Source organism: Paenibacillus phytohabitans, from assembly GCF_013141775.1.
Taxonomy (GTDB): Bacteria; Bacillota; Bacilli; order Paenibacillales; family Paenibacillaceae; genus Paenibacillus_AQ; species Paenibacillus_AQ phytohabitans.
Genome location: NZ_WHOB01000016.1, coordinates 288,358 through 346,028, shown reverse-complemented (window position 1 = coordinate 346,028; position 57,671 = coordinate 288,358). Strand labels below are relative to the sequence as shown.

52 protein-coding genes (2 of these 52 only partly in view) are annotated in these 57,671 nt (G+C 50.9%); 42 read left to right on the top strand and 10 right to left on the bottom strand.

Going from position 1 to position 57,671, the window contains the following annotated elements:
• The 13 genes from GC101_RS03215 to GC101_RS03155 form a co-directional block, all read left to right on the top strand.
• A protein-coding gene (locus GC101_RS03215) for a M16 family metallopeptidase (protein ID WP_042138111.1) crosses the window boundary here: on the top strand, positions 1-371 show its end. 895 nt of this gene lie to the left of the window's left edge; only the last 371 of its 1,266 coding nucleotides appear in the window; the start codon falls outside the window, past its left edge; it ends in the stop codon at positions 369-371.
• A complete protein-coding gene (gene dut, locus GC101_RS03210; protein WP_171716063.1) occupies positions 349-795 on the top strand; it encodes a dUTP diphosphatase in 447 nt (148 codons plus the stop codon). Before GC101_RS03215 ends, dut begins: the two co-directional genes overlap by 23 nt.
• A 426-nt stretch (positions 796-1,221) precedes the next feature.
• Positions 1,222-2,118 carry a dipicolinate synthase subunit DpsA gene (gene dpsA, locus GC101_RS03205; protein ID WP_042138106.1) on the top strand — a complete coding sequence of 299 codons (897 nt, stop codon included), beginning with the start codon at positions 1,222-1,224 and terminating at the stop codon, positions 2,116-2,118.
• Positions 2,119-2,715 (top strand): dipicolinate synthase subunit B, encoded by a 597-nt coding sequence (locus GC101_RS03200; protein ID WP_039294817.1) that lies wholly within the window; start codon positions 2,119-2,121, stop codon positions 2,713-2,715. It abuts the gene before it with no gap.
• Positions 2,716-2,849: 134 nt separating this feature from the next.
• The gene (dpsA, locus tag GC101_RS03195; protein ID WP_171716062.1) at positions 2,850-3,749 is read left to right on the top strand and encodes a dipicolinate synthase subunit DpsA; all 900 of its coding nucleotides are present in this window, start codon (positions 2,850-2,852) and stop codon (positions 3,747-3,749) included.
• Positions 3,750-3,884: 135 nt separating this feature from the next.
• The gene (gene dapG, locus GC101_RS03190) at positions 3,885-5,105 is read left to right on the top strand and encodes an aspartate kinase (RefSeq protein ID WP_039294812.1); all 1,221 of its coding nucleotides are present in this window, start codon (positions 3,885-3,887) and stop codon (positions 5,103-5,105) included.
• Between the two features lie 16 nt (positions 5,106-5,121).
• Positions 5,122-5,997 carry a 4-hydroxy-tetrahydrodipicolinate synthase gene (gene dapA / locus GC101_RS03185; RefSeq protein WP_171716061.1) on the top strand — a complete coding sequence of 292 codons (876 nt, stop codon included), beginning with the start codon at positions 5,122-5,124 and terminating at the stop codon, positions 5,995-5,997.
• Positions 5,998-6,574: 577 nt separating this feature from the next.
• On the top strand, positions 6,575-8,254 hold the full coding sequence (locus tag GC101_RS03180; protein WP_039294807.1) for a ribonuclease J: 1,680 nt from the start codon (positions 6,575-6,577) through the stop codon (positions 8,252-8,254).
• 164 nt (positions 8,255-8,418) lie between these two features.
• The gene (locus tag GC101_RS03175) at positions 8,419-8,916 is read left to right on the top strand and encodes an RNA polymerase sigma factor (protein WP_343049569.1); all 498 of its coding nucleotides are present in this window, start codon (positions 8,419-8,421) and stop codon (positions 8,914-8,916) included.
• A complete protein-coding gene (locus GC101_RS03170) occupies positions 8,913-9,923 on the top strand; it encodes an anti-sigma factor (protein WP_171716060.1) in 1,011 nt (336 codons plus the stop codon). The genes GC101_RS03175 and GC101_RS03170 overlap by 4 nt, the downstream gene beginning before the upstream one ends.
• A 178-nt stretch (positions 9,924-10,101) precedes the next feature.
• Entirely contained in the window at positions 10,102-10,836 is a 735-nt protein-coding gene (locus tag GC101_RS03165) for a ClpP family protease (RefSeq protein WP_246354168.1), read from the top strand.
• Positions 10,833-11,048 carry a YlzJ-like family protein gene (locus GC101_RS03160; protein WP_171716058.1) on the top strand — a complete coding sequence of 72 codons (216 nt, stop codon included), beginning with the start codon at positions 10,833-10,835 and terminating at the stop codon, positions 11,046-11,048. Before GC101_RS03165 ends, GC101_RS03160 begins: the two co-directional genes overlap by 4 nt.
• A 94-nt stretch (positions 11,049-11,142) precedes the next feature.
• On the top strand, positions 11,143-13,821 hold the full coding sequence (locus GC101_RS03155; protein ID WP_171716057.1) for a DNA translocase FtsK 4TM domain-containing protein: 2,679 nt from the start codon (positions 11,143-11,145) through the stop codon (positions 13,819-13,821).
• 73 nt (positions 13,822-13,894) lie between these two features.
• On the opposite strand, the gene GC101_RS03150 is transcribed toward GC101_RS03155, so the two are convergent.
• On the bottom strand, positions 13,895-15,871 hold the full coding sequence (locus GC101_RS03150; protein WP_171716056.1) for an AraC family transcriptional regulator: 1,977 nt from the start codon (positions 15,869-15,871) through the stop codon (positions 13,895-13,897).
• A 173-nt stretch (positions 15,872-16,044) separates the two neighbouring features.
• On the opposite strand from GC101_RS03150, the gene sleB reads away from it, so the two are divergent.
• The 20 genes from sleB to GC101_RS03050 all read left to right on the top strand — a co-directional run bounded on the left by sleB (position 16,045) and on the right by GC101_RS03050 (position 38,190).
• Positions 16,045-16,911 (top strand): spore cortex-lytic enzyme, encoded by an 867-nt coding sequence (gene sleB, locus GC101_RS03145; RefSeq protein ID WP_171716055.1) that lies wholly within the window; start codon positions 16,045-16,047, stop codon positions 16,909-16,911.
• Between the two features lie 184 nt (positions 16,912-17,095).
• The gene (gene yfmF, locus GC101_RS03140) at positions 17,096-18,376 is read left to right on the top strand and encodes an EF-P 5-aminopentanol modification-associated protein YfmF (protein ID WP_171716054.1); all 1,281 of its coding nucleotides are present in this window, start codon (positions 17,096-17,098) and stop codon (positions 18,374-18,376) included.
• A gap of 2 nt (positions 18,377-18,378) precedes the next feature.
• Entirely contained in the window at positions 18,379-19,659 is a 1,281-nt protein-coding gene (gene yfmH, locus GC101_RS03135) for an EF-P 5-aminopentanol modification-associated protein YfmH (protein ID WP_171716053.1), read from the top strand.
• On the top strand, positions 19,659-20,426 hold the full coding sequence (ymfI, locus tag GC101_RS03130) for an elongation factor P 5-aminopentanone reductase (protein WP_171716052.1): 768 nt from the start codon (positions 19,659-19,661) through the stop codon (positions 20,424-20,426). The genes yfmH and ymfI overlap by 1 nt, the downstream gene beginning before the upstream one ends.
• 115 nt (positions 20,427-20,541) lie before the next feature.
• Positions 20,542-20,802 carry a DUF3243 domain-containing protein gene (locus tag GC101_RS03125; protein ID WP_036692667.1) on the top strand — a complete coding sequence of 87 codons (261 nt, stop codon included), beginning with the start codon at positions 20,542-20,544 and terminating at the stop codon, positions 20,800-20,802.
• A gap of 147 nt (positions 20,803-20,949) precedes the next feature.
• The gene (locus tag GC101_RS03120) at positions 20,950-21,717 is read left to right on the top strand and encodes a DUF3388 domain-containing protein (protein WP_039294778.1); all 768 of its coding nucleotides are present in this window, start codon (positions 20,950-20,952) and stop codon (positions 21,715-21,717) included.
• A 29-nt stretch (positions 21,718-21,746) separates the two neighbouring features.
• Positions 21,747-22,697 carry a RodZ domain-containing protein gene (locus GC101_RS03115; RefSeq protein ID WP_171716051.1) on the top strand — a complete coding sequence of 317 codons (951 nt, stop codon included), beginning with the start codon at positions 21,747-21,749 and terminating at the stop codon, positions 22,695-22,697.
• An 83-nt stretch (positions 22,698-22,780) separates the two neighbouring features.
• Entirely contained in the window at positions 22,781-22,942 is a 162-nt protein-coding gene (locus tag GC101_RS03110) for a hypothetical protein (RefSeq protein WP_167336664.1), read from the top strand.
• Between the two features lie 234 nt (positions 22,943-23,176).
• Positions 23,177-23,668, top strand: coding sequence for a YajQ family cyclic di-GMP-binding protein (locus GC101_RS03105; protein WP_171716050.1), 492 nt, complete (start codon positions 23,177-23,179; stop codon positions 23,666-23,668).
• Between the two features lie 150 nt (positions 23,669-23,818).
• Positions 23,819-24,406, top strand: a complete 588-nt coding sequence (pgsA, locus tag GC101_RS03100; RefSeq protein ID WP_039294770.1) for a CDP-diacylglycerol--glycerol-3-phosphate 3-phosphatidyltransferase — start codon at positions 23,819-23,821, stop codon at positions 24,404-24,406.
• Positions 24,407-24,465: 59 nt separating this feature from the next.
• A complete protein-coding gene (locus GC101_RS03095) occupies positions 24,466-25,755 on the top strand; it encodes a competence/damage-inducible protein A (protein ID WP_039294769.1) in 1,290 nt (429 codons plus the stop codon).
• A gap of 284 nt (positions 25,756-26,039) precedes the next feature.
• Entirely contained in the window at positions 26,040-27,104 is a 1,065-nt protein-coding gene (gene recA, locus GC101_RS03090; protein ID WP_039294766.1) for a recombinase RecA, read from the top strand.
• Positions 27,105-27,239: 135 nt separating this feature from the next.
• Positions 27,240-27,974: a regulatory protein RecX gene (locus tag GC101_RS03085; protein WP_039294765.1), complete on the top strand. Its 735-nt coding sequence runs from the start codon at positions 27,240-27,242 to the stop codon at positions 27,972-27,974.
• A gap of 308 nt (positions 27,975-28,282) precedes the next feature.
• Positions 28,283-29,824 (top strand): ribonuclease Y, encoded by a 1,542-nt coding sequence (gene rny, locus GC101_RS03080; protein ID WP_039294762.1) that lies wholly within the window; start codon positions 28,283-28,285, stop codon positions 29,822-29,824.
• Positions 29,825-30,086: 262 nt separating this feature from the next.
• Positions 30,087-30,881 (top strand): TIGR00282 family metallophosphoesterase, encoded by a 795-nt coding sequence (locus GC101_RS03075; protein WP_039294761.1) that lies wholly within the window; start codon positions 30,087-30,089, stop codon positions 30,879-30,881.
• Between the two features lie 202 nt (positions 30,882-31,083).
• Positions 31,084-31,344, top strand: coding sequence for a stage V sporulation protein S (locus GC101_RS03070; RefSeq protein WP_019910496.1), 261 nt, complete (start codon positions 31,084-31,086; stop codon positions 31,342-31,344).
• A 221-nt stretch (positions 31,345-31,565) separates the two neighbouring features.
• Complete coding sequence (locus GC101_RS03065) at positions 31,566-32,528, top strand: dipeptidase (protein WP_343049566.1); 963 nt, start codon at positions 31,566-31,568, stop codon at positions 32,526-32,528.
• Positions 32,529-32,710: 182 nt separating this feature from the next.
• Positions 32,711-33,283: a phosphate propanoyltransferase gene (gene pduL / locus GC101_RS03060; protein WP_039294751.1), complete on the top strand. Its 573-nt coding sequence runs from the start codon at positions 32,711-32,713 to the stop codon at positions 33,281-33,283.
• A gap of 194 nt (positions 33,284-33,477) precedes the next feature.
• Entirely contained in the window at positions 33,478-36,426 is a 2,949-nt protein-coding gene (locus GC101_RS03055) for an EAL domain-containing protein (RefSeq protein WP_171716049.1), read from the top strand.
• A 180-nt stretch (positions 36,427-36,606) separates the two neighbouring features.
• Positions 36,607-38,190, top strand: a complete 1,584-nt coding sequence (locus GC101_RS03050) for a DEAD/DEAH box helicase (RefSeq protein WP_171716048.1) — start codon at positions 36,607-36,609, stop codon at positions 38,188-38,190.
• Between the two features lie 342 nt (positions 38,191-38,532).
• Here the strand turns inward: GC101_RS03050 and dapA (GC101_RS03045) are convergent, their stop codons facing one another.
• Positions 38,533-39,408, bottom strand: a complete 876-nt coding sequence (gene dapA / locus GC101_RS03045) for a 4-hydroxy-tetrahydrodipicolinate synthase (protein ID WP_171716047.1) — start codon at positions 39,406-39,408, stop codon at positions 38,533-38,535.
• 119 nt (positions 39,409-39,527) lie between these two features.
• On the opposite strand from dapA (GC101_RS03045), the gene GC101_RS03040 reads away from it, so the two are divergent.
• Together GC101_RS03040 and GC101_RS03035 are read left to right on the top strand one after the other, a co-directional pair.
• A complete protein-coding gene (locus tag GC101_RS03040) occupies positions 39,528-40,424 on the top strand; it encodes a LysR family transcriptional regulator (protein ID WP_171716046.1) in 897 nt (298 codons plus the stop codon).
• 60 nt (positions 40,425-40,484) lie between these two features.
• Positions 40,485-41,171 (top strand): MBL fold metallo-hydrolase, encoded by a 687-nt coding sequence (locus tag GC101_RS03035; protein ID WP_171716045.1) that lies wholly within the window; start codon positions 40,485-40,487, stop codon positions 41,169-41,171.
• A gap of 1 nt (position 41,172) precedes the next feature.
• Here the strand turns inward: GC101_RS03035 and GC101_RS03030 are convergent, their stop codons facing one another.
• The gene (locus tag GC101_RS03030) at positions 41,173-41,625 is read right to left on the bottom strand and encodes an AraC family transcriptional regulator (RefSeq protein WP_171716044.1); all 453 of its coding nucleotides are present in this window, start codon (positions 41,623-41,625) and stop codon (positions 41,173-41,175) included.
• A 224-nt stretch (positions 41,626-41,849) separates the two neighbouring features.
• Here GC101_RS03030 and htpG point away from each other — a divergent pair, with 224 nt between their 5' ends.
• Positions 41,850-43,733: a molecular chaperone HtpG gene (gene htpG, locus GC101_RS03025; protein ID WP_042138064.1), complete on the top strand. Its 1,884-nt coding sequence runs from the start codon at positions 41,850-41,852 to the stop codon at positions 43,731-43,733.
• Between the two features lie 81 nt (positions 43,734-43,814).
• Here the strand turns inward: htpG and GC101_RS03020 are convergent, their stop codons facing one another.
• Positions 43,815-44,321 carry a hypothetical protein gene (locus tag GC101_RS03020; RefSeq protein WP_171716043.1) on the bottom strand — a complete coding sequence of 169 codons (507 nt, stop codon included), beginning with the start codon at positions 44,319-44,321 and terminating at the stop codon, positions 43,815-43,817.
• A gap of 403 nt (positions 44,322-44,724) precedes the next feature.
• Positions 44,725-45,594 carry a LysR family transcriptional regulator gene (locus GC101_RS03015; RefSeq protein WP_171716042.1) on the bottom strand — a complete coding sequence of 290 codons (870 nt, stop codon included), beginning with the start codon at positions 45,592-45,594 and terminating at the stop codon, positions 44,725-44,727.
• Positions 45,595-45,764: 170 nt separating this feature from the next.
• On the opposite strand from GC101_RS03015, the gene GC101_RS03010 reads away from it, so the two are divergent.
• The 3 genes from GC101_RS03010 (at position 45,765) to GC101_RS03000 (ending at position 50,343) form a co-directional block, all read left to right on the top strand.
• The gene (locus GC101_RS03010; protein WP_171716041.1) at positions 45,765-47,504 is read left to right on the top strand and encodes an ABC transporter transmembrane domain-containing protein; all 1,740 of its coding nucleotides are present in this window, start codon (positions 45,765-45,767) and stop codon (positions 47,502-47,504) included.
• Complete coding sequence (locus GC101_RS03005) at positions 47,501-49,240, top strand: ABC transporter ATP-binding protein (protein ID WP_171716040.1); 1,740 nt, start codon at positions 47,501-47,503, stop codon at positions 49,238-49,240. Before GC101_RS03010 ends, GC101_RS03005 begins: the two co-directional genes overlap by 4 nt.
• A 527-nt stretch (positions 49,241-49,767) precedes the next feature.
• Complete coding sequence (locus tag GC101_RS03000) at positions 49,768-50,343, top strand: histidine phosphatase family protein (protein ID WP_171716039.1); 576 nt, start codon at positions 49,768-49,770, stop codon at positions 50,341-50,343.
• Between the two features lie 154 nt (positions 50,344-50,497).
• On the opposite strand, the gene GC101_RS02995 is transcribed toward GC101_RS03000, so the two are convergent.
• Positions 50,498-51,364 (bottom strand): AraC family transcriptional regulator, encoded by an 867-nt coding sequence (locus GC101_RS02995; RefSeq protein ID WP_171716038.1) that lies wholly within the window; start codon positions 51,362-51,364, stop codon positions 50,498-50,500.
• A 188-nt stretch (positions 51,365-51,552) separates the two neighbouring features.
• Between GC101_RS02995 and GC101_RS02990 the strand changes: the two genes are divergently transcribed.
• The gene (locus tag GC101_RS02990) at positions 51,553-53,631 is read left to right on the top strand and encodes a beta-galactosidase (RefSeq protein ID WP_171716037.1); all 2,079 of its coding nucleotides are present in this window, start codon (positions 51,553-51,555) and stop codon (positions 53,629-53,631) included.
• A 253-nt stretch (positions 53,632-53,884) separates the two neighbouring features.
• On the opposite strand, the gene GC101_RS02985 is transcribed toward GC101_RS02990, so the two are convergent.
• A complete protein-coding gene (locus GC101_RS02985; RefSeq protein WP_171716036.1) occupies positions 53,885-54,514 on the bottom strand; it encodes an NUDIX hydrolase in 630 nt (209 codons plus the stop codon).
• A 152-nt stretch (positions 54,515-54,666) separates the two neighbouring features.
• Here GC101_RS02985 and GC101_RS02980 point away from each other — a divergent pair, with 152 nt between their 5' ends.
• Positions 54,667-55,092 (top strand): hypothetical protein, encoded by a 426-nt coding sequence (locus GC101_RS02980; protein WP_171716035.1) that lies wholly within the window; start codon positions 54,667-54,669, stop codon positions 55,090-55,092.
• On the top strand, positions 55,092-55,610 hold the full coding sequence (locus GC101_RS02975) for a hypothetical protein (protein WP_171716034.1): 519 nt from the start codon (positions 55,092-55,094) through the stop codon (positions 55,608-55,610). Before GC101_RS02980 ends, GC101_RS02975 begins: the two co-directional genes overlap by 1 nt.
• A 212-nt stretch (positions 55,611-55,822) precedes the next feature.
• Here GC101_RS02975 and kduD read toward each other — a convergent pair whose 3' ends face one another.
• The 3 genes from kduD to kduI form a co-directional block, all read right to left on the bottom strand.
• Positions 55,823-56,578, bottom strand: a complete 756-nt coding sequence (gene kduD / locus GC101_RS02970) for a 2-dehydro-3-deoxy-D-gluconate 5-dehydrogenase KduD (protein WP_042138045.1) — start codon at positions 56,576-56,578, stop codon at positions 55,823-55,825.
• Between the two features lie 65 nt (positions 56,579-56,643).
• A complete protein-coding gene (locus GC101_RS02965) occupies positions 56,644-57,399 on the bottom strand; it encodes a DeoR/GlpR family DNA-binding transcription regulator (RefSeq protein WP_039294698.1) in 756 nt (251 codons plus the stop codon).
• 34 nt (positions 57,400-57,433) lie between these two features.
• Positions 57,434-57,671: the 3' end of a 5-dehydro-4-deoxy-D-glucuronate isomerase gene (kduI, locus tag GC101_RS02960; protein WP_039294695.1), read on the bottom strand. It continues 596 nt past the right edge of the window; the window shows 238 of its 834 coding nt (coding positions 597-834); the start codon falls outside the window, past its right edge; it ends in the stop codon at positions 57,434-57,436.

The following is a 57,671-nucleotide window of genomic DNA, read 5'->3' as shown; positions in this document are numbered from 1 at the left end:
CCGGCACAGCGCCGAAGCAGACCAAAGAAGTTACCGAGCTGATCAAAGAAATGCTGCACGATCTTGCTGTGAACGGCCTGAGTGAGGATGAACTCCGCAAAGGTAAGGAGCAGCTGAAAGGCAGTCTGATCCTGAGTCTGGAAAGCACCAGCAGCCGGATGAACCGGATGGGCAAAAACGAGCTGATGCTTGGACGGCAGGATACCCTCGATGAGATGATTGCCAAAATAGGGGCTGTGACCATGGAGGATATCAATGCGCTGCTGGACTTTATGTTCGCGCAGCCGTTATCTCTGGCTATGGTAGGCTCAACAGATAAAGCGATAGCCAATGTTAGGAGAGATGATCTTGTCTTATTACGTTCAAATTAACAAGCTTCCCGGGAATGAGGATGTGCTGCTGCCCTGCAAAATGTCCGAACAGGCCTCGGGATATGACCTGTATGCCGCTGTAGTAGAGGCTGTGGTGCTTGCTCCGGGCGAGCGGGCATTAATCCCCACTGGAATCTCACTCGCTATGCCGGACGGGCTGGAGGCGCAGATCCGTCCGCGCAGCGGCCTGGCACTGAAGCACGGTATCACCTGCCTGAATACCCCGGGTACCATCGATGCGGATTACCGTGGTGAGATTAAGGTGCTGCTGATCAACCTGGGTCAGGAGCCGTTTGCGATTGCCCGCAATGAGCGGATTGCCCAAATGGTATTCCAGGCTGTGCCATCTGTAACGCTGGTGGAAGTCGGTGAGCTCTCTGAAACGGAGCGCGGCGCCGGCGGCTTTGGACATACGGGTAAATAATTAGCGCGATCAATATTTATGATTAATTTAAAAAGCTTGCGGAACTGCACCTTCCTGGTGCGTAACCGCAAGCTTTTTTTATATTTTGTCATATGCTTAGATGCTTTAGCTTCTATTTGGCTGAGCCGTTAGTCTGTCTTGCGCAGCTATCTCATACTGCTTCTCCCGCGGGGCATCCCGGCGATCGATAATATCCTGAACCGTTATATAGGCTTCGATATCAGGGGGAATTGCATTAGCCGGATCGCGGCTGGGGTCGGGGAGGGTGGATTTTAAATTTTTAGCTGATTACAGATTGAGTATTGCAGAAACTCAGTGATTTATATCGGCGCTGGCTGGAATTCATCTCCGCTCTTCACCCATCTGCACCACACGGCATAAGATGCTCTATAGTCGAATGTGTATGTGGAAAGGAGCGTCATCCCTATGCTTACTGGCATCAGGATCGTGTTCCTGGGCGGGGACGCGAGACAAATTGAAGTGATTCGGAAATGTGTGGAAATGGATGGGTCGGTAAGCGCTGCCGGATTCGATAAGTGGGATGCCCCAAGCCCGGGGGTTAACCTGGAACAAATGTCGGCAGAATTACTCAGCAGCGCAGATGTGCTGGTGCTGCCGGCTGTCGGCTGCGATGATGAAGGTTATATTAATGCGGTATTCGCTTCAGAACGCCTTCAGCTCCTGGAAGAGCATATTGCTGCGCTGCCGTCCCGGGCTATCGTGTATACCGGCATGGCCAAAAGCTATTTGCGCGGCCTGTGTGCCAGACATTCACTCAAGCTGGTGGAGCTGCTGAACCGGGACGATGTGGCCATTTACAATTCAATCCCCACAGCTGAGGGTGCACTGGTTATGGCCATACAGAATACCGATTTCACCATCCATGGTTCTACCTCCATGGTGCTCGGAATGGGCAGGACGGGATTCACCATGGCCAGGGCACTGCAAGGCATGGGTGCAAGTGTAAAAGTTGGTGTAAGGAAACAGGAGCATTACGCAAGGGCAGAGGAAATGGGCTGGAAGCCGTTTATGACCGGAGATCTGCTGCTTCACGTACCGGAAGCGGATCTGATCTTCAATACCATTCCAAGCATGATTATTAACGCACAGGTTCTATCGCGTCTTCAGCGGCACTGCGTGATCATCGATCTGGCTTCCGCACCGGGCGGGTGCGATTTCCGCTATGCCGAGAAGCGCGGGATCAAGGCGATGCTGGCACCGGGACTTCCCGGTATTGTGGCCCCCAAGAGCGCCGGAATCATTATGGCTAATGCACTGGTACAGTCGTTATCAGGCGAGACTTCAATCAGGGGGGACGAATAAATGGATTGGCATGGAAAAACAGTTGGTTATGCAATTACCGGCTCTCACTGCACCTTTGCCGAGGTAATGCCGCAGATTCAGCGGTTCATGGATGGCGGCGCCAACGTGGTGCCGATTGTATCGGCATCTGTGCTGAACACGGATACGCGCTTTGGCACATCGGAAAATTGGTTAAAACAGTTGAAAGATATAACGGGGAATGATATCATTTCTACAATTGTTGAAGCGGAACCGCTGGGTCCTTCGAAGCTGCTGGATGTACTTACGATTGCTCCCTGCACAGGGAACACAACAAGCAAACTGGCGAATGCCATGACGGACAGTCCGGTGCTGATGGCTGCCAAATCGCAGATGCGCAACGGGCGTCCGCTGGTGCTGGCGATCTCCACCAACGATGGACTGGGCCTGAATGCGGCGAATATTGCTAAGCTGCTGGTAACTAAAAATATTTATTTTGTGCCATTCGGCCAGGATAATCCGGTTGCTAAGCCTAACTCGCTTGTGGCCCGGATGGACCTTATTCCTGAGGCTTGTTATGCAGCCCTGCAAGGCAGCCAGCTGCAGCCTATGATTATCGAACGGTTTCATTCAGCATAGCATTTCGGCTCTTCACAGCAGCCAAGCACATACGTAACATATCTGCCGTCCTCATCCTGAGGGCGGTTCAACACTTTATTCAGCAGGTTAAGGCTGGAGCATTGATCAGGGTTGAGGAAAGGGGCATCTTCCTTATGCTTACTGGCATCAGGATCGTATTCCTGGGCGGGGACGCAAGACAGCTCGAAGTGATCCGCAGATGCGTAGAGATGAATGCGGCAGTAAGTGCCGCGGGGTTCGACCAGTGGGAGACTCCGGTTCCGGGGGTGAGTATGGAACCAATGACCGCAGAACTGCTCGGCACAGCCGATGTGCTGGTGCTGCCCGTGGCAGGATGCGACGAGGAAGGAAAGCTTAACGCGCTGTATTCCTCCGGTCCGCTGCAGCTGCTGGACGAACATATCGCGGCGCTGCGGGCAGATTGTATAGTATATACTGGTATGGCCAAAGATTATTTGCGTGCCTTGTGTACCAGGCATTCACTGAAACTCGTGGAGCTGCTGGACCGGGATGATGTGGCGATATACAATTCCATTCCTACAGCGGAAGGCGCGCTGGTTATAGCCATTCAGAACACCGATTTCACCATACATGGCTCCAATTCAATGGTGCTGGGCATCGGCAGAACCGGCTTCACGATGGCCAGGACCCTGCAAGGCCTTGGAGCCAGGGTATCCGTGGGGGTCAGGAAGCAGGAGCATTATGCCCGCGCAGAAGAGATGGGCTGGAAGCCTTTTATGACCGGAGCATTGCAGCTTCATGTGGAAGAGGCTGATCTGATCTTCAATACTATTCCCGGTATGATGCTTACGGCGGAGGTTCTATCGTGTCTGCCCGGGCATTGCGTAATTATCGACCTGGCTTCGGCTCCGGGCGGCTGTGATTTCCGGTACGCGGAGAAGCGCGGGATTAAGGCAATTCTGGCTCCGGGCCTTCCAGGAATTGTCGCTCCGGCAAGTGCTGGGAAGATTATGGCTGGTGCATTGCTGCAGTCGATTTCGGACGAGGTTCTGCATACGCTAGGCAATGAATGAATGGTTAGAGATTAACACTTGGATTCAGTATTTCAAGGTATGCACCCAGCGCAGCAAGAGCCGTTTTCTATGAAGGTAACAGCTATTCTGCGTATTTATCAGCGCTTGCTTAGAGAAGTAATGGAGGAATTATAAATGGGTATTTTGGTGCAAAAATTCGGCGGAACCTCGCTCTCCACACCGGTGGCCAGAGAACATGTAATCCGTCATGTCAAACGGGAGCTGGCCAGCGGGTTCAGCCTGGTGGTTGTAGTCTCGGCAATGGGCCGCAAAGGGGAGCCTTATGCTACAGATACACTGCTGGATCTGGCGGCACAAAGCGGGAACTCGCTGCCCGACCGCGAGCGTGATCTGCTGATGTGCTGCGGGGAGATTATCTCGGCGGCCAACCTCTGCGGACTGCTGGAGCAGGAAGGGATCCGTTCTACCGTGCTTACGGGGGCGCAAGCCGGATTCGTGACAGATAGCAGCTACGGCAATGCAAGAATTCTCGATGTGCGGACAGAACGCATTCTACGCGAACTGCGTGAGCATAAAGTAGTAATAGTAACCGGGTTCCAGGGTCAAACCGAAGCCGGTGATTTCACAACCCTTGGCCGCGGAGGAAGCGATACTTCGGCAACAGCGCTCGGTGCTGCACTGCGTGCGGATATGGTGGATATTTATACCGATGTTGACGGCATTCTGACCGCTGATCCGCGGATTGTCGAAGATGCGAAGCAGCTTACTTATGTCAGTTATACGGAAATCTGCAATATGGCCTATCAGGGAGCCAAGGTTATTCATCCCCGGGCTGTAGAAATCGCTATGCAGGCTCAGATTCCGGTACGTGTACGGTCAACGTTCTCCGAAGCGGAAGGGACGCTTGTTACCCATCCTGAAGGCTTCAGCGATGTTTCGCACGGAGTCGTTGACCGTTTTGTCACGGGCGTTGCGTATGTCAGCAACATTACACAGATCTCCGTGGAATGTCCGGACGGCAACGGAACAGGCGTACAGCTGCAGATTTTCAAAAGCATGGCGGATAATGGAATCAGCGTAGACTTCATTAATGTGACTCCATCCGAGGCTCTGTACACTGTGTTTGATGACAAATCGGAGAAAGCAATCTCTGTGCTGCAGGAGCTGGGGCTGCGTCCTAGGAGCTTGTCCGGTTGTGCGAAGGTATCCGTTATCGGCGGAGGCATCAATGGGGTGCCGGGAATCATGGCCCGTATTGTTGAAGCGCTCAGCTCGCAAAATATTCAGATTCTGCAATCCGCAGACTCCAATACAACGATTTGGGTTCTTGTGAAGAAGGAAGATATGGTGCAGTCGGTTCGCGCCCTGCATGCCAAGTTTGAATTGCACCGCTGACAAGGAGGAATTCAAAGTGGATTTCGGAAGACTAATAACCGCAATGGTAACCCCGTTTGACGGGGACGGAGAAATCAACTGGGAAGCAACTTCAAGGCTTGTCGATTACCTGATAGAAGAACAGAAATCCGCTGCGCTGGTAGTCTGCGGAACAACGGGTGAATCGCCTACCTTAACCGATGATGAGAAGCTGAAGCTGTTTTCTTTTGTCAAAAAGCAGGCAGGCGGACGCTGCAAAATCATCGCCGGAACCGGCAGCAACAGTACCAGACATTCCATCGAGCTCACGAAGGAAGCCGAGAAAATCGGCGTGGACGGTGTGCTTCTGGTCGTCCCTTATTACAACAAACCTAATCAGGAAGGGCTCTACCGGCATTTCTCGTCCATTGCCGCCGAGACTTCGCTGCCTTGCATCTTATACAATGTACCAAGCCGCACTACGGTGAGCTTAAGTGTCTCAACCACACTGCGTCTGGCCGAGATTCCGAACATTGTCGCTACGAAGGAATGCGTCTCTGTGGATCAGATCACCCTGATTGCCTCGGCCTGCCCGGATGATTTCCATGTCTACTCAGGGGATGATTCTGCGGGTCTGGCCACGCTTGCTGTGGGCGGCCACGGTATTATCAGCGTAGCCAGCCACATTGTCGGGGCGCAGATGCTGGAGATGATCGAAGCCTTCACTTCCGGGAATGTCCGCCGTGCCGGTGAGCTCCACCGGACGCTGTTTCCTGTGTTCAAGGGGTTGTTCGAATGCCCGCAGCCGCTGCCGAATCCTTCGGCGGTGAAATATGCGCTGGGTCTGCGCGGGATTGACGTAGGTTCAGTCCGGCTGCCGCTGGTTTCTCCGACGGAAGAGGAAGCAGCTTTTATTGCAGCTTTACTGAAATAGGTATCAATCCAGTATTTCTTAAGCAGATATATATCGCTAACCGTCCGCTCTACAGAGCGGGCGGTTTTTTATTTTGTCAGATCCGTATAAAGACTATGTAAAAAAACGCAAGCCATATACCGCTTTTTTGCTTGTCTTTTCCTCAAATAATGGCTGTTTGTTAAGGAAAGAATAGGACTAGGATCAGGATGACTTGTCTTTTGCCAAAAAAATCATGTATAATGTCCTTAAGTGATTCGGTGCGGTTAAAATAAAATATGCGGTAATCTTCCGTCAATGTAATTTTACATTGTGAGACAGGATAGGTCCTTGGATAAGTCTGTGCTAAACATGCCGGATTTTCGCGCGAGGGGCGCGGTGATGAAATTTTGACGGCGTTTGCCCGCTTCAAGACGATATTACTGCCCGGTTCGGGAGTTTCGCCTTGCGCAATTATACAGACTTATCGGAATTTCTTTGTCGAATAAGGAAAGTTAACAGCAATTTGAAGAAAGTCTACAGCGCCGCTGAAATAATTGAAGCTCATTGTTTACAAATAAAAGTATGACGTCCAACATCATAGGAGGGTTAGATTCATTTGTCGAAAAAAAACAACAACGATAAATTGTCGATATTCGCATTAGGCGGAGTCGGCGAGATCGGAAAAAACATGTACGTTATTCAGTACGGCAACGACATTGTAGTCGTGGATGCCGGTCTGAAATTCCCGGAAGAAGATATGCTCGGTATTGATATTGTAATACCTGACATCTCGTACCTGACTGAGAACCGTGACAAAGTAAGAGGGATTGTGCTTACCCACGGACATGAGGATCACATTGGCGGATTGTCTTATGTGCTCAAGAACCTGAATGTTCCTGTCTATGGAACAAGACTTACACTTGGCCTTGTGGATAACAAGCTCAAGGAAGCGAACCTGCTGGGTGAAACCAAACGAATTCTGATCAACGAAGATTCGGAAATTGAGCTTGGCACCTCGCTTAAGGTAACATTCTTCAGAACCAACCACAGTATTCCTGATTCCGTCGGTGTATGCATCGAGACGCCGGAAGGCAATGTTGTCCACACAGGTGACTTCAAATTCGACCACACGCCAGTTAACGGTCAATTTGCGAACCTGCACCGGATGGCCGAAATCGGATCGAAGGGTGTGCTTGCACTGCTGTCTGACAGTACCAATGCCGAAAAGCCGGGCTTTACACCTTCGGAGAAGAATGTCGGTATTGTTCTGGAAGATATTTTCCGTAAAGCTGAACAGCGTGTAGTAGTAGCAACCTTTGCTTCCAACGTGCACCGTATCCAGCAGGTGGTGAATGCAGCAGAATCGACAGGCCGCAAGATTACTGTAATCGGACGCAGTATGGTTAACGTAGTTTCCATTGCTTCCGAGCTCGGTTACCTGTACATTCCTGACGGTATGCTGATTGAACCGGAAGAAATGAACAGAATGGCCGGCAACCGTGTAGTTGTGCTTTGCACAGGCAGCCAGGGCGAACCAATGTCCGCGCTGACCCGTATGGCGCGCTCCAGTCACCGCAAGGTAGACATTATGCCAGGCGATACTGTTATTATTGCAGCTACACCAGTACCGGGTAATGAGAAGTATGTAGGCCGTACCATTGATGAACTGTTCCGTCTTGGCGCCAATGTAATTTACAGCGGCTCCAACTCCGGTGTTCACGTATCCGGTCACGGCAGCCAGGAAGAGCTGAAGCTGATGCTCAACCTGATGAAGCCGAAATTCTTCATTCCGATTCACGGTGAGTTCCGTATGCAGCGCAGACATGCAATTCTTGCAGAGTCCGTTGGTGTAGAACCAAGCAACATCTTCATCACAGAGCTTGGCGAAGTGATTGAAATTTCCGGAGGAGCAGCACGCAGAGCCGGCAAGGTTACTGCAGGCAACGTGCTCATTGACGGACTTGGTGTCGGCGATGTCGGCAATATCGTACTGCGTGACCGTAAGCTCTTGTCCCAGGACGGAATTCTGGTTGTAGTGGTAACACTCAGCAAGCAGAATGGAGCTATTGTCTCCGGACCGGATATCATTTCCCGCGGATTTGTCTACGTGCGGGAGTCTGAAGGTCTCCTGGACGAAGCTAACCGGATTGTATCCGGTACGCTGCAGCGTCTGATGAGCGAGAAGGTCAATGAGTGGGCTTCTCTGAAGACCAGTGTCAAAGACTCGCTTGGCCGTTTCCTCTACGAGCAGACACGCCGCAGACCGATGATCCTGCCGATTATCATGGAAGTATAATTCAAAGCTTCATTTAGAATATATGCAGGGCAATAGCCCCTTCTCCCCGGAAATATTGGACGGTTTCCTGGGGAGGAGGGGCTTTTTGTGCAGCCATAAGATTTTTTGCCAGCGGACACAACATTTAAGAAGCTCAATCGTTATACTGCCAAGGGGGTGTGAAAGTGGGGGCTGGAAACAAAGAGCAGCTGCTCCAATCCAAAATGGCAGAAATACGCAGATATTTAATCCGGCTGGGTGCCGGAAGTGCAGATGCGGAAGACATCGTACAGGATACAGTATACAAAGCCTTGCTGTATATTGACGGGATTGACGGCCATAAGTACAGTGCCTGGCTCTATAAGGTAGCGATTAACAGCTATTATGATCTATGCCGGAGGCAGACACGGTTCCGGTATTCTGATGAAATGGAGGATTATGAAGCGCCGGAGAGCGAACTTCCGGAGTCCATCCTGCTGCAGCAGGAGCAAAAAATGCTGATTGAGAAGATCCTCGGCAGGATGAACCCGGCGAACCGCCAGCTAATTCTGCTGAAGTATGAAATGGAGTTCTCTTATAAACAAATTGCTGCGCTTCTGGGAGTCTCAGAAGGGATAGTAAAGGCTTCCTTATACCGTGCCAGACAGCAGTTTCAACATATTTATGGAGGTGAGGCTGAATGACAGCCCCATGGGATGGACAAGAGGATCAGAATTTGGCCCAAACACTGAAAAAAGCCAAACGCAAAAGCTTAATCCGCAGTATTGTTATTTCGCTGCTGGTTACTATTCTTACACTGACCGCCATATTCTTCGGTGCGGCGAAGCTGATGGAGCGCCGGTCCGCAGAGGCCCATTATAGCGAGTGGAGATATTTAATGATCAGCAGTCCCAATGAATATCCTTCAGGCTTTAGGGATAACCGTGGATTTTTGTCGGGAGTACTGGAGATGAGCACTTACAAAATCATTGAAGGTGTACCCGTCCCATGGAATGAGAAATGGTTCAATTACAACGAGTGGTGGTTTCCTTTTGCCACTGGCGCTTATGGCGGCACAACCAATCTGCAGGAGTCAGTGCCCCCGGGAAATCCGGACAGCCAGGTGTTCAGACGGCAGTATAACCCGCATAACGGTCAGAAGGAGATGGCTTACTACATTCCAGGTGTGGAATATAGTGGTGCTATTCTGAATGACCTTAACCTGCTTACCAGAATGGAACCGGAGGAGCTGGCGGAGATGGCGCTGTCTTTTGACAAACCCTATTCCTTTGAAGAGGTGAAAAGCATGCTTCCCCGGGAGGTCAGACCCGTATGGTATTGGGTGGATACCTATGATGAATCCTCCTGGTTCAATCTGAAACCTCATGAGGACGGGGAGGGTGTAATGGTGAATCCGCAGCCGATGTCATCTTCCGCAGGCGTATACGGCTTTGGAACGGGGCCAAACAGCGACGAGGTACTGCCGGAGGACTTTCTCGGAATGCTTCAAACGGGACTCCAGCATAAGGATTATTACAGCGAGTATAAGCGGATCAGCCGGTACCTCACAAAGGATAAGGCTGAGCCTGACGCTTCAGATATCCGGATTCTGGGAGTTGTTGTCACCGGCTCTGCCGCAGGTCTGAAGAGCTTGAATGGACAACCCTATATCCGGGGGGCAGTGCTTGGTGCCGTAACAGATCCCTATTAACATGAACAAACACAGACTCATATTTTATAACCGGATCTGCATAAGGGAGTCCCCCGGAATGTAATACTACCAGAAGATAGTATGGCTGCAGCGGATGGGTGCTGTAAGCAGAAAGGGAGAGCTGCGCACAATGGACTTCACAGGAGCAAGCATGAACAGCGGCAAGAACGAAGAGATTATGCCTGGAGAGATCAAACCCGGGGTCAGTGAACCTGTGCTGCCCGGACCGGTGGGGGTGCTGAAGGAGCTGGGGCAAACGGCGGTTCCTACAGGGGAGCCGGATATTTTCTGCATGACGATTATCGGCCAGATCGAAGGACATTTCGTATTGCCGCCGCATAATAAAACTACGAAATATGAACACATCATTCCACAGCTGGTTGCCGCCGAGCAGAATAAGAATATCAAAGGGCTGCTGATTATCCTGAACACCGTCGGAGGGGATGTGGAGGCCGGACTGGCTATTGCCGAGATGATTGCCTCCTTGTCCAAGCCAACTGTGACTGTGGTAATCGGCGGCGGCCACAGCATAGGCGTTCCGATCGCGGTATCCTCCAGCTACTCCATCATTGCCGAGAGTGCAACGATGACGATTCATCCGATCCGGATGAACGGTCTCGTGATCGGAGTGCCGCAAACCTTCGAATATATGGAACGGATGCAGGAACGGATGGTTAAATTTGTAACTTCGCATTCCCGCATTACAGAGTCACAGTTCAAAGACCTGATGTTCAAAACCGGAGAGCTGAACCGTGACATCGGTACCGCCGTCGGCGGACAGGATGCCGTGAAATATGGTCTTATGGACGAGGTGGGCGGTATAGGAGCTGCTCTGGCCCATCTGAACCAAATGATTGCGGGAAACGTTTCGCTTTCGCCTGATCATCTGCCGCCGGGAGGACTGACTCAATGACCTTGTATACGATTCTGCCGATGGAGCAGGTGTTTGAGGGTGCACTTAATTATGCGTTGCCGGTGCAGGAGGTCAGTTATCAGGGGATGCTGATGCAGGTTGAACCGCTTGAAGGCGGTCAGGCGCGGATTGTCAGGCTGCTGCAGTGTCCGCTCCACAGGTATCTGGACGCAGCTCTGTCTCCAGGATCGGTCATTCAATTAGACAAATAAATGCGAACATACTGCCTATAGATGCATTTTCTGACAAAAGAGAACATAGGTACGCCACGCCATTATATGGTATAATGTTGTGGGGGTGGCTGGCGTGGCTAAAAAAAGAAAAAAGAAAAAGAAAAAAGCGCTGCTGGGCAGCGTTTTAAAATATGAAATCTATGGAATTCTGCTTATTACGATCTCCGTCATAGCTTTGTCAGGTGAAGCTGCTGTAGGGCGCTCTCTTTCAAGCATGGCAGGCTACTTACTCGGCAGATTCTATTTTGTGCTGCCGCTGGCCGGCATTTTCTATGGACTGATGGTCATGATTCACCGTAAATGGCCGTCAACCTGGAACAGCCGGTATACCGGCGGGCTATTGCTGCTGCTGTCCATGTGCCTGATGAGTACGATTTCGGCTATGCAGCAGAAGCTGGGACCGATCGGAATGCTGCATCCGGGCAATGTGCTGGCCCAAATACATAATGACCTCTCGGGTTCACTGTCTCCGGGCGCTGGTGAGAGCAGCGTGTACATGCTCGGCAAGGACATCAGCGGAGGGTACATCGGAGCGCTGGAGTATGCAGCTCTCCTGTGGCTGTTCGGCAATCTGGGCGCCAAGCTGCTTATGATTGTTCTGCTGGCGATCAGCTTCATGCTGATTACCAATCTGTCGTATGTGGAGCTGTTTACGCTGCTCCGGGTAAGAGCGGTTAAGCTGGTGGAAGGAATAAAGCTCAGATCAGCTAACCGCCCTGCGGCGGTACCAGTAGTGCCCAGAGCTGCAAGAAACAGCAGACCTGCTGCACCGCAGCCGGCAGATGATGATGACTATTACGAAGACGATGAAGAAGAGAATAATAATCAGCTGCCTAGACGTGCACAGCCGAACCTGCTGGGAAGAGTGGCCGGCTGGTTCAGCGGCTCTGCCCGTAATGAGCAGCAGCCCGGGCCGGAAGAATACGATGACGCGGAACTGCCGGATGTAATCCTGACAGAACCGCGGAACGGTCCGATAATATCCGGGCTTGCGGCCGGCAGGGGAATGCCGCCGGAAGATTTCGGCGAGGATGAATTCCCCGAAGAAGATCTGGAGCCGGTTACCCCGATCATCCGCGACTTCTTCGAGCACATCCGCTCGGAAGGTCTGAATGCGGAGGACCGGGAGGAGTGGAGCGAGTTCTCGCCGGCTGCACGCGGCGGTGCTGTTACAGGAGCGGGCGATGAGGCTCTCCCTGCTGCTGCCGGACATCCTGCACTTGCGGATGAAGCTGCAGAGGACGGACTTCCTGTAGAGCTGGAAGGGCTGCTGGGAACGGCAGAGAATGGTGAAGTGGTTCCGGCAATTCCGCCACCGCCTCCGCCCAAGCCGTACAAGCTTCCATCCTTCCGGCTGCTGGCCAAGCCTAATAACGGAGCCAAGGCCGGAGACCAGAATGACTACATGCAGACGGCCCGTAAGCTGGAAGCTACACTCGAGAGCTTCGGTGTCCGGGCGAAGGTGCTTGAAGTCGTCCGTGGACCGGCTGTTACCCGGTACGAGATTCAGCCGGATATCGGCGTGAAGGTCAGCCGGATCGTCAATCTTACCGATGATATTGCGCTGGCGCTGGCAGCCAAGGATATCCGGATGGAAGCGCCGATTCCGGGCAAGTCAGCCATCGGTATTGAAGTGCCGAACTCCGAGGTCTCAATTGTAACCATGCGTGAAGTAATGGAGACGCAGATTTTTCAGGAGGCAGAGTCACGGTTGTCGATTGCGTTCGGACGGGATATCTCCGGTCAGACGATCATAGGCAATCTGGCCAAAATGCCCCATCTGCTGGTAGCGGGGGCTACCGGTTCCGGTAAATCCGTCTGCATTAACGGCATTATTACCAGTATCCTGTATAAGGCGAAGCCTAACGAAGTGAAGTTCCTCATGGTTGACCCTAAGATGGTTGAGCTGAATGTATATAACGGCATTCCGCATCTGCTTGCGCCGGTGGTTACCGATCCCAAGCGGGCCAGTCTTGCCTTGAAGAAGATAGTGGTGGAGATGGAGAAGCGGTATGAGCTGTTCTCCAAGTCAGGCACGCGTAATATGGAAGGCTATAATACATTAATGAAAGATAATCCGGCAGCGGTATTGCCCTACATTGTAGTAATTGTGGACGAGCTTGCCGATCTGATGATGGTGGCGGCGAATGATGTCGAGGATGCGATCTGCCGGCTTGCCCAGATGGCGCGGGCGGCGGGGATTCATCTGATCATCGCCACACAGCGTCCTTCCGTGGACGTCATTACCGGACTGATTAAGGCGAATATTCCTTCGCGGATTGCATTTGGAGTATCTTCGAATGTGGATTCACGGACCATTCTGGATATGCCGGGTGCAGAGAAGCTGCTGGGACGGGGGGATATGCTGTTCCTGCCAATGGGAGCTTCCAAGCCGATCCGTGTCCAGGGGGCCTTCATGAGCGATCAGGAAGTAGAAACAATTGTACAGTATGTAAGCAGCCAAGGTGAAGCGAATTATGATGAATCCCTTGTTCCTGAAGTGGATGATACCCTATCGGAGGATCAGGATCCGCAGGATGAATTATACGAACAAGCCGTCCAGATTGTGCTGGAAGCCAAGCAAGCCTCGGTGTCGCTGCTTCAGCGGCGCATGCGGGTCGGTTACACCCGTGCTGCACGGTTAATTGATGCCATGGAGGCAAGAAGCGTGATCGGGCCTTACGAGGGCAGCAAGCCCCGTGAGGTGCTTATGTCCCTCGAACAGTATCAGCATAACAGAATCAGTTCATAACCCAAAAAGATGACCCGTAGAAGTAGATACGGGTCATCTTTTTTAAGTTAGGCAATTTGTGATTGATCTACAATTACTTGACCCGGGGTGCTGCAAGCAGGCTGTCCACAATGAAATCAAGCTGCGCGTTCAGCGAATAGATATCGCTGTAATAGGATAATCCGAAGTCAATCTCCATCAGGCGGCCTTCTTTGACTGCCGGAATGCTGTTCCAGAGCGGGTCGGCAGTCAGATCAGCCATCCCGTCGTAGGAAGAACGGAAGATATAATCTCCACTGTAATCGGCCAGAACTTCAAAGGATACGGAATCACCGCCCATATCGCTCTTGGAATCAATTTTTTGCTGGAGAATCTCAGGCGCCTTCATTCCGAGATATTCATAAATGACCTGTGAACCCCGGCCATACTGTTTGCTCATGACCACTACCATGCTGCGGTCTGCGCCGCCTTCCATGATGGAGACCGTTGAACCGAGAATTCCCGCTTCCTGCAGCTTCTGCTTACTGTCCTCCACTTTGGCATTGAAGCTGTTCAAAAGGCCGGTAGCCTGTTCTTCCTTGCCGAAAATATGTCCAATGAACCTTACCCGCTCATCGGTCGTCATCTTCTCATAAGGGACCAGCACTGTCGGTGCGATGTCATGCAGTGCAGCATAGGTCTCCTCAGAAGGAACAATGATCAGATCGGGATCCAGCGAGAGTACAGCCTCAGGACTAGCCTCAAACCAGGTGCCCAGCTTCTGTACATCCTTCAATTCATTCTCAAAGGCTGCGCCTTCGGATACATCAGATACACCTATGGGTTTGATACCAAGTGCGAGGACATCGCCCAGCAGATACAGTACTACGACACGCTGGGGATCGGCTGGAACCTCTACGTCTCCTTTGACGGTGGAGATGGTCCGGGTCTGGGCCTCGGCTGCAGTGTTATCAGGGGATGTTGTAGCGGCTGCAGTCGCAGCAGGCGAAGCGGCTCCTGAGTTGCTGGCATTGCCCGCTGTAGTGTTGTTGGCACCTCCTGCGGAACACGCGCTTAACACTATGGTGAAGCATAACAACAAGGTGAGCATTAGGGATGGTTTAGCCGTTCTGAACATGGGTGACGCTCCTTTTGGGTTATATTGATAATGATTATCATCATCAATATATCGGAGAGTGTCTTCCCAGGCAATGTCATAAGCGGACACAGCGGATGGTATTTCCGGCCAGTTTGACACGGTTAGCAGGGAGTTTTTGTACCTTACCGGCGAGGTGCCGAAATGCTTTTTGAACATTTTGCCGAAATGATATGCATCCGGGTAGCCGACGGCAAGCGCAATATCATGCAGCGTGGACTCTGTATTCAGCAGCAGCTCCCGGGCTTTGTCCATGCGGATCTGTATCATATACTGGGCAGGGCTGGTCTGAAGCCTCATCCGGAAAAGCCTCGACAAGGTTCTTGGGCTCATCCCGAGTGTGCGGGCGAGTGCATCCAGCGTGAATGGTTTGCTGTAACTGTCGTGCATGTAGCGTACTGCCTGGTCCAGCGAATCCGCTTTGAAGGGCTGAATATCCTGCGCATGGAGCTGACGGAGCAGCTCATGGACCCATTGATAGAACAAGGCTTTGGCATGCAGATGCTCGAGTACGCCGCCTTGCTGCCATTCGCCATACATCTGGATCAGGATCTCGTACAGCGGAAGCGGATTGCCTGGAGTGAAATTGTAAATTTTGCTAAAAGGCCGGCTGCGCTCCATAAGTGCTGTGAGATTCCGCCGTCCGGGGAGGGTGAGTGTGGATCTGTACAAAATTAAGTAATAATCCAGGATTTCCTGTGTCTTGAGCACTTTGATCATCATGCCTCTGCCGCCATGAATGACACTGGAGCCGCTGATTTCAAATGAAATCTCATCTATAAGTACAGTTGCACTGCCGCGTACGACATACATATATGTACTGGCTGGAAGGCGGTACAGCAGCGGAGGTTCTCCCGAAGTGAAAGAGGCCTTGCGGATATCAATAACTTCTATTAAAGCGTGGTTCCACAGTACGATATGGTCCTTCAGATTCATGATTCTTCTCAACTCCTGTTGGTTCATAACCCAAGTATAGTTGATAATTGTTCTCAGTTGCAATGGATTTGCTCTTGCCAGTCTTTCGGTAATGCATAGGATGTCTTGTCAGTCGTCATAATAACTTTAGCCATTCATGCAGAACTTACAAGAGAAAGGTAGAGCGAACCCCTATGACAAAACATAAGCAGTGGATCTTTGCCGTACTGACCCTTGCCTTGGCCGCCGCACCGTTTGCCGGCGTATTCTTTGAAGATCGTGGCGTGACGTACGCCCAATCGAATGCAGCAGCCCCAGTTATAACGGAAATTCCTGACGAAGGGGAAGAAGCATTACCCGCTTTTGGCACAACGCCGCTGAAGCTTGGATCCTCCGGGCAGGATGTGTATGAGCTCCAGGGGAGACTTAAGCATCTGGGCTATTATGCCGGTGCTATTGACAGCCAGTTCGGGGCCAAAACCAAAAATGCCGTCACCTGGTTCCAGTGGAAATTCGGCTTGAAATCCGACGGAGTCGTTGGTGCCAAAACAAAGCTCAAACTGTACAATGCAACAACAGCCTGGAAACCTACAGCCCCCAAGACATCGACCGCCAATAAGGATACATCATCCGGCACAGCGGCAAAAAAGAATGAAACAGCCAAAACGAATACAGCTGAGCTGTCTTCCGGCAATACGATGGGGCTGTCCGAAAATGATCTGAAAATCATGGCTAATGCCGTTTACGGTGAATCACGCGGGGAACCGTTTGAAGGACAGGTAGCGGTGGCGGCGGTTATTCTTAACCGGGTTAAATCACCGAGCTTTCCCAACACGCCTTCGGGGGTGATTTTTCAACCCGGAGCCTTTACGGCTGTTGCTGACGGACAAATTTATCTGGAGCCTAATGAACAGGCACGCAAGGCAGTGCAGCAGGCGCTTAACGGCTGGGACCCTTCCGGCGGCTGCCTCTATTATTTCAATCCCAAGACAGCCACTTCCAAATGGATCTGGAGCCGGCCGCAGGTGAAGACGATCGGCGAGCATATTTTCTGTATGTAGCTGAAGGAATGTTTTTGCACAGCAAGGCATTAATGGCAGCATGACAGCGTCCGTATAAATCTTTTCTGAGAGCAACCGGTACGCTGTCTTCCGGTTGCTTCCTTACTTTGGAATGGTTTAGAATGGATAATACTTCATAAACTTGTTGTATAGCATCTACTCACGCCGCAAAGGAGTTTTGGACTTGACAAATAATGGATTTCAACATGGCAGCGCCGCAGGCATGCGCATACACGTTCTGCCGACCAAGGCGTTCAAGACGTTCGCCATCTCACTTTATGCCGGCGTTCCGCTTGACGAAAGTACCGTCACCCCTACAGCGCTGGTTCCTTTTGTGCTCCGCCGGGGCACAGCCTCCTACCCTGAAACCACCCAGTTCCGCGAACGTCTGGAGGAGCTTTATGGTGCAGGTTTCGGCTTCGACATCTACAAACGCGGCGATTATCAGATCGTGCAGTTCCGGATGGACACGATCAATGACTCCTTCGTACAGAGCAAGGAGAGCCTGCTTGGAGAATCTTTTGCTTTTCTCGGAGAAGTATTGACCCGGCCATTGCTGGAGGATGGAAGCTTCCGCGCGTCTTATGTGGCGACTGAACGCGAGACCGTCCGCAAGAAGCTGGAAGCGATTGTGAACGATAAAATCCGTTACGCGGCAGAACGCTGCATTGAGGAAATGTGCCGCCTTGAACCATACCGTCTGCATCCGCTCGGACAAAGAGCCGATCTGGATACGATCACCCCTGAATCGCTGTACCAGTCCTATAATTCCTGGCTGAATGGAGCGACCCTTGATCTGTACGTGGTAGGTGATACTACACCGGAAGAAGTGGAGAAGCTGGTCATTGCCAATTTCGGCCGCGCCCAACATTCCGAATCTGCGCCGTACACCTCAGACTTCACCCCGGTAACGGTTACTGAAGTGCGGACGGTGGAGGAGAAGCTGGATGTCAATCAAGGCAAGCTGAATATGGGGCTGCGCACCTCAATCACGTACAAGGATGACAGATACGCTTCTGCACTTATGTACAACGGTATCCTCGGCGGATATCCGCATTCGAAGCTGTTCGTCAATGTGCGCGAGAAAGAGAGTCTGGCCTATTATGCTTCCTCACGCTATGACGGGCATAAGGGCATCGGGACGATTCAAGCGGGAATCGAGACCCAGAATTACGGCAAGGCCGTTGATATTATCCGCAAGCAGCTGGATGAGCTGAAGGCCGGCAATATCAGTGATCTGGAGCTGAGCCAGACCAAAGCGATGATCCGCAACCTTTTGTCCGAAATTCAGGATTCCGCATTTGAGATGATCTCGTATGATTTTAACCGCCAGATATCCGGCAAGGACCGTTCTGCACAGGAACTGATGGACCAGGTTGACCACATAGGAGCGGAAGAAGTGAAGGCTGCGGCTGACACCTTCCAGCTTGATACGATTTATTTCCTGACAGGGAAGGAGGAATAGCGGTGGAAAAGCTCCATTACGAAAGACTTCAAGAAACACTGTATCATGAGGTTATGGATAACGGTCTGCAGGTGTATGTGCTGCCGAAGCCGTCTTTTCTCAAAACCTACGCTACCTTTGCGACCAAATACGGTTCTGTAGATAATCACTTTAAAGTAGCGGGCGGGGAAGAAACCACTGTGCCTGACGGTATCGCCCATTTTCTGGAGCACAAAATGTTCGAAGAGCCGGAAGGTGATATCTTTGCCACCTTTGCTTCCAACGGCGCATCCGCGAATGCTTTTACCAGCTTTGACCAGACGGTATACCTTTTCTCGGCGACGGAGAACATTGAGCAGAATCTCAGTACCCTCGTTGATTTTGTGCAGCGTCCTTATTTCACGGATGAGAATGTCGAGAAGGAAAAAGGGATCATCGGCCAGGAGATTAACATGTATGCGGATAACCCGGACTGGCGTGTGTATTTCGGGCTGATCGAGGCGATGTATGCCAAACATCCGGTTCATATTGACATTGCCGGAACCATCGAGTCGATCGCTACCATCACCAAAGAAACGCTGTATACCTGTTACAACTCCTTCTACCATCCCAGCAATATGCTGCTGTTCATTGTCGGCGGTGTCGATCCTGAGAAGGTATTTGAACTGATCCGCAGCAATCAAAAGGGTAAAAATTATGAGAAGCAGGGTGAAATCACCCGCATCTTCGAGCAGGAGCCGCATGAGGTGGCATCGAAGCATGTGGAGAGCCGGCTCGCGGTCTCTATTCCCAAAATGATGTTCGGGTTCAAGGAAAAGGTGGATGGCCTCACGGGTGAGGCGGCAGTTCGCCGTGATCTGACCACCAGACTGATGCTGGATCTGCTGCTCGGCAGCAGTACGGCGCTGTATCAGAAGCTCTATGATGAGGAGCTGATCTCGGACAGCTTCGGCCATGAATTCAACAGCTCCCCGCAATATGCGTTCTCGGCAATCGGCGGCGATACCAAAGATCCGGGCCTGCTGCTTGACCGGATCAAAGAAGAGGTTGGTCATATCCAGGAGACGGGCTTCGCGGAGAAGGATTTCGAGCGTGCCCGCAAAAAGAAAATCGGCGGCTATCTGCGTATGCTGAATTCGCCGGAGAGCATTGCCCATGAGTTCACCCGTTACCAGTTCCGCGGCGGAGATCTGTTCGAAGTGCTTCCCCTCTATGAATCGATCACGCTGGAGGAAGTGAATAACCGGCTGCGTAATCATGTGGACTGGGAGCAGCTGGCCGTATCGCTTGTGGTGAGTCCTTAATGGCATTACCGGGAGAGGACAGCAAAGCGATTGGAGAAATGACAGTGCTTATTACCGGAGGCAGCGGGGGAATCGGCGGAGCCATCGCCGAGCGATTTGCTTCGGTAGGCATGAACATTGTGATTCATTATATGAATTCGCATGAAGCGGCGAATGATGTTGCCCGGCGGTGCATGGCGCTGGGGGCAAAGGTGATGACTGTGGCTGCGGACATGAAGGACCGCAGCCAGCTTGTGCGTATGGCCGAGCGGCTTGAGGCCAGCGGCATGATGCCGGATATTCTGGTCAACAATGCCGGAAAGGCGCATTATGGCATGCTGGCCGATGTAACGGAGGAAGTGTGGGACGATATTATGGCGGTGAATCTGAAGGGCACCTTTATGTGCAGCCAGATTTTTATGCCTTATATGGTCTCCCAGCGTTACGGGCGGATTATTAATGTCTCTTCCGTTTGGGGGATTTCGGGCGCTTCCTGTGAAGTGGCTTATTCGGCGAGCAAGGGTGGAGTGAATGCTTTTACCAAGGCGCTGGCCAAGGAACTGGCACCTTCCAAGGTAACAGTGAATGCTGTTGCACCGGGAGCGGTCCACACAGCCATGCTGGCCAATCTGCAGGCGGATGAGGTGAAGATGCTGGAGGATGAGATCCCTGCGGGGAGGCTTGCTTCTCCTGAAGATATTTCATCGCTGGTTTATTTTCTGGCGCTGCCTGAATCGGGGTATATTACCGGCCAGATCATCAGTCCGAACGGCGGCTGGATTACTTAAGGCCAGGCAGCATGAGTTCTGGGGAAATGCTCCAGCATAAGAACTTCCGGCTTGAGACATATTATAACTGTTGCTTTTAAATCTCAATATCATTACAACTTGAGGAGGATTTAAGATGTCAACAGATTCCGTAGTGAAGAACTTTGATACCTGGAAAAGCTTTTTGGGAGACCGGGTCATTCAGGCCGAAAAAATGGGGATGAGCGACGAGACCATCACCAAGCTGGCTTTTGAAATCGGGGAATTCCTCGATAAGAAGGTCGATCCGGGCAACTATTCCAACCGGGCCATCAAAGAGCTCTGGGATGTCGGAACGGATGATGAGAAGCATACTATTGCTGGACTCATGGTCAAACTGGCAAAGAAAAACGCATAAGCATGCGGAAGAAGCTCCCCTTGCGGGAGCTTTTCTGCAATTATTACAACAGTGTCCTTGCCTTTCAATTTTTTTTTATATATCATTAACATGACCCGTGTAGCGAAAGTGACATGCAGGGAAAAGGAATCTATGAGGTGCGCAAAAGTGGAATATAAACAATGGTATATGGAGTACAAGATACATAAGAACAGACCCGGTCTCCTTGGAGATATCGCTTCGATGCTGGGGATGCTGGAAGTCAATATCCTGACGATTAACGGTGTTGAAGGCAAAACCCGCGGGATGCTGCTGGAAACAAGTGACGATGAGAAGATCATGCTGATGGGCGAGATGCTCAAAAAAGTTGATAATATAACGGTTACGGCACTGCGTTCTCCGCGCCTTGTGGATAAGCTTGCCGTCCGTCATGGACGATATATTGACCGCGATTCGGATGACCGCAAGACCTTCCGCTTCACCCGCGATGAGCTCGGACTGCTGGTGGATTTCCTCGGTGAATTGTTTAAGCGGGAAGGGAATCAGGTTATAGGTCTACGAGGCATGCCGCGTGTAGGGAAGACGGAATCTATTATTGCCGGCAGTGTATGTGCCATGAAGCGCTGGACCTTTGTCTCATCCACGCTGCTGCGGCAGACGGTACGGAGCCAACTGGCGGATGATGAGCTGAACCCGAATAATGTATTCATCATTGACGGAATTGTCAGCACTATACGTTCGAATGAGAAGCATTACAACCTGCTGCAGAACGTTATGAGTATGCCGAGCACCAAGGTGATTGAGCACCCGGATATTTTTGTGCGGGAATCCGAATACACCTTTGATGATTTCGATATCATTATCGAGCTGCGCAATATGCCGAACGAAGAGATATTGTACGAGTCGTTTACGACAAGCTACAGTGATGATCTTTAATATATACAATATTTTTAGGAGGTGATGGTATGTCGGAACTGGGCCGGCATTTGAAGGAGGCGCGTCTGCAAAAAGGGATGAGTCTTGATGATGTCCAGGAAGTAACAAAGATCCGCAAAAAATATTTGGAAGCCATCGAAGCAGGTGACTATAAAGTGCTTCCGGGAAGTTTCTATGTCCGGGCCTTTATCAAAACCTATGCTGAAGCGGTCGGGGTAAACCCGGATGAACTGATGGAGGAGCACGGCAATGTGCCTGCGGCTCCGGTCGATACCACCATGGAGACAGTGATCCAGAAGCGGAGCCGCAAGCCTGAAACGGAACGGAATGCCAAGTGGCTGCCTACCTTGCTGATGTGGACCTTTCCTGTCTTAATCCTTGTGGTCATCTATCTGTATGCATCTTCAACGATGAATAAAGAAGAGGCGGACAAAACGGATTCGGGGAGTTTGACTGCCGCTACGCAAGATCCGGCGAAGGTTCAGCCTTCAGCCACAGCGGCCGGCGGCGGTGCAGCAGCTACAGCTACTCCGGATACTGGAGCAACTGCGACTGTTGCACCAACTGCTACTCCGGTGCCTTCCCCGACTCCGTCCACGCAGTCCATAACGGTTACAGAAGACCGCAAGTCGGGCAAAACGACAATCTATAAGGTTACGGCACCTTCGGGAAGCTCGGTTCAGGTAGAGATTGCGGCGACGGGAGTCAGCTGGCTTGAAGTCTACCAGGGCGAGAACTCCAAGGGGGAGAAGCTAAGCTTCGGAAACACTAAGGCTGGCGATAATATGAGCTTTACACTCGGAAGTGCAGGAATGTACATCAAATCCGGATATTCCCCGGCTACTACAATTTCTGTGAACGGACAAGTTATTACCGATGGCAAAACATCGTCCCGGCTGCTCCTGGAGCTGGATGACGGAACTTCTGCCTCCGGCACTGATGGTGCAGCTGCTGACGGTGAGAGTACCACTACCGAATAGCAAATCCAATGTATAGGTTTTGGCGGATTGGAGAACCTAGGAATGATTTACAGTTCTTACTCCAAAGTGAGGTGTATTCTCTCATGACCGTCAGCTGGATCGTAACAGGACTTGGCATTATTGTCAGTCTCCTCGGTTATTATCTGACACCGGGTGCCTGGGGCTATGGTATTCTGGGCTTCGGACTGGCACATATTGTGCTTGGGATTCTGGATATGTTCCGGGCTCCTGCACGCAGCAGATAATACCTGGATGTGAGCGTCTCCCGGAGTTTGCTTCGGGAGACGTGTTTTTTATAATGTAATCCTTAATACATAGTTATACGCTCTATCTCTTTACGTTCTATCTCTGGAAGCCAGGACCCCACTTTGTGGGGTTGTTTTGTAATGCCGGCGGTGCTTTCCCTTCCAGTATTAGACTTAAGAGTCCCTTTCTCATATAATAGGAACAGACTAAATGTAAGCAAAGGACGTGGAATCATGAGTTCGGAAAGTTCATTCGACATTGTATCCAAAATGGATATGCAGGAATTAACCAATGCGGTTCACCAGACGGAGAAGGAAATTGATAACCGCTTCGATTTCAAGAACAGCAAAAGCAGTCTAAAGCTGGAAAAAGATGCGCTGGTCATCGCTTCAGAGGATGAATACAAGCTAAATGCGGTTATTGATATCCTGCAGTCGAAAATGGTTAAGCGAGGAATTACACTGAAAAATATGGATTTTGGCAAAGTAGAACCCGCCTCACTGGGGACTGTACGCCAGCGTCTGGGCCTGAAGCAGGGAATTGATCAGGAGAACGCGAAGAAGATTAACATCTTGATCCGTGACTCCAAACTGAAGGTGAAGAGCACCATTCAGGGGGATCAGATCCGTGTTACCGGTAAAAGCCGCGATGATCTCCAGCAAATTATCCAGCTCCTGCGCAAAGCTGATTTGCCGCTCGATCTGCAGTTTAACAATTTAAAGTAAGCTTACGTACCCCGCAGTGTATACGCACCTTACTTTGCGGGGTATTTTATGTTTTTTTGACACTTATTTATGGCTATAATATACTAGCTAAAGCAGTTTTGAAGAAAATTGTGGAATATCGGATTCGTATGGATCAGGGGAGGAACTTCAGTGAATTTGCCCAACCGCATCACGCTAGCACGTATTTGTCTTATCCCGATTATGATGTTTTTTCTGCTGGTGGATTTCAGCTTCTATCCGGAACCGATACATTGGGGCTCATTTCAGCTTTCAATTAATCATTTGATTGCAGCTGTTATTTTCCTGCTTGCCGCCAGTACAGATGGAATAGACGGGTACATAGCCAGAAAGTATAACATGGTTACCAATCTCGGCAAACTGCTGGACCCGCTTGCAGACAAGCTGCTGGTCTCTGCAGTATTGATCTCGCTGGTTGAGCTGGGAAGATGTGATTCCTGGATTGCCATTGTCATCATCAGCCGTGAATTTGCCGTGACCGGACTGCGCCAGGTGGCACTGCTTGAAGGCAAAGTAGTGGCCGCGAGCAAATGGGGCAAGATAAAGACAGTCACTCAAATTGTCGCGATTTCGCTGCTTCTGCTTAACAATTTCCCGTTCCAGTTCGTCAGCATCCCGGTGGATGATATTGCGATTTGGGCTGCAGCGATTATCACCATCTATTCGGGTATTGATTATTTCGTGAAAAACAAGGACTTGCTGCAGCTTCATAATGCCTGAAGTTTGCCAAGCTGCTTGATTTTTGCATGATTTCTACAATCAGGAGGAGAACGCCAGCTATGAAAGCGGAAATTATTGCCGTTGGAACAGAACTTTTGCTTGGACAGATAGTAAACAGCAATGCCCAGTTTCTTTCAATAGAGCTGGCTGCGTTAGGGATTGATGTATATTTTCAGACCGTGGTCGGAGACAACAAGAACCGTCTTATGGAAGCAATTGAGATTGCACGGAACCGTGCAGATATTATATTGTTCACCGGCGGAATCGGACCGACAGAAGATGATCTGACCAAAGATGCACTTGCTGCGGCGCTTGGCCGTACCCTTCATATCGACCAGCTTGCTATGGATCATGTGCAGCGCTTCTTCGATGACCGCAAGATTGTCATGACCGAGAATAACCGCAAGCAGGCGCTGGTGATTGAAGGAACGACACCGTTGTCTAATGAAATCGGCCTTGCGGTAGGTATTGCTTTTGCAGAAGATAACAAGTACTACATCGTACTGCCGGGTCCACCCCGGGAGATGAAGCCGATGTTCACAGATAAAGCCAAGCCTTGGCTGCAGCAGCATGCACTGACCAGCGAAATGCCGATCTACTCCAAGATGCTTAAGTTTGCAGGCATTGGCGAATCGCTGCTGGAGGACAAGCTGATTGACCTGATCCGCGGCCAGAGCGATCCTACGATTGCTCCTTACGCCAAGGAAGGCGAAGTGACAGTGCGTATTTCCACCAAAGCCCCGTCCGAGCGTGAGGCTATGGTTAAGCTTGATGTGCTGGAGAAGAAGATTGCCGATATTCTGCCGGAGAATCTGTATGCCAATATTGATGTGCCGCTGGAACAGCTGATTGTCGACTGGATGGCGGATGCAGGCCTGACGCTTAGTGCTGCTGAGAGCTGCACGGGCGGACTGCTGATGGAGAGCATCACGAACATCCCGGGCAGTGCATCCATGTTCGCCGGTGGAATCGTCTGTTATTCGAACGATTTGAAGAAGAAGCTGCTGAATGTGCCTGCAGCTATGCTGGAGGGTCCTGACGCACCCGGTGCGGTCAGCCGTGAGGTAGCCGAAGTGCTGGCAGAGCAGGTGCGGATGATCGGGGATAGTGACTTTGGCTTGTCTGTTACCGGTGTAGCCGGGCCGGGCTATTCCGAACGGAAGCCTGTGGGGCTTGTGTTCGTCGGACTGGCCGAACGCGGCCGGAAGACGGAGGTATACGAGCTGAATCTCAAGGGAACCCGCGAGAACATCCGCCTGCGTACAGTCAAGGCCTTGCTGTACCGACTCTGGCGCCGGCTGGAGGAACGCAAGGTGGCAACCCCGCTTGAAGGATCGGCCTTGCAATAATCAACCGGGCCGGTATATAATTTGTTCATACGGAAGAACCGTGGCATAGAAATTCTCTGCTGCGGTTCTTTGTTTATATTCCCCGCTGGCGTGACCTCTATGATCCACCGCGTGAGACCTTTTGAGGATTAAGCTTGTGTCTCTATCATCCGGAAGGAGGCTTACAATAAAAGGGAGTATTAACCCGGGAGACAAAAAAAACGAATGTATGTTCGAAAAAAAGCTTGGCAAGACCTCCAAAACACGTTATTATAATACTATAAACAGTGAAGGAAGTGGTCTGATTGTCAGATCGTCGTGCAGCGCTTGATATGGCGCTTCGTCAAATAGAAAAACAATTCGGTAAAGGTTCGATCATGAAACTGGGAGAATCCACTCACATGAAAGTGGAAGTTGTACCTAGCGGATCTTTGGCACTTGATATTGCACTAGGTATTGGCGGACTTCCCAAAGGACGCATTATTGAAGTATACGGACCGGAATCATCCGGTAAGACGACCGTTGCACTTCATGCTATCGCAGAAGTACAGAAGCTTGGCGGACAAGCTGCTTTCATCGATGCGGAGCATGCCCTTGACCCTAAGTATGCAAATGCGCTTGGCGTTAACATTGATGAATTGCTGCTATCCCAGCCGGATACGGGCGAACAGGCACTGGAAATTGCTGAAGCTCTCGTTCGCAGTGGAGCTGTAGACATCATCGTTATTGACTCTGTTGCAGCATTGGTACCGAAGGCCGAAATCGAAGGCGACATGGGAGATTCCCACGTAGGTTTGCAGGCCCGTCTGATGTCCCAGGCATTGCGCAAGCTGTCTGGTGCCATTAACAAATCCAACACGATTGCCATCTTCATTAACCAGCTTCGTGAGAAGATCGGAGTTATGTTCGGTAACCCTGAGACCACTCCGGGTGGACGCGCTCTGAAATTCTACTCCTCCGTTCGTCTCGATGTACGCCGGGTAGAGAGCATTAAGATGGGGAACGATGTTGTGGGTAACCGCACCAAGATCAAAGTCGTGAAGAACAAGGTAGCGCCTCCGTTTAAGCAAGCGGATGTGGATATCATGTACGGCGAAGGGATTTCCAGAGAGGGAAGCCTTGTGGATATCGGTACTGAGATGGATATCGTCAACAAGAGCGGCGCCTGGTATTCTTATGAGGGCGAGCGTCTTGGCCAAGGCCGTGAGAACTCCAAGCAGTTCCTGAAAGAACATCAGGATATTGCCCTGTTGATTGAGAATAAGATCCGCGAAGCAAGTAATTTATCTACTCTGGTAGCTGCACCAACAGAAGCTGATGTGGTTGCAGAGCAAGAGGAAGAAGAGAAATTGCTGCTTGAGATTGAATAATGTAAGCTGCAGGTCCTTAGCAATTTAATTTTAATAATGAAGATAAGATATAAGGCGCCCTGTGATGAATGAGCAGGGCGCTTTTTCGTAAATTAATCGGGCATTATGTCTATGTTAACGAGGTGAGTGACAGTTATGGTGATACAATTGGATTCAGAGCCGGATGAACAGGATGTACAGATTCTGGCCGATTTTCCCGAAGATGAAGAACTTATAATCACGCGTGTAGAGCGGCTGAAGAAGTCGAATTACCGTTATTTGATTCATTTCGGTGCCTATAACGTGACTGTTCATGAAGATGTCATGATTAAATACCGGATGATTTCCGGAAGCTCGTTTGTGAAGGCGGATCTGGAGGAAATTGTTGCTGCCGATGAACGCCAGCGGGCTTATGTAGAAGGTCTGAAATACCTGGAACGCAAGCCCAGAACGGCACAGGAAATGGCCCGCCGTTTACGGGAGAAGGAAATAGGGGAGACTGTTATTGCCGAAGTTCTGCTGCGGCTGCAGGAGGAGCGGCTTCTGGATGACCCCTTGTACGCCAAGCAGTGGGCGGAACAGCGCATAACGAATCAGCGTAAGGGAAAAATGTGGATCCGCCAGGAGCTTCGCGAGAAGGGGATTGATAAATCGCTGATCTCTGAAGCGCTGGATCAGATCACCCCTGAGCAGGAAATGGAGAGCGCACTGCAGACCGGGCGGAAGAAATGGAATTTGCTCCGGGGAGATATAAATGAGAAGCGGCGCAAGACGGGAGCGTTTCTGATGCGCAGAGGATTCTCCGGTGAAATGGTGCGCCAGGTGATCCAGATTCTACGTGCGGAAGAGGATTCTGCGGGGGAAGAAGAGGAGATTTTCGATCTGGATTGATTCTCTTGACTTTAATGCGTTTATCGACTCTCTTGACAATGTCTTTTTATAAATAATAAAATATAACATGAATCGGCATAAACTAAGAATCCTTTTTCCTTCCCAAAAAGCAGACTCTTATGTTCCGGTTCGCGTACAACTCATATGAAATGTAATCGCCGGATAAGGCGGGCAGTGTGCATGTGCAGCATGTGCAGTATGGCAATCGGTGTATTACCGGTTTTTTGTATGGTGATGAACGGATAGTTTAACAACTGCACAAATACCCAAGGGTAAGCCTTGGAGGATATCAACGAGGAGGTGAACAGATGGAAACAGTGATCTGGGTCATTATCGTTCTCGTTGTAGCTGCAGCATTCTTTGGATTCGGTTATTTTATTCGTAAATCCCTTGCAGAAGCTAAGATTTCAAGCGCAGAGAAAGAAGCCGTAGTCATCGTGGAGAACGCGAAGAAAGAGGCGGAGGCGCTGAAGAAGGAAACGGTACTCGAGGCTAAGGACGAAGTTCATAGAATCCGTACCGAAGCTGAGAAAGAAACTCGTGAACGTCGGAATGAAATCCAACGGCAAGAGAGACGTTTGCTGCAAAAGGAAGAATCGCTGGATAAAAAAATGGAATCGCTTGAACGAAAAGAAGAACAAGTAGCTAACAAAGAGAAACGAATTGATGAAACCCAACAGCAGATTGATGTTATTTACAAGAATCAGGTTACTGAGCTGGAACGTATCTCCAATCTGAGCATCGATGATGCCAGAAGTATCATTCTCAGCAATGTTGAACAGGAAGTTCGCCATGAAACTGCTCAGATGATTAAGGAAATAGAACAGCAGGCCAAGGAAGAAGCGGACAAGAAAGCCCGCGAGATTATTACACTGGCTATTCAACGCTGTGCAGCTGATCATGTGGCAGAAACCACGGTTTCTGTTGTTACATTGCCGAATGAAGAGATGAAAGGCCGGATTATTGGCCGCGAAGGCCGTAACATCCGCGCCCTGGAAACTCTTACGGGGATTGATCTTATTATTGATGATACGCCGGAAGCGGTTATACTGTCAGGATTTGATCCGATCCGCCGTGAGGTGGCCCGTACAGCACTTGAGAAACTGGTGGCTGATGGACGTATCCATCCGGCACGGATTGAAGAAATGGTGGAGAAATCCCGTAAAGAAGTGGATGAGCGGATTCGTGAATATGGTGAACAAGCTACCTTCGAGGTTGGCGTTCATGGTCTGCATCCGGATCTGATCAAAATTCTGGGCCGTCTGAAATTCCGTACGAGCTACGGTCAAAACGTACTTAAGCACTCCATGGAGGTTGCTTATTTGACTGGACTTATGGCCGGTGAGCTTGGGGAAGACATCGTGCTTGCAAAACGTGCCGGACTGCTGCATGATATCGGCAAAGCGCTTGATCATGAAGTAGAAGGCTCGCATGTTGAAATCGGCGTCGAACTGGCGAAGAAGTACAAAGAACATCCGGTGGTTATCAACAGTATCGCATCCCATCATGGAGATGTCGAAGCTACCTCGGTGATTGCAATGCTGGTCGGAGCTGCTGATGCATTGTCAGCTGCACGTCCTGGCGCACGCCGCGAAACCCTGGAAACGTACATCAAACGTCTGGAGAAGCTGGAGGAGATCTCGGAGTCCTTCGAGGGCGTTGAGAAATCCTATGCTATCCAAGCAGGCCGCGAGGTCCGCGTAATGGTACAGCCTGAGAAGATTGATGATGCGGAAGCTTTCCGTCTGGCCCGTGACATTACGAAGATGATTGAGAGTGAGCTGGATTATCCGGGTCATATCAAGGTTACCGTTATTCGTGAGACACGTGCTGTAGAATACGCTAAATAAGCAAGGAAATCGGCCCCCCTGCGGGGCCTTTTTTCTTGCATACCGCTAGCGGCCGCATGAGCTGAACCATAGTCAGGCGGGTAAGCCCTGAGTTTGGAACTATGCAGAATCGGTGAAATTAAACTTATAAATAAGTTTTGGACGAAGAGTATTCTCAAAAGCTGATGCTTACAAAACTTAAGAGTATGATTTCGATGCGAGTTTTCTACGAAGTGAAAATCCAAGAAGCTGATGCTTACAAAACTTTTAGGAGGAGAAAATCATTAAAGTTTTATTTATCGGTGACATCGTTGGCAATACGGGCAGAAAGGCACTGCGTGAAATGCTGCCATCTCTGAAAAGTAAATATCAGCCGCATATTATTATTGCCAATGGTGAGAATGCAGCAGCGGGAAGAGGGATCACAGCGGCTATAGCCAATGAATTTTTCAACTGGGGTGTGCACGGGATTACGATGGGCAATCACACCTGGGACAACAAGGATATCTTTGAGTTCATTGATGACGAGCCGCGGATCATCCGTCCGGCTAATTTTCCGCCGGGGACTCCGGGCAGAGGGTACACTGTGGTTAAAGGCAACGGCAAACAGCTGGCAATTGTGAACCTGCAGGGCCGCACCTTCCTTCCGGCGATTGATGATCCTTTCCGCATTGGCGAGGAGATTGTGGAAGAGCTGCGCAGAGAGCATAAATGTATTCTGGTTGATTTCCATGCTGAAGCCACCTCCGAAAAAATAGCAATGGGCTATTTCATGGATGGCCTCGCCTCGATCGTTGTAGGCACGCACACTCATGTACAGAGCAATGACGATGTGATCCTGCCTGGAGGCACGGCTTATTTGACAGATGCGGGCATGGTTGGTTCAAGAGAAGGAATTCTGGGTATGGAAAAGGATGCGATCATCTATAAATTTACAACTCAGCTTCCCTCCCGGTTTGTAGTCGACGAAGGCAAATGGCAGCTGCACGGTTTATTTGCAGAACTTGATGAAGCTACGGGTAAGGCGACACGACTGGAGAAGATCCGGCTGCGTGAAGATGAATGGGTGATGAGCTAGAGGATTTACAAAGAATCAGGGTTTTCGGGAAAAGTCGCTTGTTTTGGGTAAAGTGTGATATTTATTATATCGAAAAAGAGTATCTTTTGAACTAATTTCTCCAGAGAGGTCCGCAAAAAGAAGGAATTAAATCTTCTCTCGCGAATAACATCTACTGTAGTGGAAGAAGAACACCATCATTTTCCCAGGGGAGGTACTTACTATGGATGTATTAAAAGTATCAGCTAAATCCAATCCAAATTCCGTTGCTGGCGCACTAGCAGGTGTTCTTCGCGAACGTGGATCGGCCGAGCTACAAGCTATTGGAGCAGGAGCACTGAACCAGGCAGTCAAAGCAGTTGCCATCGCCCGGGGATTTGTCGCACCTAGCGGAGTCGACTTGATCTGTATCCCGGCTTTTACGGATATAGTGATTGATGGGGAAGACCGGACGGCGATCAAACTTATTGTTGAACCCAGATAATTATATGACCTTTTTAGATGGAGCCTGTTTACATTGTAAACAGGTTTTTGTATTTTTGGGGTGCCCCACTTTGTGGGGTTATTTTGATATATAAGAATGTATATGCTTCGTAGCCGCTTCCACTTACTGTCCCGTCTCATCCCTGATGCTGTGGCATACACTTATAAATAAGAGATTCCACCGTTATTCAGTTCTTCAAGCGAAGGGAGACGATCTATACAGTGAGTGTCAAGAAGCTGAGAGTGGCGGATTTCCACTGCGATGCCTTAAGCAAGCTGCAGGCCAGTCCGGAGATAGATTTCAAGAATGACCCCCGTCTGGACGTGACGGCAGAGCGGCTGGTGGAGGGGAATGTCGAACTTCAGGTTTTTGCGGTTTATTTGTCGGCGGACCGCGGGAGAGCGAAGTTTGAGGATGTTCTCGGGCAAATTGAATTATTCCGTCAGAAGGTAGTTGGCCCAGGGGGCCTGCAGTGGCTCCGCTGGAAGGAAGAGGCAGATGAACAGATACTTACAGCCCTTGCCTTCGGGATGCTCTCTCTGGAGGGCGTGGACGGTCTGGAGGGCAATCTGTTCTATGCACAGCTGTGCTTTGAGCTGGGAGTACGTTTTCTGGGGGTAACCTGGAATTACGCCAACTGGGCTGCGGATGGTGTGCTGGAGCAGCGCAACGGCGGTTTCACGGAGAAGGGGAGGCGGCTGATCGAGTGGTGCAATGGAAGCGGCATGCTGCTGGATGTGTCCCATCTGGCACCGGCAGGCTTCTGGGAGCTGGCGGAACGCAGTAAACGCCCGTTCATAGCTTCACATTCCAATAGCGCGGCCATCTGCGGCCATCCCCGCAATTTGAGCGACGAGCAGATCCAGGCGCTGATTGCGGTGGACGGACGCATGGGATTAACCTTTGTCCCCTGGTTTGTACGTGACGGGGGAGGAGCGAAGATTGATGATATGCGGAGGCATATTGAACATGTCTGCGCGCTGGGAGGCTCGAAGCAGCTGATGTTCGGCTCAGATTTTGACGGCATTGAGATGTGGGTCGAGGGCCTTGAGCATCCGGGGAAATATGCGGAGTTTACCGACTTGCTGCTGAGGTACTACCCTGAGGATGAGGTGAAAGGCTGGTTGAGCGGGAATGCGCTGACTTTCTTAAGAACACATCTGCCTTCTTCTGCGGGTTCTTAATCCGTTGTCCTCCCCATGGGGATTATAAAATGGCAAAACTATGACAATCCGTTTATCGGATCGTAAAATGTCGAAAAAAAGGCGCTCATTGTGATGAGGGTCTTTTTTTTTATGGGTAATAAGATGTATAATGTTCAGTGGCTTGTACAGATACTAGAGAAAATACAAGGAGTGACTTAAAAATGAGCAAGACTGTATCCGTAGGTGTGTCGGCCCGACATATTCACCTTACGCAGGAGCATGTGGAAGCATTGTTTGGAGCAGGTTACCAATTGACTGAGTTCAAACCCCTTTCCCAGCCAGGACAATTCGCAGCAAACGAGCAAGTAGCAGTAATCGGTACCAAAGGTAAGTTCGACAAAGTGAGAATTCTCGGCCCGGCCCGTCCGGCTTCCCAGCTGGAAGTATCGCGCACAGACGCATTCAGCCTCGGCGTGAAGGCACCTGTACGTGAATCCGGCCATATTGAAGGAACACCAGGCATTACTATCAAAGGTCCAGCCGGTGAAGTTGAACTGGAGACAGGTGTCATTGTGGCAGCCCGTCACATCCACTTCCACACTTCTGAAGCAGAAGCTTGGGGCATTGCCGACAAGCAGCTCCTGAAGGTACGCCTTGGCGGCGAACGCGGCCTGGTGCTGGAGAACGTAATCGCCCGTGTATCCGACAATTTCAAGCTTGATATGCATATCGACACCGACGAAGCTAACGCTGCAGGTGCCAATAACGGCGATACTGCTGAAATCGTAGATTAGTCTTATAATATTATTGCAAGCAACGGGCAGGGGAGAAATCCTCTGCTTTTTTTGTGCTTTTGTCGAATAAAGGGTTTTCGTTGTTGTTGTGGAATAAGAGTAGCATCTGGGAAAATATTCTTGTATGCACCAAAAGCCGGTATCTGGTGTTCAGCGGGTGGTTGCCAAAATGCATTCAGAAAGAAGGCGGAGCAATGAACCAGAAGGAATCGAGTTCAACTTCAACCGATGAGGCAGCAGCCGGAACAGTGGTATTATCGGAATTTATGGCGGAAAGAAACAAGCGGTTTGAATTAGCACAGGTACTGGCAAATGTGGGGTACTGGGAATATGACCGGATTTTGCAAAAAATAACGTGGTCGAAACATATGTATGCGATTTATGGTCAGGCGCTGTCTTCCGGAGTGGATTTAGATAATGTATTTGCCAGGGTCCATGAGGAGGATGCAGGGCGGGTAAAATTGGCTTTCACTAATTCCCAGGAGTCCATGCAGTCCTATCAAATAGAATATAGAATTATCCGCCCGGACGGAGAGGTCCGTTATGTCGCTGAAAGTGCGCGGTTTTGGGACAACGAGGCGATTGGGACTGTTCAGGATATCACGGAAAAGACAGCTTTGCAGCTTCAATTGATTGAGGAAGGCCAATACTACAAATCATTGTTTGAAAATAATACGGATGCGGTATATTCCAGCAATCTTGAAGGTATGATTCTGTCCTGCAATGCAGCTATGAACGGACTGTTTGGATATACCGAGGGCGAGCTGGTCCATGCCAGCTTTGAACGCCTGATTGATCCGGAGCAGGTCAGCCTCTCCAGAAAGGTTATTGCAGAAGTGATAAAAACCGTAAGCCCGCGAAGCTATGAGCTGACAGCCAGGCATAAGGATGGCACGGCTATTGATATTTTTGTAACGAATATTCCTGTAATGATTGCTAATGAGCTGGTGGGTATCTATGGCATAGCCAAAAATGTAACAGAACAAAAGTCCATGGAGCGGCATCTGCTGGAAGCGGAGGCTAAATACCGGAGTATTGTGGAGCAGTCGATAGTAGGTGTTTTTATTGTCCAAAATGGAATATATATCTATGCTAATCCTCATCTTGAACGAATGCTGGGGAACGTTAGCTTGATGGGACGGCAGGTATTGGATTCCATCTACCCGGGGGACCGCGATACGGTATCCACCAAGATGCTGGGTTTAACGGAAGGGCAATTTAACCGCACAATGATACATAGAGCCGTCAAGCCGGATGGCAGCCTTATTTATTGTGAAGTACATTACACCCGGATATTACACATCAATGAGGATGCAATCGTTGGCACTGTCCTGGATATTACCGAGCGGAAGGAAACGGAGCAGGAAACAGAGTATTTGGCGTATCACGATTATCTGACGGGGCTTCCCAATCGGCGGATGTTTGAAGAGCAGCTGGATCAACAGTTAAGACTGGCCTCATTTTATAATAAAAAGCTTGCGGTGCTCCTGATTGATCTGGATCGCTTTAAGGCCGTCAATGATATTCTGGGGCACACTATAGGTGACACATTGCTCAAACAGTTTGCCGTCAAACTGCAGGAAAGCCTTGAAAATGGATGGGTGGCATACCGGTTAAGCGGGGATGAGTTCTGTATTATTCTGCCGGAAGTGGAGAGCCACCGTGAGGCAATCTTCCTGTCCGAGTCCATTATCAGCCGTACCAAGGAAGATTATTTAATAGCAGGCTTTGAGCTTAATATCACGCTGAGTATGGGGATCAGTATTTTCCCGGAGGATGGGGATTCGGTTGACCGGCTCCTGCTGAATGCAGATTCTGCTCTATATCATGCCAAGTCTCAGGGGAGGGACCAGGCCCAGTGCTATTCCTCATCGCTGAACATCCAGTCTTTCAAAATATTCACCATGACCAATGATCTGCGCAAAGCCCTGGAGAAACAGGAGCTGTTCCTGCAATATATGCCGCGAGTGGATACGCAGACCCGGGAAATTCTCGGTGCCGAGGCGCTGATCCGCTGGAATCATCCGGACTGGGGGCTGGTGTCGCCGGCGGAGTTCATCCCGATTGCAGAAGAGAGCGGACTTATAGTGCCTATCGGAGAATGGGTGCTCCGGGAAGCTTGCCGGCAGAACAAGCAATGGCAGGAGATGGGGCTGCCGCATATTACGGTATCCGTTAATTTCTCGGTGCAGCAGCTGTTCCAGCAGAATATTCTGCAGACGATTGATGAAATTCTCGCCGGGTCCGGGCTGGCTCCCGAATATCTGGAGATTGAAATCACGGAGAGCTCCTTCATGACCAATGAGAGGGAAGTCATTCAATTGCTGGAGGAGCTTAGAAAACGGAAGATTAAAGTTTCACTTGATGACTTTGGGACGGGCTATTCTTCTTTATATATGCTTAAGCGGTTAGCGCTGGATACGGTGAAAATTGACAAGGCCTTTGTGGAAGAAATTTTGACTGACCCTGTGAACCAAAGCATTATTGAGTGCATTCTGAATCTGGCCAAGGCGCTAAAAATGAATGTTGTGGCTGAGGGTGTGGAGACGGAGGCGCAGTATGAGTATTTAAAGGAGCAGCAGTGTGATGAGATACAGGGTTATTATTTCAGCCGTCCGGTTGAACCGGAAGCCTTGGGAATGCTGCTTCGCGAGAAGCATATGGCCAACCCGAGCCCGGGAGTAACAGAAATCCCGCCAGTCAGTAACCGCCGGGAATACTTCCGCGTAGATTTAGCCAATCCGCTCGTTGCCGGAATGACGATAAGTACGTTTAAGGGCAGGGAGGTAGATCTCGGAAGTACCGAGGTATATCTGACCAATATCGGGCCGGGCGGATTGAAATTCGTGATGGGCTATAAGCTGCCGGTGAACGACAATATTCTGCTTAAGTTTGAAACCGAGATTCTGCATCAGCCAACCCATCTGTTGGGCAAAATTGCCTGGACCCACGAATTGGAGAATGGCGCGGTGTATGAGTACGGTGTCCAGTTTCAGATGGAGGAAAGTGAACGGCTCGGGCTGATCCGGAATCTGAATAACCTGGCGATCCAAATCCGTGAAGGCACACCTGCGCATACCCGGATATTCCTGGGCGACCCGGTGAAAAGCATTAAAGAACAGCTGAAAAAAGTCCGGCTGTAACAGATAAATATTGGTTTTGAAGAGGAGCGATGAAAGTATCGCTTCTTTTTAATGCCTAAACGTGTTATCATTATGTGTTATGACTTTGACGAGCGCTATGTGGAGACGCCGCAGAAGGTATATACAGTGATTGTGATTAATGACTTGCTAAATATATGTACTCAAAATTAAGGAGATAAAATGACATTTAACGATTTGAACTTGATTCCCCCGATTCTCAAGGCACTGAGCCTGGAAAACTATACATCCCCGACTCCAATTCAGGAGGAATCCATCCCTGCGGCCTTGGCCGGCAGAGATATTCTGGGCTGTGCCCAGACGGGTACCGGAAAAACCGCAGCTTTTTCATTGCCGATTATTCAGCTGCTCAGCCAGCAGCCGGCCAGAACCGGCGGAGCGAAACGTATCCGTTCCCTGATTCTGACCCCGACCAGAGAGCTAGCTCTACAGATCTCCGAGAATATTCAGGCGTACAGCAAGTTCACTACGATCCGCTCGACAGCGATTGTCGGAGGGGTATCCCAGAAGGCCCAGGAACGGGCGCTTAGCCAGGGTGCAGATATTCTGATTGCTACACCGGGCAGACTGATCGATCTGATCAGCCAGAGACATGTGGATCTGCAGCATGTGCAGATTCTTGTGCTGGATGAAGCAGACCGCATGCTGGACATGGGCTTCATTCATGACGTGAAGCGGATTATTGCCAAGATGCCGGCCAAGAAGCAAACGCTGTTCTTCTCGGCAACGATGCCGACGGAGATCTCCCAGCTGGTGAAGACATTGCTGGTGGACCCGGTGAAAATTGAGATTACTCCGGTATCTTCGACCGTAGACAGAATCGAGCAATCGATTTATTTGCTGGAGAACGGCAATAAGCAGAATCAGCTGAACCGTCTGCTGCAGGATCCTTCGATCGTGTCGGCGCTCGTCTTCACCCGCACCAAACGCGGAGCTGACCGGGTAACCCGCGATCTGACCCGGATCAATATTACCGCTCAGGCCATTCACGGCAACAAATCGCAGAATGACCGCCAGAATGCGCTGAGAAACTTCAAGAGCGGCGCGACACGCGTGCTGGTGGCTACAGATATCGCCGCCCGCGGAATTGATATTGATGAGCTGTCTCATGTCATCAACTTCAACCTGCCGAATATTCCGGAAACCTATGTTCACCGTATTGGCCGGACCGGCCGTGCGGGAATGAGCGGAGTTGCCATCTCGCTGTGCGAAGCTGAGGAAATTCCATACCTGAAGGATATCCAGAAGCTGATCGGCAAGGTGATTCCGGAAGTGAAGGATCATGCTTATCCGATGTCCAAGAGCAATCTGGCATTGCTGGCAGACCGTCCAGGCAAAGCACCAGCCAAACCGTCGCAGAAAGCCAAAACGAATCCGGCACGCAAGCCGAAATCGGAATGGTTCTCGCAAGGCAAGCAGGGCGGCGGTAACGGCGGAGCGAAAAGCGCGTCGGGCAGTGGCTATGCGGGCAGCGGAGCGAAAAGCGCGTCGGGCAGTGGTTATGCAGGCAGCGGAGCGAAAAGCGCATCAGGCAATAGCTATGCGGGCAGCGGAGCTGGCAGCAGCCGGCCTGCTGGCGAGTCCGGCAACAGAGCAGGCTCCGGCAGCCAGCCGGGCGAAAGATCTGCCGCCCGTCCAGGCGGCAACCAGAGCAACAAGCCGGCTGGAGGCCAATACGGCCGTTCCAGCCAGTCCGGCAACAGACCTGGCAACCGTCCTGCGGCCAAAGCAGGCAGATCTCAATAACTTTTTGAGATGAATAATGTAAAGATAAACTGCAGCCTTCCCTTGGGAGGCTGTTTTATTTGATTTGAGGTAAAACCTTTGCGGATGCGCAATGTATTCGGTTTATCGTATACAATTGGTTCGTTTACTCTACCGTTCGTGGTTTTCTGCATACTTTAGCCATATTCCCTTCACCAATTGCGTATTGAGAAATTATAAGGAAGCGTCTCGTAAAACATTACTTACTCGTCAATCGTTACTTTAGTAGAAGAGCACGCAAAAACCGCCGCTTTCCAGTCCCTGACTGAGAAGCGGCGGTTTCGCCGATGTCGCCTTTATTGTTACTATAATGAGCAGAAGAAGTTACCCGGCGAGATAAGCACCCAGCTCTTCGCGCAGCGCAGGGCTGATGGAGGTCATCGGCAGGCGGAGCGTGTCGGAGGAGATCTCGCCGCGTGCACTGAGCAGCCATTTGATCGGCGCCGGGTTGGATTCCTTGAACAGCAGCTTCATCAGCGGTACGAGCTGATCAAAGGCAGCCCGGGCGGCCTCAACCTGGCCGGCTCTGTACTGCTCGTAGATGCTGAGATAGGAGGCAGTATGTACATTGGCCGAGGCCAGCATGCCACCGGCGGCTCCGCAGCCCAGCATATCGAAGAAGTTCAAGTCATCGCCGCAGAGCACGGGCTTGGAGCCGTGGCGGGACAGCTCGGAGACCAGCACCGGAGAGCCGGAGCAGTCTTTTAACCCGACAACGTTGTTCATCTCCAGGATCGTACGGGCGGTGTCTACGGACATGCCTACTCCGGCGCGGCCGGGAATATCGTAGGCGATGATCGGAAGGCCGACCTCAGCTGCCTTGCGGAAATGGGCGATAATGCCTTCCTGCGAAGGACGGCTGTAATATGGGACGACAACCAATGCGGCATCGGCACCTGAGTTGGCAGCAAGCTCTGTGCGGGTGACAGTGGACATCGTATCATTGGTACCCGTGCCAACCACGAGCGGGATGGAAGTATTCTTCAAAAGCTCACGTGATGCATCCACGAGTGTATGCAATTCCTGTATGTTGACTGTCGGCGATTCTCCAGTGGTTCCATTAACGACCAGACCATGAATACTGTTCTTGATGATGTTGTTCACATACCGCTGATACGACTCCAGATCAATCTCGCCGGCGGCGTGGAACGGGGTTACCACGGGAACATAGATTCCATAAATCTGTTCTTCTGTTAACATGAATATCGTCCTCCAAAATTGTAAAATCCTTTTATCCTACTGTACCATGGATTATTGCATCGTCGTTAGCTATAATAAATGATGAAGGTTATCAATAATATTGATGTTAGGGTGATGATATGGACTTAACCTATATGCGGACCTTCCGCGAGGTCGCGAAGCGGCAGAGCTTCACCCGTGCGGCTGAAGAACTGGGCTATGCCCAGTCCAGTGTAACGATGCAGATTCAAAAGATCGAGAAGGAATACGGCGTACCGCTGATCGAACGGCATGGCCGTGCCTTGCGCCTGACTCCGCCGGGGGAAGAGCTGCTGAAGCTGTTTGTGGAGATTCTAGATCTGTACGACCGCTCCAAAGAAACGATCGCCCAGCAGATTGGCGGGACGCTGACGATCGGGACGATTGATTCACTAGCCGCCTTTTATTTGCCGCCGTTCCTGCAGCAGCTGCGGACCATGTTCCCCGGACTGAACATTCATCTGCAAACGGAGCAGGAGGCCAATCTGATCTCCAAAATCAGGGACGGCGAGGTCGATATCGGCCTCCTCCTGGACCGCAGCACGGCAGACACCCTGCTTGAGCGTACAATCATCCGGGAAGAGCCGCTCGTCCTCGTGGCACCTGCCAGCCATCCGCTGGCAAGCCTGGCGCAGGTGACGCTGCAGGACCTCAACAACTGCGAGCTGATCGTCTCCGAGGAGAGCTGTATCTACCGCAGCCTGTTCGAGAACCTGCTCCGGGAGCACGGGATTGTGTTCCGGATCGGTTTTGAGCTGTCGAATCTGGAAGCGATCAAGCGTTGTGTACGCAACGGCCTGGGCATCGCGCTGCTGCCGAGAATTGTGGCTGAGGAGGAGATCGAGCGGGGGAATCTCGCCGAGCTGTCTTTTGCCCATCCGGAGATTCATTTCGATCTGCAGCTCCTGCTCCATCCGAAGAAGTGGAAGTCGCTGCCGCTCCAGTCACTGATCCAGATGCTGCGGGAGGATGCGAAGGCTAAAGCCGTAGTGCTGTGAGGGTGGAAGCCTGAGTAAGCGAAGTATGCAATGTTCTAATATAGACACGCGGAGGATCATATGGACATTATTGAGCTACCTATTCAGTTTGAGTATGAAGGACAGCCCTATTACATTTATCCGAGCCTCATTGTATCCGGGGAAGAGTTAACCCTGGTCGATACCGGTTATCCAACTTTCATGCCTTTGATAGAGAAGAAGATCCTGGAGCTGGGGTACGACCCCTTGAATCTGAAAAATATCATTATCACCCATTACGACGATGACCATATCGGCGCCTTGTACGAGTTCGTGGAGAAATACCCGTCAGTTACGGTCATTGCGAGCGAAGTGGAGACCCCATCCATCTCAGGCCTGGTGAAATCTGAGCGTCTGATCCAGGCAGAAGCACTGCTAGTGGACATGCCTGAAGAAGAGCAGGCGTCCGGTGAAGACTTTGTACAGCTATTGAAGAATTTGCGGCATGTTCCGGTGAATCAGACCGTCCGGGAGGGCGAATGGATTCTGAATGGTAAGTGCCAAGTCATTGCCACCCCGGGGCATACGTCTGGTCATATTTCTTTGTATTTCCCTGAGCTAAGCAGTGTAATTACAGGTGACGCGGCAGTGAACGAGGAGAATGAACTGGCTGTCGCGAATCCGCAATACTGTCTGGAGCTGGCGAGTGCAAAAGAGTCTTTGGAACGGTTAAAAGCACTTCAGGCGCGCACCTATTACTGCTTCCATGAAGGAAAACTCGGCTTCTAAATTAGTGCACAGGAAAACATAACTGGCAAAGATGATTGCTGATCATATCACCTGTATATCTCTCCATAACCGGCCGCTGGTAATCGAGCAGATGTCCGCTGCCGTAGAGGGAGGGGAGGATCTCCGTCCATGCTTTTTGAACTGCCTCAGCCGTATGTTGTATAGTAACAATCGCATAGGTCCCGCCGGGAATTTCACCGTAATTAATAGACTTATCTGCTTGGGCATTCTCCGGTACGCTGATACAGGCATCATATCTGCAATGTTCAGGCAGGGTGGTGTCCGGGTTGTCCTGCGGAATTCCGAAGAGGATGGCTGATCCGGTAAGCAGCCGGTGTGCCTGCGCCCATTCCTTTAAGGCCTCCATAGCCTTACTGTTACCGGGACCATAGGGACCTGTCTGGCGCACATAAGCAATGCGTGTTACAGGAAACGTTTCGAGCTGGATTTTCATCGTTTCATTGTCCTTTCTTTCGCTGTAATGAGTACATTTCGAATGCTAACATGGACTAAAATAGAATTCATTTCTTTTTTGAGCGGACCTCTGTATGCAGCAAGATATTGACATCAAAAACGAGAATATGGTATATAAAAGGTAGTGTTAGCACTCAGGTGAGTGGAGTGCTAAACCATGATCCGCAATCCGAAGGTTATTTTTGAAAGGAGATTTATTTATTCATGGCCAAAAAAGAGTTTAAAGCCGAATCCAAAAGACTGCTGGAAATGATGATTAACTCCATCTATACACAGCGGGAGATTTTTCTGCGGGAACTGATTTCGAATGCAAGCGATGCCATCGACAAAATCTATTACAAAGCACTGGCCGACGAAGGCCTGGTGTTCAATAAAGAGGATTACTACATTAAAGTGACCGCCGATAAGGCAAGCCGTACGTTAACCATTTCCGATACCGGAATCGGGATGACGCAGGAAGAGCTGGAGAACAATCTGGGGATTATCGCGAACAGCGGCTCGTTTGCTTTTAAGAAGGATAATGAAGCCAAGGACGGACACAACATCATCGGACAATTCGGGGTAGGTTTCTATTCCGCATTCATGGTGGCTGACGATGTTACGGTGATCAGTAAAGCGCTGGGCAGCGACCAGGCGTTCAAATGGGAATCCCAGGGTGCGGACGGTTACACGATTGAGCCTTGTGAGAAGGATGCTGTCGGAACCGAAATTACGCTGAAGATCAAAGAGAACACCGAAGACGATAACTACGATGAGTTCCTGGAAGAGTACCGCCTGAAGTCGATCATCAAGAAATATTCGGACTTCATTCGCTTCCCGATCAAGATGGACATTACCGGCAGACAGCCTAAAGAGGACGCCGAGAATGAATTCGTCGATGTTATTGAAGAGCAGACCGTGAACAGCATGGTGCCGATCTGGCGCAAGAACAAAAACGAGCTGACGGAAGAAGACTACAACAACTTCTATGCGGAGAAACGCTACGGCTTCGATAAGCCGCTGAAGCATATTCATATCAGTGCCGACGGCGCTGTGGTCTATAACGCAATCCTGTTCATTCCGGAGAATACGCCGTTCGACTACTACACCAAGGAATATGAAAAAGGCCTGGAGCTCTACTCCAACGGCGTGCTGATTATGAACAAATGCGGAGATCTGCTGCCGGACTACTTCAGCTTTGTCAAGGGGATGGTGGATTCCGAGGATCTGTCGCTGAACATCTCCCGTGAGCTGCTGCAGCATGACCGCCAGCTGACGCTGATTGCGAAGAACATTAAGAGCAAGATCAAGAGCCAGCTCCTGAGCCTGCTGAAGGATGAGCGTGAGAAATATGAGACGTTCTACAAGTCTTTTGGCAGACAGCTGAAGTTCGGGGTCTATAACGACTATGGTATGGAAAAAGAAACGCTGCAGGACCTGCTGATGTTCCACTCCTCCAAGGAGAAGAAGCTGGTTACGCTGGCTGAATATGTGGAAAGAATGCCGGAAGACCAGAAGTTTATCTACTATGCCTCCGGTGAATCGGTGGAACGCATCGAGAAGCTGCCGCAGACGGAGATGGTGCTGGACAAGGGTTACGAAATCCTCTACTTCACGGACGATATCGATGAATTCGCAATCAAGATGATCATGTCCTACAAAGAGAAGGAATTCAAGAACGTCTCCAGCGGTGACTTGGGGATCGAAGAAAGTGCCGAGGACAAGCCTTCTGAAGCGGAAGAGAATGAGAACAAGGGATTGTTCGAAGCGATGCAGGGCATCCTGTCCGGCAAAGTGAAGGCAGTCAAAGCATCCAAGCGGCTGAAATCCCATCCGGTCTGCCTATCTACAGAAGGCGAGCTGACGATCGAGATGGAGAAAATCCTCAAGGCTATGCCTAACGGCGGCCAGGATGTACAAGCGGACAAGGTGCTGGAAATCAACATTCACCATGATGTCTTCAAATCGCTGAAGGCTGCTGCCGAAGGCGACAAGGAGAAGCTGGGTCTTTACACTAACCTCTTGTATAACCAGGCGCTCTTGATCGAAGGTCTGCAGGTTAACGATCCGGTGCAGTTCACGAACGATATTTGCAAAATCATGGTCTAAACCGGCGTTCGCGCCAGCCAGTGGACCTGCGATACAAGAATACCCCGCTACTGGTCAGACCAGTGCGGGGTGTTTTTTTATTTATTTGTAAGTAAATGAAAATAAAGTTTCACCGCTGCTGGCATCGATTACAACATTGAATTCTTTATACGTTGGCACCTTTTGCCCTCTTGCAGCATGGCCGGTACCCTGAATACCTTTGAAGTTCACGATATAGACGGGGGGTTTATTTAAATAACCTTCACGTCTTAGTTGTACATTCTTACTCAGTGCCTGTTCTGAGAATGCAGTCAAATATGGATAGGTCATCAGCTGATATTCTATAACAACCTCTTTTGCCTCAGATGCAAACTTTGGTGCACTCTTGTGAGCTAAGGAAATAGCTTGTTTCTTTGTAATTACCATATTACTTGATGTTGGCGGATTAAGTTGTATTCCCAGTGAATTCAATCGCTCTTTGTCGAGAACGGTTACTGCAGCTTCTTCCTTACTGATCAAGTCTGAAATATCTCCAGCTGCAATTCCTGAAGAGTAAAATATTACAGTGGAAATAACCATTGTGACTAATGATCTCTTTGTGGGAAGCATTAGCTTCACTCCTCCGGATTGATTAGTCTTAAATAAGCGGAACTTAAAACTATCACTTATAAAATCCTGCCCAAAATACAACAATTCCACTATAATCCCGGATATAATTCAAGATTGTTGTATAAAAGGCAGCATTTATGCTCCACCGGGCGTATTAGCGGGACAATTCTTGTATTTCTTACAACAATCTGTCTGAACACCCAGGTAGCCAGGTAGCCAAGTTGTAAGAAGTACAACATTTAGTCCATGCGGTGTGAAACGTCAGAATCCCGGATTCTGCCAGCGTGATGCAGGGTGGAGCGGCCTGAAAGACAGGATGAAGAAAGCAGGAATTGGACATCCTCCAGAATGTCCGGGCCGGATAACTGCACTGCTGCGCGAGCGGGAATGTTATGTTCAGGGTTCAGCGTGCCCGGAAGGTCTCGATAAACTTGGTAGCCAGCGACGACAAATACTTGTCCTTAATCCAGACGGCGGCTACACGGGTATGCAGCTCTTCACACCGGATCTCCTTATAGATCAGATTGCCGTGATTCGCCAGCTCAAAAGCTGATTTGGGAATAATCCCGATGCCAAGTCCGGCGTTGGCCCAGAGCAGAGTGGTCCGCGCATCATCGTTCATGCAGAAAATTTGCGGTTCAAACCCATGCTCCAGGCAGGTCTCACGAATGAGCTGCTCAAACCGGCGGTAAATGATAAGCGGCATATGCTGAAGCTCTCCGAGTGAAATAGCTGCTTCGCTTGAATTCCAGTCATAATCGGGGGTCATAACGGCAATCATCGGCTCAGAATTGAGATACAGACATTCAAGATTGCTGGAATTAAAAGGGGTGCGGATAATGCCGATTTCGACGATGCCTTTGTTCAGCAGATCGATGATCATAAATGTATTGCCTTCATGAATTTCAAAAGTAACGCCCAGATAGTTCTTGTGGAATTCGCCCAGCCGGTCATGCAGCAGGGTGGCTCCGGAAGAGGAGACAGTGCCGATCGAGAGGCTGCCCTTCAGTCCTTTGGCAAAATCATTGATTTCTCTCGTGGTCGAATCCGTTAATTCAAGAATTTGCTGTGCCCGGTTACGCAAAATAATCCCCGCATCGGTTAACTGGATGCTGCGCGGACCGCGTTCAACCAGCTTGACCCCTAGCTCCTCCTCCAGCAGCTTAAGCTGCTGGCTGAGCGGCGGCTGGGCCATTTGCAGCTTCCTGGCGGCTGAGGTGATTTGACCTTCCTCGGCAATCGCCAGGAAATATTTCAATTGGCGGATATCCATGTTATTACAGCCTCCCGTTCCGCGTCTTCAATCACATTCCATATGAAATTCATATGGCAAAGATACGAAACCAATATTATTAATATGTAAGCAGGTATGACATAATCATAACGGGTCTTTTGTTTTTTTCAAGAGTGAATACATACTACGTAGGTTAGGTGAGGATTACTGTGTTCAAAATTGCTGTTTATCTAAAGCCTTACAGGAAAGAAGTGATCATCGGGCCGATCTTCAAGCTGCTGGAGGCGATTCTGGAGCTGCTGCTGCCGACGATTGTAGCCCTGATTATCAACAACGGAATTGGCAGGCAGGACAGCGCCTATGTCTACCGCATGGGCTCCCTGATGGTGCTGATGGCCATCCTCGGCTTCGGCTGCTCTATGATCTGCCAATATTACGCAGCGCGCGCGTCACAGGGCTTCGGCACATCGCTGCGCAACAAAATGTTCAAGCATATTTCATCGTTATCCTACGCAGAGCTTGATATTATCGGCACGCCATCGCTGATCAACCGGATCACGAATGATGTCAATCAGCTCCAGCTGGCCGTAGCCATGCTGATCCGGCTGGTTATCCGTGCTCCGTTCATCTGCATCGGGGCGATCATCATGTCGATGATTCTGGATTTCCGGCTGTCGCTGATCTTGATTGCGGCTACTCCGGTATTCGGTGTCATTCTGTATTTCATCATTACGCGCAGCTCGCCGCTCTACCGCAAATATCAGGCGAAGCTGGACCGTCTGGCACTGGTGCTCAGCGAGAATCTGTCTGGTATCCGGGTCATCCGCGCCTTCGCAGAGAGCCGCCGGGAGAAGCAGCGCTTCAATGAAGCTTCGGAGGATTTGACACAGACCGCAATCCGGGTCGGACGGATATCCGCTTGGCTGGGCCCGATGACCACGCTAGTGGTTAATGCAGCGATTATCGCCATTCTGTGGGCGGGCGGCATTCATATCGATGCCGGACGGCTGTCACAGGGGGAGATTATTGCATTCATCAACTATGTGACCCAGATCCTGCTAGCGTTGATTGTGGTATCCAATCTCGTTATTCTGTTCACCAAAGCTTCGTCATCTGCCAACCGTGTCAACGAGGTGCTGGCAATGACGGCATCGGTTGCCGAGGTTGCGGCAGATGCGCCGGCGGCCAAGCGTGATGATTCAGCGCCGGTGATCTCCTTCCGCAATGTTTCGTTCGGGTATAACACAACCGGTGAGCTTGCGCTGGAGAATATCACGGTCGACATTCACCGGGGAGAGACGGTCGGACTGATCGGCAGTACCGGCTCCGGTAAATCGACCTTCGTGAACCTCATTCCGCGGTTCTATGATGCAGTAGAGGGTGAAATTCTCGTCGAAGGTGTGAATGTGCGGCAATACCGGCTGGAGCAGCTGCGGAGCAGAATTGGTATTGTGCCGCAGAAGGCGATGCTGTTCACTGGATCGATTGCCGATAACATCCGCTGGGGCAAGGCCTCTGCAACCCGGGAAGAGATTATGTCCGCAGCAGCGGTGGCCCAGGCGGAAGAGTTCATTGCCAAGCTGCCGGAGGGACTGGATACCCTTGTCGCACGCGGAGGACATAATTTGTCCGGAGGACAGAAGCAGCGGCTGACGATTGCACGGGCGGTTGTAGGGCGTCCGCCTATACTCATTCTGGATGATTCCTCCAGTGCGCTGGATTTTGCCACGGATGCAGCTTTGCGCCGTGCACTGAACAAGAACAGCGGAGATATGACAGTTCTGCTTGTATCCCAGCGGGTGAGTACCGTAAGACAGGCGGATCAGATTATTGTCTTCGATGAAGGGCGGATTGCCGGTATCGGCAGCCATGAAGAATTGCTGGAGAGCTGCGGGGTCTATCAGGAAATCTGCATGTCCCAGCTCTCAAGCGAGGAGGCCGTACAATGAACAGTACAACGACCTGGAAACGGCTGTTTAGATATACAAGCCAATACCGGAAGATAACCGTCGGGGCAGTCATCTGCGCCATTCTGAGTGTGATTGCCAGCCTGATCGGACCGCTGCTGATCGGCCGCGCGGTTGACCATATGATCGGGCCGGATCAGGTGAACTTCCCGGGGATTTTCCGCCTGCTGCTGATCCTGGGAGCCGTATATCTGGTTGGCAGCTTCTTCGGCTGGCTGCTCACCTATTATACGAATAAGCTCGCCTACCGGACAGTCTATGATCTCCGCCGCGAGCTGTTTGACAAGCTGGACGCGCTGCCGTTGAAATTCCATGATAATCATCCGCAAGGCGACAGCATCAGCCGGTTCGTGAATGATATGGATGCTGTCTCTGACGGGCTGCTGCAGGGCTTCTCCACGCTGCTGACGGGGATCGTGACCATTGCCGGGGCTATCGGGCTAATGCTCTATATCAGCCCTGTGATGACGCTGGTGGTACTGTTGTCTGCACCGGCGACCTTCTTCGTTGCCCGTTTCATTACAATGCGTTCGCAGCAGATGTTCCGGGAGCAGGCCAAAATCCTCGGCGGGCTCAACGGTTATGTGGAGGAACTTGTCGGCGGACAAAAGGTAGTGCAGGCCTATCACTATGAGGACCGCTCTTTTGCAGGCTTCGCAGAGCGGAATAATGAGCTGTACAAGACAGGGATCAAATCACAATTCTACGGCTCTTTATCTAATCCGACTACACGACTTGTAAACAACATCACATTCTCGGTGATCGCGATGATCGGCAGTGCGCTTGTGATCGGGGGACATTTTTCCGTCGGGGATTTGTCCAGCTTCCTGATCTATTCGAATCTGTTCGCGAAGCCGTTCAATGAGATTACCGGGGTCATTACCCAGCTGCAGTCGGCGACGGCATCGGCGCAGCGTATTTTCAACATTCTGGATCTGCCGCAGGAGACTCCGGATGCTCCGGGTGCTGTAGTGATGACGGGAAGCCAAGGCACGATTACCTTCGACAAGGTGAGCTTTGCCTATACCCCGGAACGGCCGCTGATCCGGAACTTCAGTCTGGAGGTGAAGCCGGGTACACGCGTGGCGATTGTCGGCCAGACCGGAGCGGGGAAGACCACACTGGTCAACCTGCTGATGCGCTTCTATGAAGTCGACAGCGGCACCATCCGGATTGACGGTACGGACATTACTTCGATTACCCGGGACAGTCTGCGGCGTAACTTCGGGATGGTGCTGCAGGACACCTGGTTATATGGGGGCTCCATCCGCGACAATATCGCTTACGGCAAGCCGGAAGCGTCGGAGGCTGAAGTCATTGCCGCAGCCAAAGCCGCGAATGCGCACAGCTTCATCAAACGTCTGCCCGAGGGCTATAATACGAAAATAAGCGGCTCGGGAGATAATCTCTCCCAAGGCCAGAAGCAGCTGCTTACCATCGCCCGTGTGATGCTCGTTGATCCGCCGATGCTTATTCTGGATGAGGCCACGAGCAGTATTGATACGCTGACGGAGGTGCGGATTCAGAAGGCTTTTCTGGCGATGATCTACGGCCGTACCAGCTTCGTGATTGCCCACCGGCTGTCCACGATCCGTGAGTCGGACCTGATTCTGTTCATGAAGGACGGCGACATTGTCGAGAGCGGAACGCATGAGGAGCTGGTGAGGAGCGGTGGGTATTACGCCCGCTTGTATAATAGCCAGTTTACGGCGGTTTAGATAGGGTAAATGCAGACAGACAGCTGCGGTCAGGACTTCTTAGGAGGAGGCTGGCTTGCGGCTGTCTTTTTTTGCAGCGGGATAAACTGAACTTATTAGGAGATTTACATAAGAATCAGCTGTGACTTTGGTGATCTTTGGGCTTAAGGTTACTTAGGGGTGCTGCTGTTGCCATAATTCACTGGTTAACTAGCTGGTAGTGGTGGAGATCCGGCGAACCGGTGACTTTTGGATAATCCTGCACATAATACAACATTCTCCTCATTATTTCGGCCCCAATCGGAAATTGTTGTATAAAAAGCAGGATTTCCCGACCTCCAAGCGGCTGAGCGGGACAATTCTTGTATTTCGTACAACAATTCGCTTGAACACCCGGATATTAAGGGATTAAAGTTGCAATTCGTACAACAATAGTGCCCCATGCAAAATTGAGTAAGTAACTCAATCCGCTCTGCCACAGCTAACGAGAGATTTTGGTGATTTAAATTGCAGTGAACAAAAGACGATGACGATGGAGGTTCATTCGAGTGGCAACAATCGGTTTAATCAGGCATGGGATTACAGAATGGAATATCGCAGGAAGGGCGCAGGGACTGGCGGATATCCCGCTTAACGGGGAAGGCAGAGAACAGGCGGTTAGACTTGCCGGACGGCTGAGTAAAGAACCGTGGGACCTCATGATTTCCAGCCACTTGTGCCGGTCCAGGGAGACCGCAGAGATTATTGCTGCTGCTGCAGGGATAGGGGAGCACCTGATTGACGAACGGATATGTGAAATGGATTGCGGACAGCTGGAAGGGTTAAATGAGGCAGAATGGTTAGGGAGATGGGGGCCGGAATGGCGCAGCCTGGAGCTCGGAATGGAGAAGGCAGAGGATGTATCACACAGAGGCGTTTTTTTTCTGGAGGAGCTGTATACCCGCTATCCGGATAAAAAAGTACTCGTTGTCAGCCACGGCGCCTTAATCGGCTTAACGCTCCAGCATCTGCTGCCGCAAGTGTTCACCACCACTTACATAGATAATGCTTCGCTAACTCTGCTCACCAAAATCAATAATAACTGGGATTGCCTGCTGTACAACTGTGTGGAGCATTTGGTTTAAGTATTAGCAGGCTGAACTCGTCCGTGAAAATAACCCCCCCTCATCCTCCCAAGCACACCTTCGAGTCACAGTTGAGCTGACTATTCTTCATACGTTTGGGGGTGCTGGACGTCTTATGCAGTTTGGCGTAACGGATGGAGCACGGATACGTTGCTCACTCTGCACTCCCATGCAGCTGGCTCCGCATTAACCCCGGAGTCACCCCGTGCGCCTTGCGGAAAACGCGGATGAAATAATTGGTGTCCATCCCAAGGTTGAGGGCGATATCCTGCACAGGACGCTCAGGGTCCTCGGTGATCATCTGTACGGCGCGCTGCAGCCGCAGGTTCTGCAGATATTTATGCGGGGTCACGCCGTATTCCTGCAGGAACAGACGCTGGAAATGCTGGACAGAATAACCGACGGCAGCGGCCAGATTCGTAATCAGCAGCGGCTCCGTGAAATGCTCGTTGATCAGGCTGACGGCCTTATTCAGAGCTTCGTTGCGTACATTTTCGTTCTCCAGGCGGGTCGCCGTACCGGCGGAGCATTCGCTCCTGCGCAGCATCAGCAGCAGCCTATAGAGAGTCACCGACAGATCCTGCATCGACTGCTCCTCCTGGCGGCTGGTGCTATTTCCGTTTACCGTATGCCAGATTCCGCCGATCATATCCCAGCAATCCTCGAACCGTTCAGGATGGAACAGCGCAGACGGCAGCAGGCCGAGTCCCTCCAGCACAGATGCTGACTGGCTTCCATGGAAGCCGATGAAACCTACATGCCACGGCTCATGTGACAACGGATAATACTCGTGCCCGCGGTCGGGTGGAAAAGCATAGGCCATTCCCGGCGTCAGCACCGTCTCAGTGCCGCTCTCAAGGTCGCGGAACCGTCCGCTGCCGCTGCGGATCAGGAATATCTGGTGCACCGGGAATCCGGCCGGACGCACATGGTGATACTGGATATGGCGGCCGACCGAATAAGGGTATAAGGGGAACGCATTCAGGTCGCGCGGCATTTCGATCAGGGAGAAGGGGAGCATGTAAACACCTCATATTCATTTTGTGCTATGGAAACGCTATTATTATACTACCATTGGCAACTGATTATCCTTTATTATAAATAGTATAAACGGTTACAAGCTAAAGGGATAGAGCTGACGAAGAACTTATATCAGTGAAAAGTCCCATTCTAACATCGAACCCTATACGAGAGGATGAATGTAATAATATGAACAGCAAAGTTCCTGCAATCAGCAGCAAGGCTCCTGTAATGCTGCATGGTGCCGACTATAATCCCGAGCAATGGCTGAAATACCCTGAGGTGCTGAAAGAAGATATCCGGATGATGAAGCTGGCAGGCTGCAATGTAATGTCCGTGGGGATTTTCTCCTGGGTATCGCTGGAGCGTGAAGAAGGAGTATTCACCTTCGATTGGCTCGATCAGCTGCTGGATACTTTTAAGGATAATGGAATTTATGCCTTCCTGGCTACGCCAAGCGGAGCACGTCCGGCCTGGATGTCGGAGAAATATCCTGAGGTATTGCGGGTAGAACGGAACCGGGTGCGCAATCTGCATGGGGTCCGCCATAATCACTGCTTCACTTCACCGGTCTACCGCGAAAAAACCGCGCTGATGAACTCCAAGCTGGCTGAGCGTTACGCTCATCACCCTGCAGTCATCGGCTGGCATATCTCCAATGAATTCGGCGGCGAATGCCACTGTGATTACTGTCAGAATGCCTTCAGAGATTGGCTCAAGGTTAAATATAAGGGAAGTCTGGACGAGCTGAATCATGCCTGGTGGGCCACATTCTGGAGCCATACGTACACCTCCTGGGAACAGATTGAATCCCCGGCTCCGCACGGAGAGACTCAGGTGCATGGTCTTAACCTGGACTGGCGCCGTTTCGTAAGTGACCAGACGATTAACTTCTGCCAGCATGAGATTGACTCGGTGCGCAGCTTCAATCCTGAACTGCCGGTGACGACCAACATGCATATGATCGACGGTATTGATTATCGTAACCTGGCGAAGATCCTTGATGTTGTCTCCTGGGATGCTTATCCGGACTGGGGATATACCGAGGACGATGATGATGCCCGGCTGGCGGCCTGGACGGCGATGCACCACGATATGTACCGCAGCTTCAAAAAGAAACCGTTCCTGCTGATGGAAAGCACACCTTCGCTCACGAACTGGCAGATTGTCAGCAAGCTGAAGCGTCCGGGTATGCACAAGCTGTCCTCCCTGCAGGCGGTAGCCCATGGTTCAGACTCCGTGCAATACTTCCAGTGGCGCAAAAGCCGCGGCTCCAGCGAGAAGTTCCACGGCGCAGTTGTCGATCACAGCGGACATGCGGAGACCCGTGTATTCAGAGATGTAGCTGAGGTTGGCCGTACGCTGGCAGGATTAACGGATGTAGTGGGTACAACCACTCCTGCCGAAACAGCCATCCTGTTCGACTGGGACAACCGCTGGGCAGTTAAGGATGCCCAGGGTATCCGCAATTCCGGACTGAAATATGAAGAGACCGTGCTTCAGCATTACCGCGGACTGTGGGAGCTGGGGATTCCGGTGGATGTTGTCGGCTCCGGTGATGATCTGTCCGGCTACAAGCTGGTCATTGCGCCAATGCTGTACCTGATCAGCGAAGAAAATGGCAAACGGATTGAGAAGTACGTGGAGCAGGGCGGCACATTCCTGGCTACCTATTGGTCGGGAGTCGTTGGCGAGACCGACCTGTGCCATCTCGGCGGCTTCCCTGGCCCGCTGCGCAGAACCCTGGGAATCTGGGCAGAAGAGACAGAAGGACTGCACAGCCGCGATCTGAACGGCCTCGTGATGGACCCTGGCAACACCCTGAAGCTGACCGGAGACTATGATGCGCATGAAATCGCTGAGCTGATTCATCTGGAGGGTGCAGAAGCGCTGGGCCATTACCGCAGCGACTTCTACGCCGGACGTCCGGCACTGACCGTGAATAAGCTGGGGGCTGGCAAAGCCTATCATCTGGCCACACGTGTGAAGGACCCGCAGTTCTATGTGGATCTGTATGCTGCCATTGCCGGAAAAGAACGTATCAGCCGCTCCCTGAACACCGAGCTTCCTACAGGAGTAACGGCTCAGCTGCGCAGTGACGGCGAGCATGATTATGTATTTGTGCAGAATTTCAGCGGCAGCGAGCAAGTGGTAACGCTGGATGGTCAGGTGTATACGGACCTCGAATCCGGTGCTGCTGCACCTGCAGAGCTGAAGCTGCCGGTCAACGGGCTGGTTATGCTGAAACGCCCGACTGCAAAGGTATAATTTGCTGAAAATGTAAGCAATGAGTTAAAAAAAGGCAGGACCCGCTAAAAATCGGGTTCTGCCTTTTTGAATGATATGATAAGTCTCCAATTTGCAGTGAAGCAGATGCTGTTTATCCACGTAATGCCAGGAATCAATTCGTTCGACGAAAAATAAATGTTTTAAATCTATCTAAAGGATTTAGTTTGAGCATTACGCCTGACATTTTGCCGTGGAAGCAGCTGAGTAAGCAAATAGCTTTGAAATCTGGACGTCATTCACTGCTGTAAAGAGCTTCAATACCCTCAATCACCCGCAAATAATAAGCAGTCTCATGCGGGACGAGCTGCGAGAGATCAACCTGCTCATTAATTTCGGCCCGTTCACCGTCATCGGTTACCCGGAAGCCTTGCACATGTAGAGTGCTGCTTGCCCCAGCGATGAAGCTGCGGAACTCGGCGAAGCGGGCCTGGACGATCCCTGCTACCTCTTCCTGCTGCAGCGAGAAGTCACTGAGAGCATAATTGTTCTCGTAAACAAAAACATTCGCCCGCTCCCGGTCCATAAACCCGGCTGTATCCATCTGGTAGGGGATAATCCCCAAAGGTTTTAATTCGTCAAAAGCAAGCCTAAGGCCCAGCTCCTCCTGTACCTCCCGGACCCCATCCTCCACCGTCTCATCAGCCATCAGATGGCCGGCGGCAGTGATATCGAGCAGTCCGGCATAATCTCTTTTGTGCCGGCTGCGCAACTGGAGGTAGATCATCAGCCCATTGTCAGCCTGACGGACAAACCAGCAGTGAAAGGTCTCGTGCCAGAGACCGTGGCGGTGTACCTCATCGCGGGGAGCGGTTCCGGTTATATTGCCTTGCTCATCAAAAGTAGTCAGTATCTCTTCGCTCATACATAAGCTCCTTCACCAATTGCGTCAAAGCAGGATGCGGAATGCAACGGGTCTTGACGATTATATTTTTTACAGCTTACCATAGATACAGAAATACAGTAATATCCAAATGAAGGTATAGTAGAGGGAAGGTACGGCACAGGAGGAGAACGATGAAATATTTGGTTAAGCTAAATCTGGCTAGCATCATCTTGGCTCTGCCGGTCTTTGCAGCCATTGAGCTGATTGGAAATGCACTGAGGATTAGCCGCATCACCGGATGGGAGTACGGGAAGGTTGAGCGTACGGTCACGCTAATCAATATCGCAGGCTTTTTGCTGACCGGATTTCTGATCGTGTATGTAACCCGGCGAATACTGGGCAACCGGAGAATAGCTATGATTACGAGTCTGCTCTGGTTTGCCTATTTCAGTTTATTCGTCTACCTGTTCGCTGCGCTCTTTCCTATGACAGTACATGAGGACGAGCCGACGCCGGTTACCGGACTAATCTTCATAGGGATACTTATCCTGCATTTCTTGTATTTAGCCATTGTTCAGGCATGCTCTATATTCTTGACTGTCAGGGAGGACGAATAATGCAGCCAGTACCCATGGAGCGTACTACATTCTACTCGCTAAGCGATGAACAGCTCGGCTATGCCTGCATGGAACCCACGTTCATGAAGATCCGCGCCAAATCTCCGGCGGTGAAGAATGAAGCAATCGCACAGCTTAGCAGGGGACAGAGGGCACTCTGTATGTTCCGGATTCTGTATGACCATAGCTCTAAGTCCGCAGAAGAATACTACGGGTGGCTCAGTTATCTGCTGGATCAGCCGGGATACTGGAGCGGTGTGCTGGAGGGATTGCAGTTTTTTGAAGATGCTCCGCTGATTCATCTGCTGGAGGAATCGAAAGAGCTGTTCGAGGCGAGGAACCTGCGTGCAGGCACGGGCTGGGACGAAGCGGCAATTACAGATTTGGAAGCGGACCCGGAGCTGCAAGAAGCCGTAGCCACCCTGTATGCACAATATCAGGAGCTTACCCCACATAGTCTGCGGATCATCGCCGGTTACATTCGTGCGAATCCTGACGAGTTCATCGTGTTCCGATAAGGGCTGGGGCGGATTGAGCATACAAAGAACCCCGGTGCCTAAGAAGCATCCGGGGTTTGATGTGTTTAGCAGCTGCTCTGAACAGCCTCCGCTAAACTATGAACAATTCTATCTATACGCGCTCAGTTTGTATATACGGCGCTTATTATCTCTATAATTGGAGCAAGCCGAATCAATTCATGGTGCTGTTATTCAAAAATTCCAAGCCGGAATTATCTGGCCAGCCATCCGCCGTCTACATTAAGGATATGTCCGTTCAGGTAATCGGAAGCCGCGGATGCCAGGAATACAGCAGGGCCCTTAACATCTTCAGCAGTTCCCCAGCGTCCGGCTGGAATGCGGTCAAGGATTGAATCGGAACGGCTCTGATCCGCACGGATTGGAGCTGTGTTCTCAGTAGCCATGTATCCTGGAGCGATGGCGTTGATGTTCAGGCCGGAACCAGCCCATTCGTTAGCGAAAGCTTTAGTCAGACCTGCTACGGCATGCTTACTTGCAGTGTAGCCTGGTACGTTAATGCCGCCCTGGTAGGAGAGCATGGAGCAGATGTTGATGATTTTACCGTTGCCTCTTTCGAGGAAGTGGCGGCCGGCGATCTGGGACAGCAGGAATACAGTGTTCTGGTTGAGGTTGATAACGTCAAACCAGTCTTTTTCGCTGTGATCCTTGGCTGGAGTACGGCGGATCATACCCGCGCAGTTCACGAGGATGTCTACTTTGCCTGTGAAGGCAACAGCTTCGTCGAACATGCCCTGAAGCTTGGAGTGATCGCTCAGGTCAGTAGCGATGCTGAGTGCCTTGACGCCAAAAGCTTCAGCTGCTGCAACAGTTTCTTCACTTCCATTAAGGGAAGCGGAAATTACATCTGCGCCAGCCTCTGCGAAGGCAAGGGCGATCCCTTGTCCAAGACCCTGTGCGGCACCCGTTACGATTGCTGTTTTACCTGCCAAACTGAATAATGATGACATATTATAATTCTCTCCTTTAAGTTGCATAATTGAGTATCGCTTATAGGGCTTAAATGGTATTTATACTACCCGCACTCGATGTTGACGCCTGCCTTGCGGAACAGCTCCACCGTCTCGGGCGCAAGCCCGCTGTCTGTAAGCAGCACATCGACTTCCTGCAGTGAAGCAAAGGTGCGCAGAGCGGTGTGCCCGAATTTGTGATGATCGCAAGCGGCGAATACCTGGCGGGCTGTGGATACTAGGGCTTGTTTGAAATCGATTAAATCTCCGGTATAGATGGACAGGCCATGCTCAATATGAACGGCTGTCGCCGAGAGAAAGGCTTTTTGAATATTAAGCTTCTGTACATAGGAGACAGCTTCAGGGCCGGCCAGCATATTGCGGACACGGTAACCTCCGGGAACGACCAGACGTATGTTGTCTTTGGGAACCAGCTCGCTGATGATATACACATCGTTGGTAATGACCGTCAGGGGCATATTCTCCAGCCGCCGGGCAATCTCAAGCGTGGTGCTCCCGCCGTCGAGTGCAATGATGTCATCCTTGGCGATATGTGCCAGCGCACGCAGGGCAATCTCCGATTTCTCCTCGGAATACTTATCCAGCGGGTCTTTGGAGGGCAGAATCCCGAATTGATCGCTCTGTGCCAGCACAGCTCCGCCGTGTACACGCATGATCAGTCCTTGTTCCTCCAGCTTGCTTAAGTCCTCGCGGATTGTTTTTCCCGTTACCTGGAGCTTGTCGCTCAGCTCGTTCACTGTTACATCCTTCTGGTTCAGCATAACTTCCATAATCATCTCGTGTCGCCGTATCGGGTTCATCCGCCTGCCTCATCTTTCCGTAGTTGATTTGCTTCTATTGTAATTCTTTCATGCCTACGGGGTCCATATCGTCGTAACGTTTATTATCTCCGGCCATACTCCAGATGAAGGTGTAGTTATGTGTACCCACGCCGCTGTGAATGGACCAGCTTGGGGAAATGACAGCCTGTTCATTGTGCATTACAATGTGGCGGGTTTCTGTAGGCTCGCCCATCAGGTGGAAGACGATAGAATCATCCGGCAGATCGAAGTAGAAGTATGCTTCCATCCGG

Bases quoted from the DNA above. Each gene is read 5' to 3' on its own strand.
- dpsA (WP_042138106.1), top strand. From the start codon at position 1,222: ATGCTTACTGGCATCAGGATCGTGTTCCTGGGCGGGGACGCGAGACAA.
- GC101_RS03200 (WP_039294817.1), top strand. From the start codon at position 2,119: ATGGATTGGCATGGAAAAACAGTTGGTTATGCAATTACCGGCTCTCAC.
- dpsA (WP_171716062.1), top strand. From the start codon at position 2,850: ATGCTTACTGGCATCAGGATCGTATTCCTGGGCGGGGACGCAAGACAG.
- dapG (WP_039294812.1), top strand. From the start codon at position 3,885: ATGGGTATTTTGGTGCAAAAATTCGGCGGAACCTCGCTCTCCACACCG.
- GC101_RS03170 (WP_171716060.1), top strand. From the start codon at position 8,913: ATGACAGCCCCATGGGATGGACAAGAGGATCAGAATTTGGCCCAAACA.
- GC101_RS03165 (WP_246354168.1), top strand. From the start codon at position 10,102: ATGCCTGGAGAGATCAAACCCGGGGTCAGTGAACCTGTGCTGCCCGGA.
- GC101_RS03160 (WP_171716058.1), top strand. From the start codon at position 10,833: ATGACCTTGTATACGATTCTGCCGATGGAGCAGGTGTTTGAGGGTGCA.
- GC101_RS03150 (WP_171716056.1), bottom strand. From the start codon at position 15,871: ATGAATCTGAAGGACCATATCGTACTGTGGAACCACGCTTTAATAGAA.
- sleB (WP_171716055.1), top strand. From the start codon at position 16,045: ATGACAAAACATAAGCAGTGGATCTTTGCCGTACTGACCCTTGCCTTG.
- ymfI (WP_171716052.1), top strand. From the start codon at position 19,659: ATGGCATTACCGGGAGAGGACAGCAAAGCGATTGGAGAAATGACAGTG.
- GC101_RS03125 (WP_036692667.1), top strand. From the start codon at position 20,542: ATGTCAACAGATTCCGTAGTGAAGAACTTTGATACCTGGAAAAGCTTT.
- GC101_RS03115 (WP_171716051.1), top strand. From the start codon at position 21,747: ATGTCGGAACTGGGCCGGCATTTGAAGGAGGCGCGTCTGCAAAAAGGG.
- GC101_RS03110 (WP_167336664.1), top strand. From the start codon at position 22,781: ATGACCGTCAGCTGGATCGTAACAGGACTTGGCATTATTGTCAGTCTC.
- GC101_RS03105 (WP_171716050.1), top strand. From the start codon at position 23,177: ATGAGTTCGGAAAGTTCATTCGACATTGTATCCAAAATGGATATGCAG.
- GC101_RS03095 (WP_039294769.1), top strand. From the start codon at position 24,466: ATGAAAGCGGAAATTATTGCCGTTGGAACAGAACTTTTGCTTGGACAG.
- GC101_RS03085 (WP_039294765.1), top strand. From the start codon at position 27,240: ATGGTGATACAATTGGATTCAGAGCCGGATGAACAGGATGTACAGATT.
- rny (WP_039294762.1), top strand. From the start codon at position 28,283: ATGGAAACAGTGATCTGGGTCATTATCGTTCTCGTTGTAGCTGCAGCA.
- GC101_RS03070 (WP_019910496.1), top strand. From the start codon at position 31,084: ATGGATGTATTAAAAGTATCAGCTAAATCCAATCCAAATTCCGTTGCT.
- pduL (WP_039294751.1), top strand. From the start codon at position 32,711: ATGAGCAAGACTGTATCCGTAGGTGTGTCGGCCCGACATATTCACCTT.
- GC101_RS03055 (WP_171716049.1), top strand. From the start codon at position 33,478: ATGAACCAGAAGGAATCGAGTTCAACTTCAACCGATGAGGCAGCAGCC.
- GC101_RS03050 (WP_171716048.1), top strand. From the start codon at position 36,607: ATGACATTTAACGATTTGAACTTGATTCCCCCGATTCTCAAGGCACTG.
- dapA (WP_171716047.1), bottom strand. From the start codon at position 39,408: ATGTTAACAGAAGAACAGATTTATGGAATCTATGTTCCCGTGGTAACC.
- GC101_RS03040 (WP_171716046.1), top strand. From the start codon at position 39,528: ATGGACTTAACCTATATGCGGACCTTCCGCGAGGTCGCGAAGCGGCAG.
- GC101_RS03035 (WP_171716045.1), top strand. From the start codon at position 40,485: ATGGACATTATTGAGCTACCTATTCAGTTTGAGTATGAAGGACAGCCC.
- GC101_RS03030 (WP_171716044.1), bottom strand. From the start codon at position 41,625: ATGAAAATCCAGCTCGAAACGTTTCCTGTAACACGCATTGCTTATGTG.
- htpG (WP_042138064.1), top strand. From the start codon at position 41,850: ATGGCCAAAAAAGAGTTTAAAGCCGAATCCAAAAGACTGCTGGAAATG.
- GC101_RS03020 (WP_171716043.1), bottom strand. From the start codon at position 44,321: ATGCTTCCCACAAAGAGATCATTAGTCACAATGGTTATTTCCACTGTA.
- GC101_RS03015 (WP_171716042.1), bottom strand. From the start codon at position 45,594: ATGGATATCCGCCAATTGAAATATTTCCTGGCGATTGCCGAGGAAGGT.
- GC101_RS03005 (WP_171716040.1), top strand. From the start codon at position 47,501: ATGAACAGTACAACGACCTGGAAACGGCTGTTTAGATATACAAGCCAA.
- GC101_RS02995 (WP_171716038.1), bottom strand. From the start codon at position 51,364: ATGCTCCCCTTCTCCCTGATCGAAATGCCGCGCGACCTGAATGCGTTC.
- GC101_RS02990 (WP_171716037.1), top strand. From the start codon at position 51,553: ATGAACAGCAAAGTTCCTGCAATCAGCAGCAAGGCTCCTGTAATGCTG.
- GC101_RS02985 (WP_171716036.1), bottom strand. From the start codon at position 54,514: ATGAGCGAAGAGATACTGACTACTTTTGATGAGCAAGGCAATATAACC.
- GC101_RS02980 (WP_171716035.1), top strand. From the start codon at position 54,667: ATGAAATATTTGGTTAAGCTAAATCTGGCTAGCATCATCTTGGCTCTG.
- GC101_RS02975 (WP_171716034.1), top strand. From the start codon at position 55,092: ATGCAGCCAGTACCCATGGAGCGTACTACATTCTACTCGCTAAGCGAT.
- kduD (WP_042138045.1), bottom strand. From the start codon at position 56,578: ATGTCATCATTATTCAGTTTGGCAGGTAAAACAGCAATCGTAACGGGT.
- GC101_RS02965 (WP_039294698.1), bottom strand. From the start codon at position 57,399: ATGAACCCGATACGGCGACACGAGATGATTATGGAAGTTATGCTGAAC.